Raw genomic sequence first — 56,157 nt, forward strand, 5'->3', positions numbered from 1 at the left:
CGCCACTGACCCCGGCAGTGCCCCGCCCCCGCCCACCCTGCCCGACGGCCGCACCCACCCGCCCCCAACCGCACCCACCCATGCCCAACCGAGCCGAGCCGAGTCGCACCGGCCGTTCCCCCAAGATCCGGGCATGTCTAGGCTGGAGCGCCCGCAGGACCGCGCAAGGCAGGAGATCCCGCACATGGCAGACCGCAGGCCGATCGAATCGTGGCTCACCGACATGGACGGGGTGCTCATCCACGAGGGTGTGCCGATCCCGGGCGCCGACGCCTTCATCAAGAAGCTGCGCGACTCCCGAAAGCCCTTCCTGGTCCTCACCAACAACTCGATCTACACCCCGCGCGACCTGCACGCCCGGCTGCGCCGCATGGGCCTGGACGTGCCGATCGAGAACATCTGGACGTCCGCCCTCGCCACCGCCAAGTTCCTGGACGACCAGCGTCCGAACGGTTCGGCGTACGTCATCGGCGAGGCCGGTCTGACCACCGCGCTGCACGACATCGGCTACATCCTCACCGACCACGAGCCCGACTACGTCGTCCTCGGCGAGACCCGCACGTACTCCTTCGAGGCCATGACGAAGGCGGTACGGCTCATCAACGGCGGAGCCCGCTTCATCGGCACGAACCCCGACGAGACCGGCCCCTCCGCCGAGGGCCCGCTCCCGGCGACCGGCGCGGTGGCGGCGCTGATCACCAAGGCGACGGGCAAGCAGCCGTATTTCGCGGGCAAGCCGAACCCGCTGATGATGCGCACCGGACTGAACGCCCTCGGCGCCCACTCCGAGAGCAGCGCGATGATCGGCGACCGTATGGACACCGACGTACTGGCGGGTATCGAGGCCGGGATGAAGACGTTCCTGGTGCTCACCGGCCTGACCCGGCCGGACCAGATCGAGAGCTTCCCGTACCGGCCGTCCCAGGTCCTGGACTCCATCGCGGACCTCGTCGACCTCGTCTGACACCCTCCACCGGGGGCGTTGCCCGGGCATCACCCGGGCGTCCCCGCCCCTCCATCTCCGATGTCACCCGTACGGAGCAGGCGCCGCACCCTGAGGATGCGGTGCCCCACCCGACGGGGCACGCTCCCGGTGTCTGGAGGTTCACGATGGGTTCATTGCGACTCGCTCTCTGTACCGGAATCCTGGCCGTCGCCGCGCTCACCCCGCCGGCGTACGCGGTGGACGACACGGGCGTCTCGGTGACACCGGTGACCCCCGCTCCCGGCACCGACGTCACCCTCAGGGTGGCGGAGTGTGCCGAGCGGACGGCGATCGCCGTGTCCTCGGCGTTCGTCTCCGAGGTCCGGCTCACCGTCGCCGACGGCGTGCTCGTCGGTGAGAACCGGGTCCGTTCCACGCTCACCGCGGGCACGTACCCCGTGCTGGTCAACTGCGGCGAGCGGACCCGCCAAGGCACGATCAAGGTCGCCCCCGCCCGCGACCGACCCGCCGTGACGGCCGAACCGTCGAAGCCGGAGGCCGCCGAGCCGACCGCCCACGCCTCGCCCGGCGCCCCTGGCGCCCCTGGCGCCCCCGGCGCCCTCGCCTCGCCTGGCGCCCTCGCCTCGCCCGGCGCCCCCGCCTCGCCCGGCGCTCCCGTCGCCGCGGGCGGTGGCGACAGCGCCCCGCTGGCCGCGGCCGGCCCGGGCACGGGTACCGACTCCGGCACCGGCGAGGGCGGGCCGGGCGCCGTGCTGCGGGCGGTGACCGGACTGTTCCTCGTGGCAGCCGCGGCGGGAGCCGTCGTACGCAGCCGCGTCCGGCGGAGCCGCGGAACGACCGGCTGAGGCGGCCGACGGTGTCCGATCACGACGAGATACGGCCGGGACGGCCGAGGCAGCCGAGGCAGCCGAGGCGGCCGGGACATTCAGTGCAGCCGGTATGCCCGGGGCGGCTGCCCACCGGTGTGGCCTGGGTGGTGCTGCTGCTTGTGCTCTGGCTGTGGAGCCGGGAGGCGACCGACCTGTGGCCCGGCGGAACGGGGCCCTCCACCGGTGACATGGCGGCCGCCGGCCGGCCGCCCCAGGGGGAACTCCCGCCCGCCCACCGCCCGCTGGGCGAGGCGCTGCCGCGGCGCCTCGACATACCCGGCCTGGACGTCCGGGCCCCGGTGGTGTCCTGCGGCCTGGACGAACGGGGCGCGATCGATCCGCCGCTGTTCGACCAGCCGGACGTGGTCGGCTGGTACGCGGGCGGGGTGGCGCCCGGAGCGTCCGGCACCGCGCTGGTGGTGGGGCACGTCGACACCGAGACCCGGCCCGCCGTGTTCAACAAGGTGAGCACGCTGAAGCCCGGCCAGAAGATCCGGGTGGTCCGCGAGGACGACAAGGTCGCCGAGTTCACGATCGAGGACGTCCAGGTCCCGGCCCGCGACGGGTTCGACGCCCAGCAGGCTCACGGGCCCCGCCGCTCGGGCCGGGCCGAACTGCGCATCGTCACCTGCGGCGGCGCCTTCGACGCGGCACGCGACCGCTGCGCGGCGAGCGTGATCGTCTCCGCGTACCTGACCGGCACCACCGCCTGAGCGCCACCGTGCCCCCGTCCCGAGCACCCCGTTCACCCGGCCCGGACGTGGCTCCGGGCCGGTCGGCGCCCATCCGTTTCCGGTCGCGTTCCGTGATCGCCCCAGGTGGCCCACCACCGTACGACGGCTGTAACAGCTCGCGGACAAGAGCGAGCCGACCTCGTGGCTGCCGCAGGGCGTATGTCAGGATTGGGGCTCGGCACGCACGCACGGAACACGTGCACCCAAGGGGGGTTGGATGTACGGCAGCAGGGCGGTCGGGGCGTTCGCCGGGAGGCGGACGTCGGCAGCGGTACTGGGGGCAGCGCTGCTGATGACAGCGTGTTCCTCCGGTGGCGACGACGAGGGGGACGGCCCGGACAGGGCGGCCGGCGCGGAGATCACGCAGCAGCCCAAGGACGCCAACCCCTTCTGGGTCAACCCGGAGGGCACGGCCGCGCAGCAGATGGCCGAGCTGAAGAGGGACGGGAAGAAGGCGGAGGCCGAGCAGATCCGCAAGATAGCGGAGCAGCCCGCCGCCGAGTGGATCAGCCCGGAGAATCCGGAGGAGCAGGCCCGCGGTTTCACCGAGGCGGCCGACAAGGCGGGCCGCACCGCGCTGCTGGTCCTCTACAACATCCCGCACCGCGACTGCGGCCAGTACTCGCAGGGCGGTGCCGCCGACGGCAACGCCTACCGCGCCTTCGTCGACAGTGTGGCCAAGGGCATCGGGGACCGGGCGGCGACCGTGGTCCTGGAGCCCGACGCGGTGCTCCACCTGGTCGACGGCTGCACACCGGAGAGGTTCCACGAGGAGCGCTACAACGTCCTCAGCGGTGCCGTCGCCAAGCTCAAGAGCCTGAAGAACACCACGGTGTACCTGGACGCGGGCAACGCGGGCTGGGGCGACCCCGACCAGATCTTCGAGCCGCTCAAGTGGGCCGGCATCGACCAGGCCGACGGCTTCTCGGTGAACGTCTCCAACTTCTACTCCACCGAAGAGTCCATCGCCTACGGCAAGCAGCTCTCCGCCAAGGTCGGCAACAAGCCCTTCGTCGTGGACACCAGCCGCAACGGCAACGGCCCGTACACCGGGGGCGACGCGGCCGAGCGCTGGTGCAACCCGCCCGGCCGTGCCCTCGGCGAGACGCCGACGACCAAGACCGCGGACCCGCTGGTGGACGCGTATCTGTGGGTGAAGCGGCCCGGCGAGTCGGACGGCGAGTGCAAGGGCGGCCCGAAGGCCGGCCAGTGGTGGGGGGACTACGCGGTGAAGCTCGCCAAGGCCAGCGACTGACACCACACACCACACACCACACACCACACACCGCACGACCCGCACCGCATACCGCATACGCGCGCAGAGGGCGCCCTCCATGACGGAGGGCGCCCCCTAAGCGTGTGCCCGTACGCGCCGGGCGGGCTGCCGGTTACGGCACCCGCACCCACTGGGCCTTGCTCGGTGTCCCGTCCGCGGTGGTGGCGAACATCATGTACCAGCCCGCCTGGACCAGGTTCCGGCCCTCCGGCACGGTCACCGTCAGCTTGTCGCCGTCGGCCTCGAAGTCGAGGGCGACGGAGCGCTGGTCCACGTCGGTGACGTGGGTCGAGGCGCTCGGCCGGATCAGCCGGACCTTCTTGATCGACGCGGCGTCCTTCGAGGTGAAGGTGCCGGACTCGCCGCGCTCGATGGTCTGCGGGCCGCCCGACAGGTCGGGCTGCTCGTTCTCGCCGTAGAGATACGGCGGCGTGTAGATCTCGATGCGCTGCTCGAACGTGCCCGGTTTGGTGTTGGCCTTGTCGCCGTAGAGGGAGTCCGAGCCGAAGAACATCACGCGGCCGTCGGGCAGCAGGATCGAGCCGGAGTGGTAGTTGCGGCCCACCAGCGGGTCGGCGACGCGCTTGAGTTCGTTCTTCGCCGTGTCGTACATCCGCGCCTCGAGGATGTTGGAGTCGCCGCGCCCCCGGTAGTCCTCCGAGCCACCCGAGATCAGCACGCTGTCGTCGGGCAGGACCGAGGCCTGCGGGTAGCGGGTGCCCTTGTCCATCGAGGGGCCGTCCTCGAAGCGGGGGCTGTCGGCCTTGAGGTCGACGATCCGGGTCTTCTCACTGGCCAGCCGGGACTCGCCGACCCCACCGCCGCCGATCACCATGTACCTCTGGTCCTGCGCCGGGGGCAGCAGCACGGTGTTGGCCGTCTCCAGCATGTTGGCGTCGCTCAGGCCGGGGATCTTGGTGAACTTGTTGGTCTCCACGTCCCAGATGCCCGGGTCGCGGCCCACGTCGGCGGGGCCGTAGCCGGCGTTCGCGCCCGAGTAGAAGACCTTGCCGTTCTCCATGAGGAACAGCGCCGGGTAGGTCGGGAACTGACGGACCGTGTCCGTGTAGGTCCACTTCTTGGTCTCGGGGTCGTAGACCTCGTTCTTGCCCGGGACGAGCTGGCCGATGTCGTCGAGGCCGGAGACGCTGAGGATCTTGCCGTCGCTCAGGGTGGTGAGCGTCGGATACCAGCGGGCCTCCTTCATCGGGTCGACCTTGATGTACTTCTCCGCCACCGGGTCGAACTCGAAGGCGTCGTCGATGCCCTGGAAGTCCTTCTTGTCCAGGGCGAGCTTCTCGGCGATGCCGTACGTGTTCTGCGCGTCCTCACCGCTGAGACCCCGCACGGTGTAGTTGTCCTGCGTGCCGGTCTGGTACTTGGCGCCTTCCTTCTGCGCCTCGACGTAGGTACGGCCGTAGCCCGGGGTGTTGCCCAGGAACTCGCCGGTCTCCTTGTCGAAGTTCTTCGTGGCGCGCGGGACGAGCACCGGGTCCTTCGAGACGAAGGTCTTGCCGTTCTCCTTGCCGGCGAACCTGGTGCCCGCCGGCAGGGTGATCGGCTTGTCCGGGTTCTCGTTGTGGACGACCATCAGGCCGCCCGCCTTCGTCACGTCACCCTTGAGCTTCTCGTACCGCTTGGTGCCGCCGGCGATCAGGAGATTGCCGTTGGCGAGCTGGGTGTGGCCGGTGCAGAACAGGTCGGTCGGCGTCGGCACCTTCTTGATGGTCTTCTTGACCGGGTCCCAGATACGGGTGTCGTACTGCTTGGCGTCGAAGTTGTCCTTGTTGTTGCCGGAACCCGCGACGAGCAGCACCTTGCCGGTGTGCAGCAGCGCCGCGTGAATGGTGTTCTGGCGGTACTCCTCCGGGAACTCGACGACCTCCCAGCGGCCGTTCTCCGCCTTGTACTCCGGCTTGTTGATCTTGTACTGGTGGTATTTCTCGGACCCGAAGCGGTACAGCCACGGCCCGTTCATGCCGGCCAGCGCGAGTACCACCGTGGTGCCTATCGCGATCCGACGGGCGCGGCGGCGGCCTGCACGGTCGTTCATTCCTTACGTCCCCCAAGTCCACCCAGGGCGATCTGCATCGTCTGGTCACTGCCGGAGCTGTTCCCGGCACCTGTCGCTCCGCCCGGTCCACCCGGCCCCGCTGGGGCTCCTGGCCCCGCGGAGCCTCCTGGCTCTCCCGGCCCCGCCGGTCCGCCGTGGGAGGCGGCCCAGCTGGGCCGGTCCTGCCGGCCGTGCGCGGCGTGCGGCTGCTGCTGGGCGTACTGCTGCCCGTACTGCTGAGCCTGAGCCTGGTACTGCTGCCCCTGATCCTGATCAGGAGCCTGTGCCTGCTGCTGCACCCGCGGGATCGCCTGCAGCTGCTGGGTCGCGGGCTCGTGGGCGAAGTCCTTCGGTGGCTCCGCCGCCGGCCGGTCGGCCGGGAGCCGGCCCGACGCGTGGGCGCCGGGCGGCTTCTTCCTGTCCTGGCGCATGCCGTGCCGCCAGACGAACATGGGTGCGGCCGTGATCAGCAGGGCGAACATCGCCCAGATGACCATCGCCGGGTGCGCGTGTCCGTAGACGAAACCGGCGGCGAGGGAGCCACCGAAGATCAGGATGAAGTACCAGTGGTACCGGAAGGTGCCGAACCAGGTGTCCGGGCTGGCCGAGTCGCCCTTGGGCGTCACCACGAACTTGCTCTTGCGGCGCAGGACGGAGTCGATCAGCGCCTTCGCGTAGAGCGGCGCCGACAGCGCGGACATGACCATACCGGCCACACCGCCGGAGCCCTCCGGCTCGTGCGGGGAGACGTTGTGGCGGCGGTTCCAGATGTAGAGGCCGATCTGGAGCGCGGAGGCGTTGCCGTAGAGCATCAGCCAGACCGCGGGGTCGATGTTCACACCCGAGGCGCCCAGGCCCAGGAACAGCGCACAGCTCAGTGCGGCCAGGATCCAGTTGAGGGCCGACATCGGGTAGAAGATGATCATCATGGTGTAGTTGAAGAGCTTGCTCGGCGGCAGCGAGTACCAGCCCTTCCAGTACTGCTTGAGGATCGTCTCGTACGTCCCCCGGGACCAGCGCATCTGCTGGGTGAAGAAGTCCGTCCAGGCGTTGGGGCCCTCACCGACCGCGAGCACGTCCGGGGTGTAGACCGAACGCCACTTCTTGCCCGTCGCCGGGTTCTTGGCGCGGTGCATCTCGAAGCCGGTCGCCATGTCCTCGGTGATCGAGTCGTACAGACCGCCGATCTGCTTGAGCGCCTTGATGCGCACGGCGTTGGACGTGCCGACGAACATGGGCGAGCCGTAGCGGTTGCCGGCCCGCTGGATGAGCGCGTGGAAGAGGAACTGCTGCGACTCGGCGGCCTTGGTGACGTAGTTGTCGTAGTTCCCGTAGACCTGCGGGCCGATGACGAAGCCGACGTTCGGGTCGCGGAAGAAGCCGAGCATCCGCTCCAGGTAGTTCGCCAGCGGAATGTGGTCGGTGTCCACCGAGGCGAAGAACTCGTAGTCGTCGCCGTGCGCGTCGAGCCAGGCGTTGTAGTTGCCGTGCTTGGTCTTGGCGCGGTGCGGGCCCTTGGCCTGGTTCCACTTCGCGACGCCCTTGCGGGAGAAGTGGTGCACACCGAGGCGCGCGCAGACCTCCTTCACCTCGGGGTCGTCGCCCTCGTCGAGCAGCCAGACGTGCATGGTGCCCCGGTGGCGGATCTTGACCGCCGCCTCCAGGGTCTTCGTCACCATCTCCAGCGGCTCCTTGCCGGGCACGAAGGAGGTGAGGAAGGCGACCTTGGTGCCGGTCTCGGGCACGACGGGGACCGGGTCGCGGGCGACCAGCGTGGCGTGCGCGTTGGACAGCACGTTCATGCAGCGGAAGAGCTCGATCAGACCGATCGAGACGAGCATCACGATGTCGAGTGCGGGCAGCCAGTCGAACGCCGGGTAGTCGCGCTCCGTCCAGTGCGTGGGCTGGAGCAGCCACACCAGCAGTACCACCGACAGCAGGGGGGCCGCGGCCAGCATCAGCATGATGCGGATGCGGTGCGGCTCCTGCGAGATCAGCGAGCGGTACTGCACCGTGTACGGCTTGTTCGGATCGGGCTGGGTGAGGGGACCCGCGAGCCGGCTGTAGTGCTCGTAGTCGTATCTCGGCAGCGTCTTCTTGATCCGGCGGAAAGCGCCCGTGTTTCCGGTCCGGTGCGCAGGCACCCTGAGCTGGGTGGTCTGGGACGGGTCGTCGTCCCTTTGGGCGCCCGACGGCGTCGACGTCATGAGTGTCATCCCCCCACACACGGCCCCGCCGCGTGTTTCGTCGCTTCTTTCCGCCCGTGGCCGGTCCCCCTCGACCTTCCCGGGCGTGTCAATGGTGGACCGCTGTCACCACGTCACCCACACCATATAGACACGGCACAGCGCTCCCTACGGTTGCATGACGCGTCCCCCGCAGCGTCACCCGGAGGGCGGGACACCTTGTCCCGCACCGTCCGCAACCGGTCTTTCGCCCCCCAACAGCCGCGAACCCGCAGCATCGTGAAGGAACCAGGTTGGCCGGGTTTCATCATGATCGCAAGGTGTGAAATTTGGCGCGCATCGGTCATATGATCCCATTGTGACGGCTGAGTGAGTCACGTGGGGCTCATGTTCCATACGTGCGGTGAAGGGGAGACGTTCAAGGGGTGCGAGAGGGTTTCCGGCCAAAAAGTGACGGGCCCCTCGATCGCGAGGGGCCCGTCACTGTCGGTGCGCCGCCAGGGACTCGAACCCCGGACCCGCTGATTAAGAGTCAGCTGCTCTAACCAACTGAGCTAGCGGCGCTCGCTGACCCCGCAACTGTACCGGACCCCGCGGGGTACTCCCGACCACCCGTCGGGTCGGAACCCCGGATTCCGCCCGCCGTCGGTGCCCGTGCTGACGCGCTTACATCCTTCGGACCGTCAGGATGCGTGCTCCGTGGACAGTTGAGAAGCTGACATTTGTGCACAGACGTGACGTATTTCGCCGGGCGTGTGATCGGGCGTGTGGCCGGAACTGTGAGGGGAATCGCATGGACCGCTCGGACCGCTCGGACCGCTCGGACCGCTCGGATGGCGGGATGTGCGGGGAGCGCATGGAGCCTCCGGTGTTCGAGGAGTTCGATCCCGCGAGCGACTGCGACTGCCCCGGCTGTGTCCACGGGCGGCGTGCACCCGCCCTTCCCCGCTCGCCGGCCGGCCGTACGGCCGGCCGGCCGTACGTGTTCCGTCCCGTCGTCGTGGCCGCCGCCGCGGCATCGACGGTGATCGGCGCGTACGCGGTCCCCGCCCCGGCCGCCCCGGCCGCTCCGCACACCGCCGGCCGGCCCGGCCTTCCCGGAGTCCTGGGTGCCCCCGCGGGCGAGGAGCCCGCCACCCCGCAGGGGCCGAGGGGGCCGCTGTACGGCCCTGACGGCCGGACGACCGATCCCGCGGACCCCGCGGACCCCTCGCCCCCGTCGACGGCCCGCGTGATCACCCGTGCGGACATCATCGAACGGGCCGAGAGATGGGTCGCGGCGAAGGTTCCGTACAGCATGTCCGCGTACTGGTCCGACGGTTACCGGCAGGACTGCTCGGGCTTCGTCTCGATGGCATGGAACCTGCCCGCGAACGAATGGACCGGAAGCCTCGGACAGTACGCGCAGAAGATCACGAAGGCGGAACTCCAGCCCGGGGACATACTGCTGTTCCACAACGCGGCCGACCCGCAGAGCGGCTCCCACGTCGTCCTCTTCGGCGGCTGGACGGACAGCACGCGCACCACCTACGTCGCCTACGAGCAGGTCCGCCCGAACACGCTCCGGCGGTCCACCCCGTACGCCTACTGGAACAACTCCGCGGGCTACGTCCCGTACCGGTATCTGGGCGTGACCGGTTCCGCCAGAGGCGGGGGGACCCCCGTGGACGGGCTGCCGGAAGCGCTGACCTGGGAGTTGCTGACGGCCGGCGGCGCGGCGGACGACCACCCGGGGTCGGAGGCCTGGCGGTGGCTCCTCCCGTAGACGCGAGGGCTCCTGGGAAAGCGGCACCGGAACAGGCACGGAAGCAGGCACGGAAGCAGACACGGAAGCGGGCACGGAAGCGAGGCCCGGCGCGGAGGCATGCATGACCCTGACCACTCCTGACACCCCTACCACCCCTACCACCCCTGACCCTTCCACCCCTGACCCTCCCACCCTTGATTCCCGCACCCTCGAGGCCGGGCGTCCGGCCGAGGTCGGGCGCCCGGTGGCCGGGCGGTCCGGGCGGGTGATCCGCAACGAGGCCACCACCGAGATCCCCGTCCATCTGCTGTTCCGCGACGGCCCCGACCCGGTGCCCGCGCGGCTGCGTCCCGTGGTCGTCGGGCGTCGGCAGGGCACGGGGGAGCAGCCGCGGCTCCCCCGCCCGGCCGCCGAACCGTCCCGGCCGCCCGTGCCGCGGGTCGACCCCGGGCTGGTGGAGCGGCCCGCCCGGGTGCTGCCCGGGGGTACGGGGGTGCTCGCCGGGATGTGCGGGGCGGCCGGGTGCGTGGCCACGTCGTGGTGGGCGGGCGTCCTGCCGTCGGCGGTGGCCGTCGGGCTCGGGCTTCCGGCGCACGCGGGGGCCGCGGGGGCCGCCGGACTCGGGCCCGCGCAGTGGGCGGCGTACACGGCCGCCGGGGCCGTCGGTCTGCTCGGGTTCGGCGGGCTGGCGCGCGGCCGGACCGGGCGGGCCTGGGTGCTCGGTCTGTTCGGCCGCTACCGCGGGACCGTCCGGCGTACCGGCCTGCTGTGGGTGAATCCGCTGCTGCTGCGCCGCCGGGTCGACGTACGGCTGCGCCACTGGCGCAGTGAGCCGATGCAGGCGGCCGACCGCGGCGGGGTGGCGCTGCGGGTGGTCGTCCTGGTCGTGTGGCGGGTGCGGGACACCGCGCGGGCCACGCTGGGCGTCGAGGAGCACGAGAGGTATGTGCGCGAGTGCGTCGAGGCGGCGCTGCTCCGGGTCTCGGTGGAGGCGCCGGGCGAGCCGGACGGTGCGGCGGGCACGGCGCAGGCCGCGCTGACCCGGCTGGTCGCGGCGGACGCCGGCCCGGTGGGGATCGAGGTGTTCGCGGTGCGGCCGGTCCGGGTGGAGTACGCCCCCGAGGTGGCCGCCGCCATGCACCGGCGCCGGATCGCCGCGCTGGACGCCCGGCACCGGGCGAGCGCGCTCACCTCGGTCGTGGACTCGGTGGAGGACACGGTGACCCGGCTGACCCTGCGAGGCCTGGTGGACTTGGACGACTACGAGCGCAAGGTGCTGGTGAAGGACCTGACGGTGGCGTTCTGCGCGGGGCGGGGGGAGACGGGGGCGTAGGGCCTGTCGGACAGGCCCTGGGGCCTGCCGTGGCCGGGGCGAGCCGGGTGCGGGAAAGCGTCGAACGGGTCGCGTTATTGGTATGGACATGCTCAAGAGGCAGCCCTAACCTGAGACTTGGTCTAGACCTACCTGCACCAGTTCACCGAAACTCCCCCCACGTTCCCCAGGAGCGGCAGCATGCGCACACAGACCAAGCTGTACGCAGCCGCGGTGGGGCTGGCCACGACCGGAGCGCTCGTGCTCTCCTCCGGCGGTGCCAGCGGCCACGGCTACACCGATCTGCCCATCAGCAGGCAGAAGCTCTGCCAGAACGGCGGCGTGACCAACTGCGGTTCCATCCAGTGGGAGCCGCAGAGCGTCGAGGGCCCGAAGGGCTTCCCCGGCTCCGGCGCCGCCGACGGTCAGCTCTGTTCGGCCAACAACACGCGATTCGCCCAGCTCGACAGCCCGAAGACGCCCTCGGGCGGGGCCTGGCCGACCACCAGGGTGTCGGGCGGCCAGAACTACACCTTCCGGTGGCAGTTCACGGCCATGCACGCCACCAGCGACTTCTCGTACTACATCACCAAGCCGGGCTGGAACCAGAACCACAACCTCGCCCGGGCCGACCTCAACCTCACCCCGTTCCTGAAGGTGCCCTACAACGGGCAGCGCCCGCCGCAGACGCTCTCGCACAGCGGCACGCTCCCGTCCGGGCTGAGCGGGCACCACGTCATCCTCGCGGTGTGGTCGGTCGCCGACACGACCAACGCGTTCTACGCCTGCTCGGACGTCACCTTCTGACGCCGCTTTCCGACGTCGTCCGTCCGGCGCCGCACCCCGGCCGGGTGTGACCCGCACCCGCGCCGGGCATGCCGAAGGGCCTCTCGCTCTCACGAGAGGCCCTTCACCGTGCGCCGCCAGGGACTCGAACCCCGGACCCGCTGATTAAGAGTCAGCTGCTCTAACCAACTGAGCTAGCGGCGCATGACTCCCGCCGTCCGCTTTCGCGGTCGGCGACGCGGAAAATACTACCCGCTCCCGAGGGGTGCTTCCGACCGCGCGCCGGCCCGGTGCCCGCCGGCGCCCCCGCTTCTCGCCGCCGCCTAGACCCGTACTTCGCGGGTCCCTCGATCGTGAAGATCAAGTGATCGGGATCGGTCCACGGGCGGTCGGCCCGGCGGCGTGATTGTCATCGGGCAACCGATCGCGGCGGGAACCGGTCGGTGATCATGCGCTGAGCCTTCACTAACGGGTGACCCGCGAAGTGCGGGCCTAGATCGTCAGCGACAGCAGCACCGGGGCCGCGTTGCGGTTGAGGGTGTCGGCGGCCTGGCGCAGGCGGTGGGCGTGTTCGACGGGCAGGGACAGGGCCAGGCAGCCCACCGAGGAACCGGCGGTGACCGGAACGGCCGCGCAGACCGTGCCGATCGCGTACTCCTGGAGGTCGAGCACCGGCACCGTGGGCGGGTGGGCCGCCAGCCGGGAGAGCAGCACCTTGTCGCTGGTGATGGTGCGCGAGGTGAGCCGGACCGTCCGGTGCCGGGCGAGATGCTCGCGCCGGCCGTTGTGGTCCAGCTGGGTCAGCAGGCTCTTGCCGATGGCGGTGGCGTGGGCCGCGTCGCGGAAGTCCACCCACTCGTTGACCTTCGGGTGGGACGGCCCGTCGGCGTACTGGGTGACCTTCACCTCGCCGTCCATGTACCGGCTCATGTAGACGGCGGCGCCGGCGCGGTCGCGGAGCCGGTCCAGGGTGCGCTGGAGCTTGCTGTGCAGTGCCGCTTCGTGTTCATGGGCCGAGCCGAGGCGGGCGAAGGCCTCCCCGGCGGCGTGCGTGCCGTCGGCGCTCTGCTCCACGTAGGCCTCGCGGCGCAGCATCGACAGGAGCGTGGTCAGTCGCTCCGGGCGGAGGCCGGTCTCACGGGCGAGCTGGGTGTCGGTGACTCCGGTGGTGTGCCGCGCCACCGTGTCCAGGACGCGCAGGGCCTCCTGGACCGAGTGGTACGGGGCGGTCGGCTTGACCTTCATGACGGCTCACCTCGCTTTGGTGTGCAGGGCATGAGCAGGGTCGGCCCGGGGCCCGGGGATGTCTCCGGGAGAGCACGGCAGCGCCACGGTTTCCCCCGCGCTCGCTCATGGGGCCGCAATCCGGTCAGCGAATCCTCTCCACGATAGCCGTCGAATGGCTCTCCAGGAGCGGGTGTTGACGAGATTGCGGCCCTCCCAACTGCGGTGCCGGTCCACGGGCATATGCCAAAGGGATGTCCCGACGCGTGGACCTCGGGCGGTGCCCCGGGACACCGCACGCCCCGGGGCACCGCCCCGCTGTCACAGGACCGCGCTGAGGAACTCCCGGGTCCGGTCGTGCTCGGGCTCGCTGAAGAGCTTCTCCGGCGGGGCCGACTCGATGATCCGGCCCGAGTCGAACATCAGGACGCGGTCGGAGATGTCCCGGGCGAAGCCCATCTCATGGGTGACGCAGAGCATGGTGATGTCGGTGGAGCGGGCGATGTCCCGCAGCACGTCCAGGACGCCCGCGACGAGTTCCGGGTCGAGCGCCGAGGTCACCTCGTCGAGGAGCAGTACCTGCGGCCGCATCGCCAGTGCCCGTGCGATCGCCACCCGCTGCTGCTGACCGCCGGACAACTGCGCGGGGTGCTTGTCGATGTGCTCGGTCAGCCCGACCATCTCGAGCAGCTCCCGCGCCCGCTCCTCGGCCTCGTCCTTGGACATGCCGAGCACGGTGACCGGCGCTTCGGTGATGTTCCGCAGCACGGTCATGTTCGGGAACAGGTTGAAGTGCTGGAAGACCATCCCGATCTTCTTGCGGATCTCGCGGACCTGCTTCTCCGGCGCGGGGAACAGCCGGTCCCCGTCGACGGTGACCGTGCCCTCGTCGGGCTTCAGCAGCGTCATCAGCAGCCGCAGGATCGTCGTCTTGCCCGATCCGGAGGGACCGATCAGGGTGACGTGCTTGCCGGCGTCCACGGAGAAGTCCAGGTGGTCGAGGACCGTGTGGTCCCCGAACCGCTTGGTGACGCCCTCCAGCCGGATCAGCTCGCTGCCGGCGGCGCGGGCGGTGTCGGGGGCGTTCTTGGTGCCGGGCCGGGTGTCGGGCCGGGTGCTGTCAGTGGACAAGGCGTCGCTCCAGGGCTCGGAGGGCAAGGGAGGCCAGGTAGGAGATGACGATGAAGGCGAGACCGATCACCGTCAGGGGCTCGGTGAACTGGAAATGCTGCTGGGAGAACAGGCGGGCCTCACCGAGCATCTCCAGCACGGTGATCGCCATCAGCAGGGGCGTGTCCTTCAGCATCGAGATGACGTAGTTGCCGAGCGCGGGGACCACCCTGCGCACGGCCTGCGGCAGGATCACCGCGGTCCACGTCCGGCGCAGCGGCAGGTTCAGTGCCGTCGCCGCCTCCCACTGGCCCACCGGGACGGCCTCGATGCCCGCGCGGTAGACCTGCATCGTGTACGTCGAGTAGTGCAGACCGATGGCGAAGACACCCGTGGTCAGCGCCGAGAAGGTCACTCCCCACTCGGGCAGCACGTAGAACAGGAAGAACAGCTGCACCAGCAGCGGGGTGTTGCGGACGAACTCCGTCACCGCGCCGACCGGCCAGGTCACCCAGCGGGAGGGCACCCGCATCAGCAGGGCCCACACCAGGCCGAGGACGAACGAGATCAGTGAGCCGAGGACCAGGATCTGCAGGGTGACCAGCAGGCCTTCCCAGAAATACGGCATGAAGTCGGAGACCGCGCTCCAGTCCCACTTCATCAGGCACCTCCCCCGCCGACACCGGTCGTCTCGGCCCGCTTCGGTTCCACATCGGGTTCGGGCACGGGCTTCTTTCCGACGCCGGCCTTCAGCTTCTTCTCCAGACCGCGCATGATCCGGGTGAGCAGGAAGGCGATCACGAAGTAGATCACCAGGACGTACGTGTAGATCTCGGCGCTCTCCTGCAGCGCGAGGCGCACCAGGTTGCCGCTGAACGCCAGATCGCCCATGCCCATGATCGACACCAGGGCGGTGCCCTTGAGCAGCTCGATCAGCAGGTTGGAGAACGGCGGGATCATCTCCGGCACCGCCTGCGGCAGCATGATCAGCCGCATCCGCTGCGCGGGCGTGAAGCTGAGCGCGATCCCGCCCTCGCGCTGGGCCGGGTCGACGGCGGCCAGCGCGCCGCGCACGATCTCCGAGCCGTAGGCGCCGTAGGTCAGGCCGAGTGCCAGCGTGCCCGCCCACAGCGGCACCAACTGCCAGCCGAAGGCCGGGGGCAGCACGAAGAACACCCAGAAGATCATCACCAGTGCCGAAGTGCCGCGGAACACCTCGGTGTAGAAGCCCGCGAGGAAGCGGACGAACTTCAGCCGGTGGGTGCGCGCGATGCCGGCCACGAAGGAGACCGCGGCCGCGAGCAGCGCGCTGAACACCAGCAGCTGGATCGTGACCCAGACGCCCTTGAGTACGAGTTGCCAGAGTCCTGAGGTCATCCGCCGCACAGCTCCTTCGCGGTCAGATTCGTCATCTCGTCCTCGGTGAAGCCGAACGGCCGCAGGATCCGCAGCAGTTCGCCGCTCTCCTTCAGCTTGGCCAGCTCCCTGTTGAAGGCGTCCCGCAGGTTCGTCTCGGTGGGACGGAAGGCGAAGGCGCCGCCGTCCGTGTGCGGCTTACCGTCGACGAGCGGCCGGAACGGCTTCGTGACCTCCGCCTTGGTGGACTTCTTCACCACCTCACGGGTGGTGAGCGCCGTACCGGCGAAGACGTCGACCCGCCCGGCCTCCACCGCGTTCAGCCCGGCGACCTGGTCGGGGACGATCAGGATGTCACCTTCCGGATATCCGGCCTCGACCGCGTACGCGATCTCCGCGTACCCGGTGCCGGTGGCGAATTTCGCCTTCTTCTCGACCACGTCCTTGTAGTTGGTCAGCCCTTTCGGATTGCCCTTGCGCACGATGAACGAGTCGAGCATCTGGTAATCGGGGTCGGAGAATATGACCTGCGCGCAGCGCTCGGGATTGACGTACATCCCGGCGGCCACGACATCGAACTGCTGCGAGTTCAGCCCCGGGATCAGCGAGCCGAACTCGGTGGGCACGGGCTGCACCCGGTCCACCCCGAGCCGCTTGAAGATGACCTTCGCGAGTTCCGGTGCCTCACCGGTCAGGTCGCCGTTCTTGTCGATGTAGCCGAAGGGGATCTCGCCGGCGATGCCCAGGCGGACCACACCCGCCGCCTTGAGCCGTTCGAGCAGGTCACCGCCGTTCGTGCCCGCCTCGGTGGGGACGCGCGAGCAACCTGCCGCGCCCAGCGCGCCGAGCGCCGCGACCCCCGCGAGCAGCGACCGGCGTGAGGGCCCGACGGGTGCGGGCGCTTCCCCGCGTCGTCTCAGTGGGTTTCCCAGTGGTGGAGCCATGGCGGCGCGACTACCCGAATCGATGCCGGGTATTCCCGCCAGTTTCGGCCCCGTTCGGCGGTCGGGCGGTCTTGACCGGTGCGGGACGATGGGACACATGATTCACCGATATGTCGAGATCTCACTGGTCAAACGTGGAATCACCTGTACAGCCCGGCTGCTCGACGATCGCGCGCCGGTCACCTGCGCGGCCGTATGGGGCTCCCTGCCCCTGTCCGGTGACGTCTACCACGCCAAATACGCCCGCAATGAGATCTATGCCCTTTTCCCGCCCTTCGCGCAATCCGAGCCGCCGCTGGAGAATCCGACGGTCACCCCCATTCCGGGAGATCTCTGCTATTTCTCCTTCGCGGGCGCGGAACTGGGCACCAAGGCCTACGGCTACGACCGCGCGGTCGGTCCCGGCACCACGGTCGTGGACCTGGCCCTGTTCTACGAGCGCAACAACCTGCTGCTGAACGGCGACGTGGGCTGGGTGCCCGGCATCGTCTGGGGCCAGGTCGTCGAGGGCCTGGCGGAGATGGCCGACGGGTGCAACGACCTGTGGCGCACGGGCGCGGCGGGGGAGAGCCTCAGCTTCCGGCGGGCGTGACCCCGGGTCCCGGGGTCCCCGGGTCCCAGGGGCTCTCGTGTGGATCATGCCGGGCTCGCGGACCCCGGCACCGCACCTCGCCGCGTCGTCGCCGGTCCCCGGGGCTCCTTCCCCCACTCCCTTCTCCGCCTTGCGATGCTTTCCCGCTGTCTGAAAGGCGTGGGCGGTGCCCCCGGCACCGGACCCCCGCTCCCCGATCCGGCCCGCCCCGAACGAAAGACCCTAGGCCGTCCCGGACGCGTACAGCGCGTGGGCCGTCCGCAGCACCAGCGCGTCGGCATGGCGGGCGGCCACGAGCTGGACGCCGATCGGCAGCCCGGCCGTGTCGGTGCCGACGGGGACGGTCGCCGCGGGCTGCTGGGTCAGGTTGAACGGGTAGGTGAACGGGGTCCAGCCCGTCCACCGCCGGTGGCCGGACCCCTTCGGCACCTCCACGCCCGCCTCGAACGCGGTGCGGGGCACGGTCGGGGTGACCAGCAGGTCGTAGGTGTCGTGGAAACGGCCCATGCGCCGGCCCAGATCCATCCGGACGTCGACCGCCGCCAGGTAGTCCAGCGCCGACCGGCGCGCCCCGGTGGCGCAGATCTCGAGCAGTCCGGGATCCAGCAGCCCGCGCTGCTCACGGGTGAGGTGCTGCACCACCCGCGCGGCCCCCGCGAACCACAGGGTGTGGAAGGCGTCCGCCGGCTCCGAGAAGTCCGGGTCGGTCTCCTCCACGTACGCGCCGAGCGCGGCCAGCCGCTCCACCGCCCGCCGTACCGCCGCCGCGACCTCCGGAGCCACCGCCACCTGCCCGCCCAGCGACGGTGAGTACGCCACCCGCAGCCCCCGCACCCCACCGTCCAGCCCCTCCCTGAACGAGCCGGGCGCCGGTGCCAGCGCCGACCAGTCGCGGGAGTCCGGTCCGCTGATCACATCCATCAGCAGGGCCGCGTCCGCCGCGTCCCGTGTCATCGGGCCGACGTGCGCCAGCGTGCCGAACGCGCTCGCCGGATACAGCGGCACCCTTCCGTACGTCGGCTTCAGCGCGAAGATCCCGCAGAACGCCGCCGGGATGCGGACACTGCCCCCGCCGTCCGTCCCCAGGGCCAGCGGCCCCGCACCCAGCGCCACGGCCGCCGCCGCGCCCCCGCTGGAGCCGCCCGCGGTGCGCGCCGGGTCGTACGGGTTGCAGGTGATGCCGCTGAGCGGGGAGTCCGTCACGGCCTTCCAGCCGAACTCGGGGGTCGTCGTCTTGCCGAGGAAGACGGCGCCGTGCTCCCGCAGCCGCGCCACCGACGGCGCGTCCTCGTCCCAGCGGCCCGCCGGGTCGACGGTGCGCGAGCCGCGCAGGGTCGGGGCGCCGCGCAGCAGCAGGATGTCCTTCACCGTGACCGGCACCCCGTCGAGCAGCCCGTGCGGCTCGCCGCGCCGCCACCGTTCCTCGGACGCGGCGGCCTGTTCCAACGCCTGGTCGGGGAAGAGCCGGACGAACGCGTTCACCTCCGGCTGGATCTCCTGTGCCCGCTCCAGCGTCGCGCGGGCCACTGCCACGGGACCGAACGCGCCGGTGCGGTAGCCGTCGAGGAGCTGCACGGCGGTGAGGGACGTGAGGGCGGTGCGGTCGGTGCCTTGGGTCATCCATGCTCCCGGAAGGTCGGAGGTGCCGGGTGGGTCAGTGTCCGGGTACATACCCGCGCTGCTTGTCGACCACGTTCACCAGTGGCCTGCCGGTGGCCCAGAGCTCGTACAACTCCACGAACTGGGCGCCGAGTTCGTCCCGCCACCCCAGGGTGTCCCCGCTCATGTGCGGTGACACGATCAGCCCCGGCACGTCCCACAGCGGGCTGTCCGGGGTGAGCGGCTCGGACACGAAGACGTCCAGGGCGGCGCCCGCGATCCGGTGCTGCCCCAGCGCCTCGGCGAGCGCGTCCTCGACGACCAGCGGTCCGCGGCCGATGTTGACGAAGTGGGCGGACGGCTGCATCAGTCCGAAGCGGCGGGCGTCGAACATGCCCCGGGTCTGCTCCGTCAGGGGCGCGGCGGCGACCACCCAGTCCGCGCGGGCGATCAGCCGGTCCAGATCCTCGGTGCCGTGCACGGCCGCGGTGCCGTCCGACCCCGCGTGCGCGGTACGGCCGACCAGCGCGGTGGTGACGCCGAGTGCCTCGAGCGTGCCGGCGACCGCCCGGCCGATCGGCCCCGACCCGACGACGCAGGCACGGGTCCCGGCGACCCTGCGCGACTCACGGTGGAGCCAGGTCCGCTCCCGCTGGAACGCCAGCGTCCGCGGCAGATCCTTCGCCATCGCCAGCACGAGCGCGGCGACGTACTCGGCGATCGGCCGGTCGAAGACACCGCGCGCGTTGGTGACCACCGTGTCGGAGGCGGCGAGTTCCGGACACATCAGATGGTCCACACCCGCGCTCGCCGTGTGCACCCAGCGCGGCCTGGGACCCTCGCCCGGCCAGGCGGCGCGCACCGCGTGCGAGGTGAAGTCCCAGACCAGCAGCACGTCGGCGGACGGAAGCCGCTCGGCGAGCGTCGAGGCGTCCGCGTGCTCGATCCGGACCCTGCCGGTCAGCCGGCCCAACCGGGGCGGCGGATCGGCGTCCAGGACGAGCAGCGTGGGGAGGGGCCCGGGGCCGGTCGAGGGGGTGGTCCGGGGAGAGGTCATGGCCGCCTTTCCCCGGAAGGACCGGAAGTCTGAGATGTACGGATTGACCACGCTGGCACCCCGAACCTACCGTCGTCAACACGGGCTTTTCCACCAACCGTTGCGTGCTCGTCTCTCACCGTGAGGCCGGTGCTGACATGGACGTCTCCTTTCTCGGCGGACCAGGCCCGCAGCGCGGTGTCGGCGTGGTCGCCCCCTTCGACTTCGCGCTGGACCGCGAACTGTGGCGGTGGACGCCCGACGACGTGTCCCTGCATGTCACCCGGACGCCGTACGTGCCGGTCGAGGTGAGCCTGGACCTCGCCCGCGTGATCAGCGAACACGAGACCCTCGGCAACGCCGTGAGCACCCTCACCGAGGTCACCCCCGAGGTCATCGCGTACGCCTGTACGTCGGGCAGCTTCGTCGGCGGGGTCATGGGCGAGCACGCCATGTGCGAGGCGATGAGCAGGGCCGGCTCGGTCCCCGCGATCACCACCTCGGGCGCGCTGCTGGAGGCACTGGTGGACCTGGACGTACGGCGGCTGGCGCTGGTGACGCCCTACACCGTGTCGGTGACCCGGGCACTGGAGGAGTACGTGGCGCAGGCCGGAGTCACGGTCACCGGCTGCGCGTACATGGGCCTGACCCGGCAGATCTGGAAGGTCACCTACCGCGAGGTGGTCGACATGGCCCGGCGGGCGGCGGTGCGCGGCCGGCTCGGCGCGGCGGACGCGCTGTTCCTGTCCTGCACCAACCTGCCGACCTACGACGTGATCCCGCAACTGGAGGCGGAACTGCGCATACCGGTCATCTCGGCCAACCAGGTGACCATGTGGGCGGCGTTGCGCCGACTGGGTACCCGGGCGGTGGGACCGTATCAGGCGCTGATCGACACGTCGGCGCGCACCAGCACCGGGAACGCACTGCCGGGCCCGGCGGCCGGCTCCGTGGTGCCGGCCGCCGGACCGGTGGTGCCGACCGGCTCCGTACTGCCGGAAGGGCAGGAGCCACCGGACGTGCGGGGCGTGCACGGCGTGTCTGACGCGCAGGGTGTGCCGGGCGCGCAGGGCGTGGCCGGTGTGCCGGACGAGAAGCAGCAGGAAGGCTGGACATGACCGCACTGGGATTCCTCTACCCCGGACACTCCGCCGAGGACGACTATCCGCGCATCGAGCAACTGCTGGGCAGCGACATCCGGATGGACCTGGTGCACACCGACATCGGTGAGGACGCGCACCGGGCCGACGCCCTGTTCGAGATGGGCTCGGCCGACCGGCTCGCGACCGGTGTCCAGAGACTGCGGCTCACGGGCGCCGACGCCGTCGTGTGGGCCTGCACCAGCGGCGGCTTCGTCCGCGGCTGGGACGGCGCCCACGAACAGGTGCGCACGCTCGCCCGTACGGCGGGCATGCCCGCGTCCTCCACCTCCTTCGGCTTCGTGCACGCGGCGCGGGAGATCGGGGCCCGGCGGGTCGCCGTCGGCGCGACCTACCCGGACGATGTGGCCGCGCTCTTCGTGGAGTTCCTGGCGGTCGACGGGATGGAGGTGACCGGGGTGACCGCCGCCGGGATCATCACGGCGGCGGAGGTCGGGAGCTGGGGCGAGGCCGAGCTGTTCGCCCTCGCCCGCGCGGCCGACCGCCCGGACGCCCGGGCCCTGCTGCTCCCCGACACGGCCCTGCACACGGCCGCCCACATCCCGGCCCTCGAGAAGGAGCTCGGCAAACCGGTCCTCACCGCCAACCAGGTCACCGTCTGGGAGGCCCTGCGCCTGGCCGACCGCCGGGTGAACGCGCCGAGCCTGGGCGCCCTGTTCACGCGGGAACCGATCGTGCAGGTGTAGGGGGCGGGGCGGCGGGCGGGTCCTGCCGGGCGGCGGGCCGGCCCCTGCCGGGAACAAGTGGGGGCCCGCTCCTGTTGAGGGACCGGCGAGAAGCGTCACTTGAAACAGGAGGCACCCCACCGTGGCCGCAGACGACACCGCAGGCGCCGAGGGCCGAGGAGCCGACGAGATTCGAGGCGTGACGCACGGCTCGGCGCCCGTTCCGCTGTCCGTGCTGGACCTGGTCACGGTCGGCGCCGGTCAGACCGCCTCCGACGCGCTGCGCACCAGTGTCGCTCTCGCCCGGCTCGCCGAGGCGCGCGGCTTCCACCGCCACTGGGTCGCCGAGCACCACTCCATGCCGGGTGTGGCGTCCTCGTCCCCGGCCGTGATCCTCGCCCACCTCGCCGCGCACACCGAGCGCATCCGGCTCGGTTCGGGCGGGGTGATGCTGCCCAACCACGCCCCGCTCGTCATCGCCGAGCAGTTCGGCACCCTGGAGGCCATGGCCCCCGGCCGGATCGACCTGGGCCTCGGCCGCGCCCCCGGCACCGACGGCGCCACCGCCGCCGCGCTGCGCCGTACCGAGAGGCTGAACGAGGGCGCCGACGACTTCCCCCAGCAGCTCGCCGAGCTGATCCGCTTCCTGGACGACGACTTCCCCGACGGTCACCGCTACCGCCGGATCCACGCCGTCCCCGGCCCGGTCCAGGCGACCTCGCCGGGCGGGGTGCAGTCGCCGCACCGCCCGCCGGTCTGGCTGCTCGGTTCCTCCGGGTTCAGCGCACGGCTGGCCGGCATGCTCGGTCTGCCCTTCGCCTTCGCCCACCACTTCTCGGCGCAGAACACGGTTCCCGCGCTGGACCTCTACCGCGAGTCGTTCAGCCCGAGCGACGTCCTCGACGAGCCCTACGCCCTGATAGGCGTCTCCGCGCTCGCGACCGAGGACGAGGAGGAGGCCCGGCGCCAGGTCCTGGCCGCCGCGCTCAACATGGTCCGGCTGCGCACCGGCCGCCCCGGCCTGGTTCCCACGCCCGAGGAGGCGGAGGCGCATCCCTTCTCGCCGATGGAGCAGGACTTCGTCGACTCGTGGAACGCCAACGTCGTGTACGGCACGCCGGACGAGGTCCGCGCCGGTCTGGACGACCTGCACAAGCGCACCGGCGCCGACGAGCTGATGATCACGGCCAACGCGCACAGCAGTGACGTACGCCTGCGGTCCTACGAACTCATCGCGGACGCCTACGGGTTGCCGACGACGTCCGCCTGAACCCCCGGGGTGCCCAGCAGTTCGGAGATGCGGTCCGGCGGTACCGGACGGGAGTACAGCCAGCCCTGACCGGTGTCGCACCCGATCCGGCGCAGCCGGGTGGCCTGCGCCGAGGTCTCCACGCACTCCGCGGTGACCGTCAGCCCCAGCCGGTGGGCGAGTTGCACCATCGCCTCGACGATGGCCTCGTCCGCCGGGCTGGGCGCCGCGGCCCGGTCCTCGTACTGGAAGCCGCGGACGAAGGCGCCGTCCAGTTTCAGCACCGACACCGGGAGCCGGCTGAGGTAGGCCAGGTTCGAGTAGCCGGTGCCGAAGTCGTCGATGGCGATGCGTACGCCCATGTCGCTGAGCGCGGTCAGCGCCTGGAGCGGCCGGCCCGAGGAGCCCATCACCGCGGACTCGGTCAGCTCCAGCTGGAGCAGCTGCGGCGCCAGGCCCGTCTCCTTCAGGGTCTCGGCGACGTCCGCCACCAGGTCGGAGTCCCAGACCTGGCGGACCGCCACATTCACGCTGACGAAGATCGGCGGCTCCTCGGGATGCTCGACCTGCCAGCTGCGGGCCTGTCGGCAGGCGGTGCGCAGCACCCAGCGGCCGAGCTTGACGATCGAGCCGTCCTCCTCGGCGATGGAGATGAACCGATTCGGCGTCAGTGTGCCGAACTGCGGATGGTTCCAGCGGACCAGGGCCTCCACCCCGTGCACCCGGTCGTCCTCCATGCCGACCAGCGGCTGGTACTCCAGGGCGAACTCGCCCCGTTCGACGGCGGGGCGGAGTGTGGAGGCGAGGGCCTGGCGGGTCATGCGGTGCGCGTTGCGCTCCGGGTCGAACAGCGTCCAGCGGGACTTGCCGTCGGCCTTCGCCCAGTAGAGGGTCGTGTCGGCGGCCTGCATCAGCGCGGTGGGCGTGGTCCCGGCCGCGTGCCGTTCGACCACACCGATGGACGCCGACACCGACAGCCGCTGGCCGGCCACGTCGAAGGGGTCCTGGATCGCGGCGAGCACCGACTCGGCGAGGTCGGCGAGCTGTTCGGTGCCCGTGGAGTCCTCGACCAGCAGGGCGAACTCGTCTCCGCCGAGCCGGGCCACCAGCGGGGTGCCGGCCCTGGCCCGGCCCGCCTCCTCGGCGCACAGCGTCAGCCGTTCGGCGACGGCGGCCAGCAGCCGGTCGCCGACGCGGTGGCCCAGGGCGTCGTTGATGGCTTTGAAGCCGTCGAGGTCCAGGGAGCAGAGCCCGATCCGGCCGGTGCCGCTCTGCTCGTAGGACTCCGCCTCCAGGGCGGCCGTCAGCCGTTCGAAGAACAGGGTGCGGTTGGGTAGCCGCGTCACCGGGTCGTGCATCTGCAAGTGCCGCAGCCGGGACTGGAGTTCATGACGGGAGCTGACGTCGGCGACCGAGAGCAGCACGCCGTGCGCGTCGTGCTCGCCGTGTTCCTCGTGTTCGCCGTGGGCGGCACCGTCGTCCGGGGGGAGCGGGGTGACCGACACCTGCACCCACAGGGAGTGCCCCTCGGGGTGCTTGAGCCGGCGCGTGCAGCGCAGCCGGCCCTGCAGGCCGCTCAGCAGGTCGCGGTAGGCGTGCCAGGCGCGGGCGTCGGAGGGGAGGTCCACCAGGTCGGCGGCGACCGCACCGGTCAGGGTGTCCGGGGCGCGGCCCAGCAGGGCGGCGAGCGTACCGTTGGCGCTGATCACCCTGCCGTCACGGCCGACCACGGCCATGGCGAGCGGAGCGGCCGCGAAGACCGAGCGGTACGACGGAGGCGGGGGGAGGCCGGCACGACCGGTACGGGGCGGGGCAGTGATCTCACCCTCCGTGACGGTCGGCCGGTTGGGATCTGCTGCGGGCGTCGGCCCTTGGGACGTTCCGCTCACCGCTCGCTCCCGCCGTGCACTCGATCGCCGTCCGTGCCGGAAAGCCTCAGGAATGTCTCAGGAAAGTGTGCCGATCATAGAGGCCTCCCTGAAGCCGTTCCAGTCACTGTCCAGTGTCCAGGACGGTCCCGCATCTCTGCCAGATCGTTTCTGCTCGGAGGTGGGCGACTTCTTCGGGCCTCCGACCAGTTGTGACGTTCCGTGAGTGGTTCGGGATGTCATCCGTGAATGGACTGCGCGGCCCCTCACTCGTCCGGTGTAGATAAACAGGGCGTATTACTGCAAACTATCCCAGTCTGGGTGCGGTGTCCCGTGAACCGTCTCCCGGAGGTCTCCGTGCCGCGTCAGCTCCCCCTGAGAGGACTCGGCCGTGAGACTCCGAGGGGGTTGGGCCGTCCGGGGGTGACGGGGCGGCTGAGGGCGGGGCTCCCGAGGTCGGACCGGCTGGGATTCGGCGGTCCGCCGGCGCGCGCCCGGCTGCGCGGTACCACGGCCGTGTGCACCACCATGTCGGCGCTCGCGGCGACCTCCATGGTGACCGCCCCCGCCATGACCGAACCGTTCTCCGCGGCGCCGTGCGCCCTGACCCGCACCGACGCGCACCACTCCGAGGGCCTGGACACCTGGAACGCCGCCTACCCCCGCCCGACCGGCCGGCTGCACGCGGTCATGGTGTTCCTGTCCTTCCCGGACTCGCGCCCGCTGACCACCCCCGAGGAGCTGGCCGCCGACCACTTCCCCGCCACCGGCGACTTCTTCCACCGGGCCTCCTACGGCCGGTTCTCCCTGGACTCGCACGCCCTGCGCGACTGGATCCGGATGCCGCGCCCGTCCACCGCGTACGCCATACGGCGTGACTGGACCATGCGGCACCGGTCCGCCTATCTGCGCGACGCGCTCGCCGCGGCGGACCCGCGGGTCGACTTCTCGCGGTACGACATCGTGTACTTCGTCGCCGACCCGGACGCGCCCGGTGTGGACTCCGACGCCACGAAGGTCGTCAACCTGGACACCCCGCTGCGGGCGGACGGCACCGACATCCGCCGGGTCGTCACCGTGTTCGAGGACCACCCCCCGGACCGGCTGGTCCTCGCCCACGAGACCGGCCATGTCTTCGACCTCCCCGACCTCTACCACCGGCCCGTGGACGGCAAGGGCGACTGGGACACCCATGTCGGCGACTGGGACCTGATGGGCAGCCAGTTCGGGCTCGCGCCCGACCTGCTCGGCTGGCACAAGTGGAAGCTGGGCTGGCTGGAGCCCCGGCAGGTGCGGTGCGTGCAGGGCTCGGGGCCGGTACGGCTGACGCTGGAACCGCTGGGGGCGGGACCCGGGGCGCCGTCCTTCGGGCTGGGCCGGGGCACCAAGCTCGCGGTGGTGCGCACCGGCCCGGACACCGTGCTCGCCTTCGAGGCGCGGGGCCCGGTCGGCGACGACGCGGGCGCCTGCCGGTCGGGGGTACTGGTCTACCGGGTGCGTGTCACCACCCGGTCCGGTGGCGGCCCGGTCCAGGTGATCGACGCCCACTCGCACACGGGGGCCTGCTGGGGGAACTCGGTCTACCCGCCCCTCGCGGACGCCCCGGTCGCCCTCGGCGAGAGCTTCACGGTGCCGGGGGAGGGCGTACGGGTGGAGGTGGAGGAGCGCACGGCCTCGGGCGCCTGGACGGTGCAGATCAGCGCCGGCCGGGACAGAGGCGGGGGCGGGAGTGCGGGCGTGGGTGGAGGAGACGCGTAAAAGGCCTCTTGCTGTGGCAAGAGGCCTTTCCGTGTCGTGCGCCGCCAGGGACTCGAACCCCGGACCCGCTGATTAAGAGTCAGCTGCTCTAACCAACTGAGCTAGCGGCGCCTGCTGACGTCGTAGACATTAGCACCCTGATCGGCGGGAGGAAAAATCGATATCCGCACGGCCGCGCGGGCCGCCCGTACGGCCGCCCAGAGCAGCACCTCCGGGCCCGGCAGCCAGGGGTGACGCGTGTCCGGGGCCACCAGCCAGCGTGAGCCGGAGCGGTCCGCGCGGGCGTCGGGAGCCGGGGCCGGAACGGTCACCGCGTCTCCGGTGCCGTGGCACAGCAGCGGCGGAACCGCGCCCGTACGGCCGGCTCCCCCGGTGTCCCTGCCGCGGGCGTCCCACTCCTCCCACCCCAGCAGCGCGGGCAGCCGCTGGGCGGTGCCGGGCGCCGCGAACAGCAGCATCCGGCCGCGGAACCCGGCCACCGGACCCGAGCCCGGCCCCTCGTCCCACATCCGGTCCAGCATCCGGCGCCCGAAGGTGGAGGGCGCGCTCACCACATCGAAGACGGAGCCGCAGGGCAGCACGATCGGCGCGCCCGGCCGCTCCTCCCAGAGGGAGAGGGTGCTGCGCGGATACGTTCCTGCGGAGGCGAGCCAGGCGGCACCGTCCGGGGTGACCCCGGTGGCACCGGTGGCGCCGGAGTCACCGGGGTCACCGGGGAGACGGCTGACATCGGGGGCGTTGCGTGTACTGCTCATGCCGTCTGTCTACCGGCGGTGAGGGAACGGTTTCCCAGGGTTGCGGGAATCGGGGACGCGAGGGAGGGGAGGGAGGTATCGTGCCCACCTGGCATATGCCACACCTGTTCGACCGGGTGAACACGGGGTCCGGTGGGGCGGCCGTACGGGGGGCGTCGCGCCTCACACGGGGTCTATGGGGTCCCGGCCCTCGCCCCCGCGCAGCAGGTCCCGGCCGAACTCGGCCATCTTCTTCGCGTAGTCCTCGGTCCACTCGGCCCGCTCGGCGATGTCGGCGGTCGTCAGCCGGTCGAAGCGCCGGGGGTCGGCCAGCTGGGCCGCCGCCATCGCCTGGAACTCCATCGCCCGGTCCGCCGCCGCACGGAACGCGAGTGTCAGTTCCGTCGCCCGCTCCAGCAGTGCGCGCGGGTCGTCGATCGACTCCAGGTCGAAGAAATGCTCCGGATCGGCGGCCGCTGCCGTGGGCTCGAACAGCAGGGGCGCGGGGCGTAGCCGCGGTTCGTCCCGACGCGGCGTGGGCTCCGCCATGTCTTCTCCTTCGTCCTTGCTCGTGCGTGCGTTTCGACCCACTGGGAGGAGCGGGCCACCTTCCATTCTCCCGCGCCCCGCAAGAGGGCCTCGGGACCGGTGGGGTCAGGGCTGCCGGGCGACCCGGTGCCGCGTGAGGTGGGCGAGGTCCGGGTGAGGGGCTTCCCGGCCGTCCGGGGCTGTCGTCATCGGTCGTCTCCGGCGGTGTGCCGGGCTCCGTCCGGTGGATCGGGTGGCGCTGTGCTGATCGTCCGGCGGGCAGGTGCCGGAGCGGCGGTCAGGGCTGCCAGGCGACCCGGTGCCGCGCGAGGTGGGCGAGGACCGCGTGATGGGCCTCCCAGCCGTCCGGGAACTTCACGAGGGTGCCCAGCTGGACCGGTTCCGTCGACGGGTACGCGTCCAGCAGTTCGCCGACGCCCGCCCGGCACACCACGATGCAGGCGTGCCGGTGCCGGGAGGCGAGCACGCACAGCCGGCCCGTCTCCAGGTGGAAGGCGGTGGCGTCGGGGCGGCCGGACAGCGGGTGCAGCACCACCGTGACGTCGAACTCCCGCCCCTGGAGCCGGTTCGCCGTGTCGACGGTGACGTCCGCCGCCCCCAGCTCGGCCAGCGCCGCCCGTACCGCCGCCGCCTGGTCGCGGTGCGCGGTGCCGACGGCGATCCGGTCGGCGGTCAGCGGCACGGCCTTCGGGGACCGCTCCGAGACCGACGCGCCCTCCCGGTCCAGCAGCCGGCGGACCACCAGCGCCACCGCCCGCACCGCCTCCGGGTCGGTGCGCGGGGTGTGCCGGGCGGGCAGCTCCAGCAGGCCCCAGCCGGACTCGGCGGCCTCGTCGATCACCCGGTCGGGCCCCGAACCGTCCGACGGGACCCCGAGCGCGAGCCGCCGGTCGCCGTGCCCGGTGCCGCTGCGGAACGGCGTGTACGGGTAGAACGCGTCCGACACCAGGGGCGCCGCCGAGGCGGGCAGCCGCCACGACACCGGCAGACGGTGCTGCGGCAGCTCGGGATTGTGTGCGAGCAGCGTGGTCACGGCGGACGCGGACGGGTCGTACGACAGCCCCGCCCACTGCTCGCTGCCCACGATCGAGAACGGGTCCAGCTGCCCCGGATCCCCCACGAACAGTGCCCGCTCGAACAGCCCGGCCACGGCGAGCAGCGCGTCCGAACGCATCTGGTACGCCTCGTCGACGATCGCGTGCGCCCACGGCTCGACGCCCTTGACGTGCGCCCACTTGGCGGCCGTCGAGACGACCACGTCGAGCCCGGCGAGGTCGGCCGCCTTCGCCGACTTGCGGACGTTGTCCAGCCCGTCGAGCGCCCTGTCGTACGGGTCGGTGTCGCTGCTGTGCAGCCGGCCGACCGGCAGGGCCGGGTTCTTCTCGGCGAGCCGCAGCACCAGGTCGTCGACCTGGGCGTTGGTCTGTGCCACCACCATCAACGGGCGTCCCGCGTCGGCCAGTTCCAGCGCCGCGCGGACCACGAGGGTGGACTTGCCGGCGCCGGGCGGGGAGTCGACGACCACACCGCGGGCGGTGCCGTGCAGGGTGTCGCGCAGGATCGCGTCGGTGGCACGGGTGGCGGCCGCGCCAGCGTCGAACACGGCCTCGGCGGATGAGTGGGTCACAACAGGTCCTCCTCGGTCACCGGGTCGGCGGGCTCCTGGGTGACGGCCTCCGCGCCGGGCGGGCCGCCGTGCGTCCACGGCGTCTCCTCCGGGTCGGGCAGCTTCGCCCCGCCGCGCGGCTCGTGCTCGAACAGCGTGAAGCAGACCCGGTCCCCCTTCTCCGGCACCGAGCCCGCCTCCGGCTCCTTGCCGCGGCCCATCTTGTCCATGATCCGCAGGACGAGCAGCCCGCCGGTGGCCGGTCCCTTTTCGGACGGTCCCTCCCCGGACGGTCCCTCCCCGGACGGTCCCTCTTCGGCGCCGTCCCTCCCGTGCCCGTCGGCCTCGTCCTCGTACCCGACGAACTCGGCCGCCTGCGGCTTTCCGCCGAGCGAGCGGTACACCCGGGTCCGCGCGCCGAGGTGCGGGCGGTCGTCCGTGCGGACGGTGACCAGCGGGCGGGGGCTCGGCCGCTTGCTCTCGCTGTACGCCATGACGACATCGGTGACCTCGCCCGCGAACGCCTCCCCGGACAGCCGCCGGCCCGCCATCACCAGCGGATCGTCCAAGGCCTCCTGCGCTTCCAGCCGGGCCTGCTCCCGCTCGCGCGTGGCGAGCTTGTTGGCCGCGGTCACCGCGTCGTCGCGGCGCGGCTGCGGCGGCTCTCCGGCCAGCACCCGGTCCCGGTGGCCGGTGAACGACCAGCGGTCGCGCGTCCACCGCTCCTCGACCCGCGCGCCCTCCGGCAGCGCGCGCAGCAGGTCCAGGCCCCGCCACACCGCGTCCCAGGTGGGCCGCGTACGGCTCTCCACCAGGGCGCGGATCTCCCGCTCCGCCGCTGTCAGCGCGCCGAGCCGCTCGTCGGCCTCCAAGCCGTCCTGTGCGGCGGCGAGCGCGGTGCGGGCGCGGTCGTACCGTTCGATCGCCGGGGCGAGCAGCTTGTTGTCGAACGCCGGGTCGGTCGCCGGGCCCGCGGGCGGGCACCGCAACTGCCCGTCGGCGTCCCGCGCCAGCTCCGCCTCCTGCGCGGCCTCGGCTCCCGAGCGGCCCGCGGGCGGGTCGATCCACGCGAGCAGCGCTCCCAGGTGCTGGTCCTCCAGGGGGGACTGCCCGGTCGCCCAGTGCCTGCCCAGCAGATCGGTCACGGCCGGCAGCAGCGACGACCCGGGCACCCGGGCCCGCTCCCCGAAGTGCGTCAGCCACCGCCCGAGCAACGGCACCCGGGGCGGCGCCGGGAAGGGCGCCTCCGGGTCCTGCTCCGCCGTGCGCCTGAACCGCGTGGAACGGCCGAGGAGCCGTACGAGGTCGATACCGGCCCGGCTCGGCACGATCAACTGCGGCGCTTCCGCGCACAGTTCGACCTCGACCTTGACCCGCTTGCCGGTCTTCGGGTCGGTCTCGCTGCGTTCCGCGGCCTCCACGGCCTCGGCACAGCCGTCGATGTAGGGCAGGACCACATCGGCCAGTTCGGCCAGGAACGCGAACCTGAGGTCGCGGTCGCGCGGCTGCGGTACGGCCAGCAGCCGGGGCGCGTCCCGCTCGGTGCCCACCAGCGCGCCGAGCGGGGCGCCCGCCTCACCGGCGGTGATCAGCGGCACGAACACCAGGGGCCGCTCGGACAGATGCCGGTGCCGGACGGTGGCGGCGGGTCGGGCGCGGCCGGCGCTGACGGCCTCGAGGCGGGCGAGGGTGGCGATCAGAGACAAGGGGCCACCTCCGCAGGGGCGGTTCCCGCCCCGCCGGCGAGGACCTGCGCGCCGGTGAACGCCTCCGCTCCGGTGAGTGCCTCCGTGCGCAGTGCCGCCGCCCTGCGCAGGGCGGCGACCGTCGGATCGCCTGGATCACCGAGTTCGCCCCGGGCCGCCGCCAGTACGTCCTCGACCGTGGTCAGGCCGCCCAGTTCGGCACGGACCGGGCGGCCCAGGGTGGTCACCGCGTCCTGCGCGCGGGAACGGTCCCGGCAGTGGAAGGCCAGCTCGCACGCGGACAGGCACTCCGGCGCGTAGCTCGCCGGGACGGACTCCACGGACGCCGTCAGCCGCTCGCGGGGCAGTTCGGGGGCGAAGCAGGTGCCTTCGGGGAGCGCGTCCGCGATGTTCTCGACACGGGTGAGCCGGGCCAGCTGGCGGGCGGTCACCGCGCGCTGCTTGCGCACGTCCACGGCGGACGCGGTCGGCAGGTTGGAGAAGTCCTTGGGGCACACCAGCAGGATCCGGTGCCGCACCCGGGGAGCCTCGCCCGGTGCGCCCGGGGCGGTGGCGAGGCGGGCGGCGACCTCCTCCAACGCGAGGACGTACACCGCCGCCTGCCGGGCGGCCGCGCCGACCTTCGCCGGATCGGCAGACCCGTCGAGCAGGGGGAAGGACTTGATCTCCACGACCGTCCACCTGCCGTCCGGGTGCACCACCACCGCGTCCGGCTCCAGGAAGGCCGGGGAGCCGGCGACATCCAGCGCGAGCAGCGGATGGTCGAGCAGCGTCCACTCGCCCGGCGCCAGGACGGCCTCGCCCAGCGCCAGTTCCGTACGCGCCGCACGCCCCTCGTGACCCGCCGCGGACAGGTCGGGCACGCGCGCGGCGGTGGGTGGTTCGGCCAAGCGGTCCAGCTTCTCGTGGACCAGCCGCAGCAGTTCCGTACCGCCGTCGGCCTTGACCTTGGCCTCGAACGCGTTGCCCCGGACGAACGCGAACTGGGACTGGCCGAAGACCGACGGGGAGCCCAACGCGCCCGCGAGCGCGGCCTTGTCCACCCCCGCGCCGTCGAGGATCGCGCGCCGCTCGCAGCCCGGGTTGGCGGCCAGGGCGGCCAGGGCGCGCGCGTCCAGCGCCTTGGCCCGTACGTCCGGACCGCGCAGCTCAGCGAGCCGGTGCCGCAGCTGTCTCGGCGTCTTCCCCCCGGGCCGGAGGGGAGTCGCCCGGCTCGGTTCCGGAGGCGAGCCGTGGCTCGAGCTGTCGCTGCCGCTGCCCTGGAAATTGCTCACCCGCGGAAGTCTGGCATCCGTCACTGACAATCGGGGAACCCGCGGCGGAAGAGGCCACCGGGACCGGTGCGAAGCGTGGCAGCAGGTGGGCCTTCAACCGGCCCGTGTTCCGCAACACGACCGGCGTGAGCAGCAGGCCGGCGCCCATCACGGCGGCACCCGCGACCGCGTCGAGGAAGTAGTGGTTGGCGGTGCCCATCACCACGACGACCGTCACCAGCGGATATCCGACGCCGACCGTCTTCGCCAGGCGCGTACCGCCGTGCCGCCACAGGATCACACCGCACCACAGGGCCCAGCCCACGTGCAGGCTCGGCATCGCCGCGTACTGGTTGGTCAGGCCGCCCAGGCCTCTGGGGGCGCTGGCCTCGCCGCCCCACCAGCCGTACGAGCTGTACTGGGCCATGGTGTCGACGAAGCCGTGGCTCGCGTCGAGCAGCCGGGGCGGGCAGGTGGGCAGCAGGGTGAAGCCGATCAGCCCGATGAACGTCGACGTCATCAGCCAGGTGCGGGCGGTGCGGAAGTGCGCCGCGCGGGAGCGGAACAGCCAGATCAGGAGCGCGGGCGTCACCAGGTAGTGCAGCGACGCGTACCAGAAGTCGGCGGGTATCCCCAGCCACGGCTCGCGCGTGAAGAGACGGTTCAGCGGGTGCTCGGCGTTGAGGTACAGCGCCTGCTCGACGCGCAGGATCGCCAGGCCGTGGTTCACGGCCTCGGTGACATCGCCCCGGGCGAACAGCCGCCCCGCGGAGTAGCAGGCGTACACGAGAAGGATCAGCGGCAGCTCGGTCCACCAGCGCAGCCGGGTCGCCGGGGCCCCTTCGGTACCCGGTGTCTCGGTGTGCGGCATCCGATCGCCCTCCCCCTCGTTCCCATGCGACGCCCCCATGGCGGTCGGCCACTCTACGGTGTGGACGCGCCCCGTGCAGGCGCCTCGGTCCTGATAGACGCTGCGATCGTCCACCGGGTTGCCCACATCCAGGGTGCGCGATGATGGAGGGGTTGCACCTGTGATTTCTTTGGAAGGTCTCCCATGGCACCGCGCATGCTGCTGGCCCGGCACGGACAGACCGCGTGGTCGCTGTCCGGCAAGCACACCGGCAGGACCGACGTGCCGCTCCTGGACGAGGGCCGGCAGGGCGCCAAACTGCTCGGTGAGCGCCTGCACCGGCCGCCGTACGACGGGGTGCCGGGTGTCGAGGTGCGCACCAGTCCGCTCTCCCGCGCGCGGGAGACCTGCGAACTCGCCGGGTTCGGCGAGCGCGCGCAGCCCTGGGACACCCTCATGGAGTGGCATTACGGCGCCTACGAGGGCCTGACCCCCGCAGAGATACAGGCGGACCGCCCCGGCTGGCTGATCTGGCGGGACGGTGTCCCCGAGGGGGAGAGCCTCGCCGAGGTGACCGCCCGCGCGGACGAGGTGGTGGCCTGGGCGCGCTCCGCCGACCGGGACGTCCTGGTCTTCGCCCACGGGCACATCCTGCGCTCCATCGGCGCCCGCTGGCTGGGGCTGCCGCTCGACTTCGCGGCCCGCATCCGCCTCAGCCCGACCTCGCTGTCGGTCCTGGGCTGGGCGTACGGGGAACCGGCCGTCGAGAGCTGGAACGACCTGGGGCACCTGGCGGGCTGAACGCCTCGGGCCGCCGTCCCTGCCGGTCACCCGCGCGGGGGCCGGTCACACCGCGCGGAAGCCGGTCACACCGCGCGGGGGAGTGAGGCGTGGCGGTCCAGGAAGGCCGAGACACCCGAGGCGCGGCGGTGCGGGAGCAGGACGCGGGCGGTGCCCTCCAGTATCGTCCGGACCCGGGACGACTGGACCTCCGGCAGCAGGTCCAGTACCCGCATCCCCGCCGCGGCCGCCTCGTCCGGGAGTCCGCCGCGCGCCAGGTCGTCCGCCAGCTCCGCCGTGTACAGCGCGATGTTGCGGGTGAAGTGCGGGTTCTGGAGCTCCGCCGCCCGCCGCGCGTGCCGGGCCGCCCGCGGCCAGTCGCCCAGGGTGGACCAGCACTGCGCCTCCAGGCCCTCCAGCTCGGCCTCCCCGTAGAAGGTCATCCACTCCGGGTCGGCCGGCGCGGGACCGCGGTCGAAGTAGGCCTGCGCGCGGCCCAGCGCCTGCTCGCAGCCCGCCCGGTCGGCGAGCCCCGCCCAGCCGCCCGCCTCGCGCAGCGCCAGCAGCGACATCAGCCGGGGCGAGCCGAGCGGGCGCGCGGCCCGCTGCGCGGCCTGCGCCGCACGCACCGCCTCCCGCGGCCGGCCCGCGTCGCGGGCGAGGAACGCCGTGTTGCAGAAGGCGTGCGCCTCGAGCCCCGGGTCACCCGTCACCCGCGCGGTCGCCAGCGCCTCCGCGTAGTGCGAGCGGGCGTCGTCGAAGCGGCCCGAGTCGTGCGCCAGCCAGCCCACGGAGATGGCCAGTTCACCGGCGCCCGCGTACAGCCGGTCCGCCGTCCGCTGCCGGGTCGCGCCGGCGTCGAGCAGGGCGTAGGCGGCGCGCAGCGGTGCGGCGGCCCGCCGGTAGAGGCCGTCGGCCCCGTACCGGTCGTCGAGCACCCGGATGCGGCGGACGGCTTCTTCCAGGGCTCCGGCGTCGCTCGCGCCGGGGCGGCGCACGGCGCGCTGTGCCGCCGAGGCGTCCGGGGCGAGCGAGAGCGGGCCCAGTGAGGCGGCGGCCACCGTGGCGCCCCCGCCGGTCATGAATGCGCGACGCAGCACGTCGCTCTCCTCGTAGTCGCGGTGCGTGTGGTACGGGTTCTGCGTGTCATATGGCTCAGGGGTCCCGCTGCTCTCACTCGTGACGAGCACCGGGGCCCCGACGGGCGCCGGGGGAGTGTCCCCGGCGTCCCGCGTCCGGCGCCCGCGGACCGACGAGCGGGGCGCGAAGCCCAGGTCGGTCAGCGTGCGGCCGGGGAACATGTGCAGGAACACCCGTTCATAGGCGTAGTTGGGGCAGCGGATCTCGCCCGCCTCCACCCTGTGCACGTACCGCGCGTCACAGCTGACCCGCTCGCCGATCTCGCGAGCGGCCCGGCGGACCGACGCGGCGAACTCGGCCGGCGAGCGCGGTCCGCGCAGTTGCCGGAAGGCGAGATTCGGCCGCGGGGGCCGGTCGGGCTGTGACGAGGGCACCGTTGACGACGCCATGGCCGGGTCCTCTCTGCGAACCGTCGAACCATGCCGGACATCAGGGCGGTTCCCCGCGGTTCGTCATGGTCCGTCCATGTACCGCGCGGCGCTGCTCTGGTACCGGCGGGCAAGAACGTACCTGCTGTGACGGAGCCACTACGCAAAGTTTGGCAACAAACCGGATATCTCATCCGTGATCCGCCATGAACTGCCATTCTGTGCTATTGGGTTCCGCCGTAGCCATTACCGGTCCGCCGCGTTGAACCCGGTGGACCGGGAGGCGAACCGGGAACGCACTCGGCTTCCGGTCCCCGGCCCCGTCCGTCCGGGCGGGGCCGGGGGAGTGCGTGGGGTGGAGGCCGAAAATGCTGAGGCCGGAATGTGGAGGCCGGGATGACGAACAGCCGAAGCGGTGAACCCCGAACGCCGCGCGGCGGGCCGCCGGGCTGCTGCGACGTGGTGACGGTTCCGGCCCGCCAGGGTCTGGAGGCGGTCGACATCCTCCGGCGCGGTGAGGCGGGCGACGCGATGGGCCCCGTCCTGCACGACGGCGGGTGCACGCTCGGGTTCCTGGTGCCGCCGGGGACGGCCGCGGGGTGGGACGTGCCGGGCAGCACCTGCAGGGAGACCGGCGGTTGTGGACTGCACCTGCCCCCCACCTCCGAGGCGTCCATCCCCGAGCCGCCGGTGGAGGGCTCGGGCTGGCTGCTGCCGCCCGAGGACGCCGACCTCGCCACCGACCCCGCGGCCCTGCGGGAGGCGCTGGGCGAGGCGCAGCGCCTGATCGACGTGGCGGACAGTTGCCGGTGAGAACCGGCGCGGGCGGCCGGTGGGCGGGCGGCCGGTGGGCGGGCGGGCGTCGGGTGACAATGGCCCCATGGGCAGGACCAGGAACTCCGGGCGCGGGCAGGCCGCCGCCGACACCGTCGTCGAGAGCGTCGACGGGGGGCTCGCCCGGCTCATCCCCGACCGGGAGCGGCCGAGGGCGTGGACGCTGCTGATCGACGACGCCCCGCAGTCGCACGTCGACCTGGACGACCCGGCGTACCTCTCGTTCGAGTACCAGCGGCGGCTCGGACACGTCGTCGACACTGTCGCACCGGCCGGCCGGCCCCTGCAGGCCGTGCACCTCGGCGGCGGTGCGTTCACCCTCGCCCGGTACGTCGCCGCCACCCGGCCCCGGTCCACCCAGCAGGTCGTCGAGCGGGACGCGAAGCTGGTGCAACTGGTCCGCCGGGAGCTGCCGGTGGATCCCAGGTCACGGATCAGGGTGCGCTCGGTGGACGCCAGGGAAGGACTCGCGAAGGTACCGGACGGATGGGCCGGACTCGTCGTCGCCGACGTGTTCAGCGGCGCCCGCACCCCCGCCCACCTGACCTCGACCGAATTCCTGGACGACGTCCGCAGGGCCCTCGCCCCCGGCGGCGTCTACGCCGCCAACCTCGCCGACGGGCCGCCGCTGGCCCATCTGCGCGGCCAGATCGCCACCGCCGCCGCCCGGTTCGCCGAACTCGCGCTGATCGCCGACCCCGCGGTCCTGCGCGGCAAGCGCTTCGGCAACGCCGTGCTGGTCGCCTCCGACACGCCCCTCCCGGTCGCCGAACTGACCCGTCGCGCCGCATCCGACCCGCACCCGGGCCGTGTCCAGCACGGCCCGGAGCTCAGGGACTTCACCGGCGGAGCCGCCCCGGTCACCGACCTGGTGGCGGTCGCCTCGCCGGCGCCACCGGCATCGGTGTTCCGCTGACCCCCTCAGTACGTGCCGATCTCCACGCGCGGCGGGCCGTCGTGCCAGGTGCAGAAGACCGACACCCGCTCCGCGCCCGCGCTGAACTCCACCCGGATCCACGACTCCGTCTTCCACACCTGCATCGACCAGCCCGCTCCGGGCGTCGCCGACACCAAGGACGCGGAGGTCTCACCGAGGTCGAAGACCGCCCGGCCGCCGGCGGTGTCGTAGGCCTTGACCTCGCCGGAGGCCGCCGGGGCCGGGTCGCCGCCGACGGGTGCGGGACCGGCCGGTTCCGGCTCGGGGCCGGGCGCGGCGGACGTCCCGCCGGGCTCCCCCGCCGACTGCCGCGACGACTCGGGGGCCTTGGCGTCCGCGTCCTCGGTGCCCTTGCTGTCGCCCTTGTCCTTGCGGCCCTCGTCGTCCTCGTCGTCCTCGGTGTCCTTCGACGTCTCCCCGTCGGACGGGCGCCGGGTCGAGGACGACACCGGCTTCGTCCCCTGCGTCGTCGCGTCCCCGGCCGTGACGGGCAGCGCACGCGGAGGGTCGTAGGCGGTGCCCGCCATCACGGTGTGCACCCCCCACCACGACAGCGTGACCGCCGCGCCCGTGGCGAGCAGCCAGGCCAACAGGTGTACGAGTCCTCTGCGCATCGCCGGCCATACTGCCTCACCCGCCCCAAGAGTGTCGCGCCTCCTCGCGGATCAGGAGTTGTCCACAGGCCGGCATCGGCCCGCCCGGCATGGCGTACGGTGCCGCCCATGGCAAGTGTTCTCGTGGTCGAGGACGACCCGTTCGTACGCTCGGCGCTCATCCGGCAGTTGACCGACGCCGCGCACACCGTGCGCAGCGTGGGGACGGCGCTGGAGGCGCTGCGCGAGGTCGCCCATTTCCGTTTCGACGTCGTCGTCCTGGACCTCGGGCTGCCCGACCTCGACGGCTCCGAGGCACTGAAGATGCTGCGCGGGATCACGGACGTGCCGGTGATCATCGCCACCGCGCGGGACGACGAGGCGGAGGTCGTACGGCTGCTGAACGCCGGCGCGGACGACTACCTGACCAAACCCTTCTCGGTGGAGCACCTGTCGGCCCGGATGGCGGCCGTCCTGCGCCGGGCCCGTTCCCTCGCGGGGGAGGCCACGCCGTCCCCGGTGATCCGGGTCGGCGGCCTGACCGTCGACCCGCTGCGCCGCCAGGCCGAACTCGACGGCGTACGACTCGACCTGACCCGGCGCGAGTTCGACCTCCTCGCCTTCCTCGCCGGGCGGCCCGGAGTCGTCGTCGCCCGCAGGGAACTCCTCGCCCAGGTGTGGCAGCAGTCGTACGGCGACGACCAGACCATCGACGTCCATCTGTCCTGGCTGCGCCGGAAACTGGGGGAGACGGCCGCCCGGCCGCGCTATCTGCACACCCTGCGGGGCGTCGGCGTGAAACTGGAGCCGCCCGCCGCGGGAGTCCCCGGGACGGAGCCGCCGCGATGAGGTGGGCCCTGGTGAAGGTGTCCGTGGCGGTGACCGCGATGGTCGTGGTCGCCTTCGCGGTGCCGCTCGGCCTGGTCATCCGCGAGATGGCCCGCGACCGCGCCTTCTCCAACGCCGAACGGGAAGCCGCCGCGGTCGCCCCCGCGCTGTCCATCACCACCGACCGCGACCAGCTCGAACGCGTCGTCGCCTCCGCCGGCTCCGACGCCGGGATGGCCGTGCACATCCCCACGGCGGACGGCGAGAAGCCCCTCGACATCGGCCGCCGGCGCGCCACCGCCGAGGACATCGAGGCGGTACGGAACCTGGGGCGCGTCTCCACCTCCAAGGTGTCCGGCGGCTCCGCGCTGTTGCAGCCGGTCGCGCTCAGCAGCGGCGAGATCGCCGTGGTCGAGGTGTACGTCCCCGAGGCCGAGGTCACCAACGGGGTGGGCACGGCCTGGGCGGTGCTCGCGGCGGTAGGTGCCGCCCTCGTCCTCGGCTCGGTCGCGGTCGCCGACCGGCTGGGCGTACGGATGGTGCGGCCCGCGCAGCGGCTGGTCGAGGGCGCGCACGAACTGGGGGAGGGCAAGCTGGGCGCGCGGGTGCCCGAGAAGGGGCCGACCGAACTGCGGCTGGCTGCCGTGGCGTTCAACTCCATGGCCGACCAGGTCGTCCAGCTCCTCGCCAACGAGCGGGAACTGGCCGCCGACCTCTCCCACCGGCTGCGCACCCCGCTGACCGTGCTGCGGCTGAACGCCGCCTCGCTCGGCGACGGACCGGCCGCCGAACAGACCCGCGCGGCGGTGGAACAACTCGAGCGCGAGGTCGACACCATCATCCGCACCGCGCGGGACGCCAAACCGCAGACGGCCGCCGCCGGTCCCGGCGCCGGCTGCGACGCGGCCGAAGTGGTCCGGGAGCGGATGGTGTTCTGGTCGGCGCTCGCCGAGGACGAGGGCCGCAAGTGGCGGGTGGCCGGCGCGGACACCCCCGTACGCATCCCCGTGGCCCGCGCCGATCTGGCCGCCGCCCTCGACGCCCTGCTCGGCAACGTGTTCCGGCACACCCCCGAGGGCACCGCCTTCGCGGTCGACGTGCACAACGGCGAGGACGCGGTGATCGTGCTCGTCTCCGACGCGGGCCCCGGCATACCCGACCCCCAGGCGGCGATGGCCCGCGGCCGGGGCTCCGGCAACGACGGCTCCACCGGGCTCGGCCTGGACATCGTGCGCCGTCTCGCGGAGGCCACCGGCGGGGACGTCCGCATCGGCTCGTCGGTGCTCGGCGGAACCGAGGTACGGATCTGGATCCAGCTGGACGGACGCGAGGGCGCGCCCCGCGCCCGGGGCCGCGGCCACCGCGGGACCGTTCGCCGCCGCCGCCCGGGGCGCCTGGTGCCGACGTTCCGGGCCTGAGATTTCGGGTCCGACTTTTCGGGCTCGACGTTTTGGGCCTGAGATTTCGGACCCGGCGTTTCGGGCCTGAGGTTTTGGACCCGGTGTTCCGGGCCTGAGGTTCCGGGGCCGGTCTTCCGGCCCCGCCTTCCGGAACCGGCGTTCCGGCGCCGACCGGGAGAACCCACCGGTGCGCGCCCCGGCCGGTTCCCGCCCGGCCGGGGCGCGCCCCTGCCCCGGGCATCCGTCCCGGTGCCTGTCCGGGCACCGCCCGGCAGGAAGACGGCCCCGGGCACGCCCCGGGCGGGATGTGGACACCCGCGTGGGGCGCGGCGCTTCCCCTGGGGCGCCGCGCCCCGTTCCCCCGCTCCCGGTTCCCCGTGCCCGGGAGGGTCAGATGCCGTCCGGTTCCGGCAGGGCTCCCGAGCGGGCCGCCCGGCCGTACCAGAGGGCACTGGACTTCGGGGTCCGCTGCTGGGTCGCGTAGTCGACGTAGACCGCGCCGAAGCGCTTCTCGTAGCCGTACGCCCACTCGAAGTTGTCCATCAGGGACCACAGGTAGTAGCCGCGCACGTCCGCACCGTCGGTGATGGCCCGGCGGACCGCCGACAGGTGGCCGTGCAGGTAGGCGACACGCTCCGGGTCGTGCACCGCGCCGTCGGCGCCGGGCTTGTCGTCGTAGGCCGCGCCGTTCTCGGTGACGTAGAGCGGCAGGCCGGGCGCCTCGCGGGTGTAGCGCATGATCAGGTCGTACAGGCCCGTCGGGTCGACGGACCAGCCCATCTCGGTCTGCTCGCCCGGAGACTGGTGGAAGGCGACGTCGTCCGTGGCGGGCCACGGCGAGTGCTCGCTCGCCCCGTGACCGTCGGCCCGCGGCCCCTTCGCGTCCGGGTCCGCCGCCGACACCAGGGTGGGCGTGTAGTAGTTGAGTCCCAGCGCGTCCAGCGGCTGGTGGATCAGCTCCAGGTCGCCGTCCTGGACGAACGACCAGTCGGTGAGCGAGGAGGTCGCCTCCAGCAGCGTCTTCGGGTAGGCGCCGTGCAGGATCGGGCCGTGGAAGATGCCGCCGGACAGGTCGTCGATCCTGCGCGCCGCCGCCAGGTCCGCCGGGTCGTTCGGGGAAAGGGGCCGCACCACCGAGGTGTTGAGGCTGAGCGCGATCGAGTTGCGGGCCGGCATCGCCGAGCGCAGCGCCTTGGTGCCCAGCCCGTGTGCCAGGTTCAGGTGGTGGGCGGCCCGCAGCGAGGCCGCCGGGTCGGTACGGCCGGGCGCGTGCACACCGGACGCGTAGCCCAGGAAGGCGCTGCACCACGGCTCGTTGAGCGTGATCCACTGCTCCACCCGGTCGCCGAGCGCCTCGCCGACGATCTGCGCGTACTCGGCGAAACGGTGGGCGGTGTCGCGCTCCGGCCAGCCGCCCGCGTCCTCCAGCTCCTGCGGCAGGTCCCAGTGGTAGAGGGTGACGGCCGGCTTGATGCCGTGCTCCAGCAGCTCGTCGACCAGCTTGCGGTAGAAGTCCAGGCCGCGCTGCACGGCGGGGCCGCGGCCGGTCGGCTGCACCCGGGGCCAGGAGATGGAGAAGCGGTAGGCGCCCAGGCCCAGGTCCGCCATCATCGCCACGTCGTCGCGGTAGCGGTGGTAGTGGTCGACCGCGATGTCACCGGTCTCGCCGCCGGCGGTCTTTCCCGGCGTGTGGCTGAAGGTGTCCCAGATGGACGGGGTACGTCCGTCCTCCCGCACCGCGCCCTCGATCTGGTAAGCGGAGGTCGCGGAGCCCCAGAGGAAGGCGGGGGGGAAGGCCGCCGGGGTCACCGGCGTTGCGGAGTCAGACATGGAAGCGCTCCCATGGGAGGTCGTGGAGGACCTACGAGTCGGAGTAAGCAGGGGGAAGGAGTGGGAAAGGGATGGGAAAGGGGGAAAGGAGCAGGGAGGGGATGAGCAGGGGCCGAGGCGTCGGTGACCCGGCCCCCTGGAAAGGGATGTACGTGGAGGGGTATGCGCGCGTCAGCCCTTGACCGCGCCCTGCATGATGCCGCCCACGATCTGCTTGCCGAAGACCGCGAAGACCAGCAGCAGCGGCAGCGTGCCCAGCAGCGCGCCCGCCATGATCAGGGACTGGTCCGGGGTGAAGCCGCGGCCGAGGCCCGCGACCGCGACCTGCACGGTCGGGTTGCCGGACTGGGTCAGGACGAGGAACGGCCACAGGAAGTCGTTCCAGGTCTGCACGAAGATCAGCATGCCCAGGACGGCCATCGCCGGCCGCGCCGCGGGGAACACCACGTGCCAGACCACGCGCCAGCTGCTCGCACCGTCGACCCTGGCGGCCTCGATGATCTCGTCCGGCAGCGCCTGGAGCAGGTACTGCCGCATGAAGAACACACCGAACGCGCTCACCAGCGACGGGAAGATCACCGCCTGCAGCTGATCGGTCCAGTCCAGCTTGGCGACCATCATGTACAGCGGAATGATGCTGAGCTGCGGCGGCACCATCATCGTGCCGATCACGAGCAGCATCAGCGCGCCGCGACCCCTGAAGCGCAGCTTGGCGAAGGCGAACCCGGCGATCGTCGACAGGGTCACCACGGTCACCGCCGAAATGCCCGACACGATCATGGTGTTGAGGAACGCCTCACCGAGGTTGGCGTCGGTCCAGGCGAGCTCCAGGTTCTTGAACAGGTTCGAGCCGAACCAGAACGGCGGCGGGGTCTGCGCCAGCCGCTGGTTGTCCCGGGACGCGGCGATCGCGGTCCACACCAGCGGGAACAGCGAGACGATCGTGAACACGATCAGGATCGCGTACGCGATCGGACCGCCGTGCAGGGTGCCGCCGGCCCGCGCGGACTTCGGCAGACGGGAGCGCTTGTGCTCCTTGACGGGCGTGGTCTCGGGGGGCGGGGGCGTCACCGTCGTCGTCACGGCCACAACTCCTTAACTACTGGCGCGCAGCCGGCGCGAGATGACGTAGTTGATGATGCCGATGACGATCAGGATCAGGAACATCATCCATGCGATCGCCGAGGCGCGGCCCAGGTGCTGGTTGATCCAGCCCTGCTCGTACAGGTACAGGCCGAGCGTCTGGAACTGGTGCTCCGCACCGCCGGACGCGCCCTTGTTGGCGTCGAACAGCAGCGGTTCGCCGAAGACCTGGCTCGCCCCGATCGTGGACACCACGACCGTGAACAGGATGGTCGGGCGCAGCGACGGCAGCGTCACGTGGAGGAACTGCTTCCAGCGGCTGGCGCCGTCCAGCGCCGCCGACTCGTACAGGTCCTGCGGGATCGCCTGCATCGCGGCCAGGTAGATCAGCGCGTTGTAGCCGGTCCAGCGCCAGATGATGATGGTCGAGACGGCGAACTGCGAGGGCCATTTGTCGCCCTGCCAGTCGACCGGGTTGATCCCGAAGAAGTCCAGCGCCCAGTTGATCATGCCGTAGTCGCGCCCGAAGAGCAGCACGAACACCAGGGAGGCGGCGGCGATCGAGGTGGCGTACGGCGCGAGCATCGCGACCCGGTAGAAGGTCGAGGCGCGCAGCTTGTAGTTGAGGATGTGGGCGATGCCCATCGCCATCAGCAACTGCGGAACGGTCGAGATGACGCCGATGGTCAGCGTGTTCCGCGCCGCGTTCCAGAAGAACTCGTCGTCGAAGATCCGGGTGAAGTTGCGCAGCCCCACCCATTCCATGTCGGTCGGGGCGGTCAGCTCGACCTGGTGCAGCGAGGCCCAGCCGGTGTAGACCAGCGGGAACAGGCCGAAGGCGAGGAAGAGCAGGAAGAACGGGGAGACGAAGGCGTACGGGCTCCAGCGCATGTCGCGCTGCCAGCGACGGGACAGCTTGCGCCGGCGCCGCTCCTCCTCGTTCTCGGAGTTCTCGGACGCGGTGCCCCCGGGCGGGCGGCCCGGGGCCGCGCCCCCCTTGACGGGGGACGCGGCGGTTTCGTTGCGGGCGGACATCCGGGTCACTTGTCCAGGTTGTTGTCGATGGTCTTGGTGGCCGTCTCCCAGGCCTCCTTGGCGGACTTGCCCTTCGTGACGAGGATGACGCCGTTGTCCGTCAGACCCTGCTGGATGATCTGGTCCTTCGGACCGATCGGCTGGAGGGGGATCTGCCGGGCGGCCTCGGAGAAGATCTCACCGATCGGGGCGTCACCGGTCATGTCGTTCTTCGCGCCGGTCACTTCGGGGCTGTCGAAGGCGGCCTGGGCGCTCGGGAAGCTGCCCTGCACCTTGAACAGCTTGGCCTGCTGCTCGGGCGCGGTCAGCCAGGCGACGAGCTTCTTGGCCTCGTCGACGTTCTTGGCGCTCTTGGGCACGGTCAGGAAGGAACCGCCCCAGTTGCCGGACCTGGGCGGCACGGCGACGTCCCACTTGCCGGCGGCGTCCGGCTGCGACTTGCCCTTGATGTAGCCGAGCATCCACGGCGGGCAGGCCATCGCGGCGAACTTGTTGTTGGAGATGGTCTGGTCCCAGGCCGGCTGGAACTGCGTCTGGGCGCCGATCATGCCCTTCTCGGCGGCCTCGGCGGTCAGGTCGAAGGCGGCCTTGACGGCCGGGTTGGTCTTGTAGGTGACCTCGCCTGAGGCGTCGTAGAACTTCTCCTTCTCGCTGCTGAGGATCGCGTTGATCAGGCCGCCGGGGGAGTCCATGAAGGTGGTGCCCTTGGGCGCCTTCTTCTGGTAGTCCTTACCGACCTGGACGAACTTCTCCCAGTCGCCCGCCCACAGCTTGGCGACCTCCGCGCGGTCGGACGGCAGTCCGGCCTTCTCGAACAGGTCCTTGCGGTAGCAGATCGCCATCGGGCCGATGTCGGTGCCCAGACCGATCGTCTGGCCGTCCTTGGTGGTGGCCTGCTCCCACTTCCACTCGAGCCAGTCGCTCTTGTTCACGCCCTCGGTCTTGGAGAGGTCCTCGAGCTTGGCGGCCTGGGTGCCCACGATCTCGGCGATGTTGCCGACCTCGACGGCCTGGACGTCCTGCAGGCCGCTGTTGGTGGTGAGGTGGTTGAGCAGCGCCGGGTAGTAGTTCTCGTTGCGCTCGATGACGTTCTCGGCGATCTTGATGTTCGGGTTCAGCTTCTCGTACTCGGCGTAGAGGCCGGCTTCCTTGAAGCCCATGGTGCCGAACAGGCCCAGCGTGACCGTCGTCTTGCCCTTGCCGCCCGACGAGGAATCGGAGCCGCCGTCTCCACCGTCGTCGGCACAGCCGGCCAGCAGCCCTGTGCCCAGCGACACCACGGCCGCGATGGCCAGTGCCTTGCGGGTGAAGAGCTTCCCCCCGTTCGTGCGCTGCCGGGAGAGGGGGAGGGTACGTGCTCGCATTGAGTCCTCCTGTTGCCCTGACGTGCCGACCCCCCGGCCAACGGCGTTGTTGGGCCCGTTTGTTGCATGCTGCGGCTCGGGCGGGGAACGTGCGGGTTGTGTATGTGTCAGGTACTGTGGGAGCGCTCCCACAAGTGATGTGTTGAAGGGTTGCGGCTCCGGGCGGGGGTGTCAAGGGAACAGACACGGAGAAATGCGTTCAGTTATCGGGCTGTTAACTGGACGCCCGAACGTCGCCGATGGATGTACCCGGCCCCGGACGGTACTCCTGCCGGAGGTCGCCGCCGCTCACAGGGCTGTTAGATTCCAGGCCAGCGGGACATGCGACGGAAGGCGGGGCGTACATGGCAAGCCACGGAGCGCGGGGCCGCGGTGGCGGCCGCCCCACCCTCGAAGAGGTGGCGGCGCGCGCCGGTGTCGGCCGGGGCACGGTCTCCCGGGTGATCAACGGTTCGCCCCGGGTGAGTGACGCCACCCGCGCCGCCGTGGAGGCCGCCGTCGCGGAGCTCGGTTACGTCCCGAACACGGCCGCCCGCGCGCTGGCCGCCAACCGCACCGACGCGATCGCGCTGGTCGTGCCCGAGCCGGAGACCCGGTTCTTCGCCGAGCCGTACTTCTCGGACATGCTGCGCGGTGTGGGGGCGGCGCTCTCCGACACCGAGATGCAGCTGCTGCTGATCTTCGCGGGCAGCGACCGGAAGCGGCAGCGCCTCGCCGACTACCTGGCCGCGCACCGGGTGGACGGTGTGCTGCTGGTCTCCGTGCACGCCGACGACCCGCTGCCCGACATGCTCGCCCAGCTGGAGATCCCGGCGGTGATCAGCGGCCCCCGGTCGGCCGCGGAGACGCTGACCTCGGTCGACTCCGACAACTACGGCGGCGCCCGGCAGGCCGTCGAGCACCTCATCGGGCGGGGCCGACGCCGCATCGCCCACATCACCGGCCGCCTCGACGTGTACGGCGCGCAGCGGCGCGTCGACGGCTACCGCGACGCCCTGCGCGACGCGGGCCACCCCGAGGACGACCTGATGATCGAGGCGGGCGACTTCTCCGAGGAGGGCGGCCGGCGCGCGATGGCGGCGCTGCTGGAGCGCCGCCCGGACCTGGACGCGGTCTTCGCCGCCTCCGACGTGACCGCCGCCGGTGCCCGGCACGCGCTGCGGGAGGCGGGCCGCCGCATTCCCGACGACGTGGCCCTGGTCGGCTACGACGACTCCGCCATCGCCCGCCACATGGACCCGCCGCTGACCAGCGTGCGCCAGCCCATAGAGGAGATGGGCCGCAGGATGATCGACCTCCTCCTCGCCGAGGTCGCCGACCGCCGCCCGCCCGCCTCCCGGGAGCTGGACCGGCGCCAGGTGGTCCTGGCCACGGAACTGGTGGAGCGCGCGTCGTCGTAGCGCCCGGCGGCTTTGGGCCGGTGCCGTACGTGCGCGGCGCCGGCGGCCGGGTGAGCGGCCGGCCCACAACGCGAAAGAGGCCCCCGAGGGGGCCTCTTTCATTCAGGGTGAGTGACGGGACTTGAACCCGCGGCATCCTGGACCACAACCAGGTGCTCTACCAGCTGAGCTACACCCACCACGGCCGCCATCGGTTCGGATTGTTTCCTTTCCGACCGGCCGAGAAAAAGTGTACAGGGTCCGAAGGGGTGCTCGCGCCAGGGTTTCGCGGCGTCCCCCGATCGCCCCACCGCGAACCTACTCCGCAGGCAGAACGTGCTTCGCGGCGATCTTCTTCGCGGTGTCCGAGTCGGGGCCCGGCTGCGGGACGAAGACGGCCTCGCGGTAGTAGCGCAGCTCCGCGATGGATTCGCGGATGTCGGCCAGCGCGCGGTGGTTGCCGTTCTTCTTGGGGCTGTTGAAGTACGCCCTCGGGTACCAGCGGCGCGACAGCTCCTTGACGCTGGACACGTCGACGATGCGGTAGTGCAGGTAGTCCTCGAGTGTCGGCATGTCCCGCAGCAGGAATCCGCGGTCCGTGCCGACGGAATTGCCGCACAGGGGGGCCTTGCCGGGCTCCTTGACGTGCTCCTTCACATACGCGAGGACGCGCTGCTCGGCGTCCTCGAGCGTCGTGCCGTCCGCCAGCTCGTCGAGCAGTCCGGACGCGGTGTGCATCTGACGCACCACCTCCGGCATCGTCTCCAGTGCCCCGTCCGGCGGGCGGATGACGATGTCGACACCGTCGCCGAGCACGTTCAGCTCGGAGTCGGTGACGAGGGCGGCTACCTCGATGAGCGCGTCGTCGGACAGCGAGAGGCCGGTCATCTCGCAGTCGATCCACACCATGCGATCGTTCATATGTCTAACCATACGGCGCGCGGGAGTGTAGGGGACCAGGTGGGGACAGGGTGGGTGGCGCGGACGGGGGGAGGGGGGGAGAAGGCGGGAGGGGCGGCTGGAGAGACGGCAGGGGCGGCGCGGGGCGGCAGTGCGGGCCGGAGGTTTCCGCCTCCGGCCCGCAGCGCCGACCGCGGCCTGCCGCGGGCCCTGCTCGGGCCCGCCCACCCCTCACGCTCGTCTCAGGTCCGCCTCATGGCGCGCTGCGCTGGCCCGGCACGCTCGCCCGGGCCTGGAGGTAGGCCTCGCGGGCCTCACGGCCTGCCTCGGCCGAGGACGCCGACGCCCCCAGCGGCGGACCGCCCAGGGCGCTCGCGGCCGCCGTGCGCCGGGACTGGTACGGCACCGGGCTGTCCGGATGCGGCGCGGCGGGCGCCTGGCCGGGGTGGCCCGGGTGCCCGTGCTGGTGCGCCGGCCCGGACGGGCCGGCTCCCGGGGTGTTCGGGAGGCCGTCGGAGCCCTGGTGCCGCTCCGCCTGGGGGCGCCGTGCGCGGTACGCGGCCCGGTAGGCGGCCGGGGACGAACCCAGCTGGCGCCGGAAGTGGCCCCGCAGCGCGACCGGTGAGCGGAAACCGCAGCGGCCCGCGACCTCGTCCACCGAGTAGTCCGACGTCTCCAGCAGGCGCTGTGCCTGCAGCACCCGCTGCGTGATCAGCCACTGCAGCGGCGCGCTGCCGGTCAGCGAGCGGAAGCGGCGGTCGAACGTACGGCGGCTCATATAGGCGCGTGCCGCCAGCGTCTCCACGTCGAACTGTTCGTGGAGGTGCTCCAGCGCCCAGGCGACGACCTCGGCGAGCGGGTCGGCGCCGATCTCCTCGGGTAAAGACCTGTCCAGATAGCGTTCCTGACCGCCCGTCCGGCGCGGTGGGACGACGAGTCGCCGGGCGAGTGCCCCCGCCGCCTCGTTGCCGTGGTCCGTGCGCACGATGTGCAGGCACAGATCGATTCCGGCCGCCGTACCGGCGGAGGTCAGCACGTCGCCGTCGTCCACGAAGAGTTCCCGCGGATCGACGTGCACCGACGGATAGCGTTTCGCCAGCGTCGGCGCGTACATCCAGTGGGTCGTCGCCGGACGGCCGTCCAGCAGGCCGGCCGCCGCGAGTACGAAGGCGCCGGTGCACAGCCCGACGATGCGGGCTCCCTCCTCATGGGCCCGGCGCAGCGCATCGAGCGCCTCCTGGGGCGGCGGCGAGGTGATCGAACGCCAGGCGGGCACGACAACGGTGCCCGCCCGCGAAATCGCCTCCAGGCCGTGCGGCGCGGTGAGTTCGAGCCCCCCCGTGGTGCGCAGCGGGCCCTCCTCGCCGGCACTCACCAGCAGGCGGTAGCGCGGTACGCCGGCGTCCTGGCGGTCGATGCCGAACACCGACAACGGTATGGAACTCTCGAAGATGGGTCCGCCGCTGAACAGCAGCACCGCGACGATCTCCTTGCGGCGTCGCCCGGTGAGTTTCCGGGCCGCGATCTCCGGCGCGGCAGTGGAGTCGTGGCTCATACTGCTAAGCCCCCCTCGGTGGTCGCGGCTCCTCGGTTGTGTCGCACCTGCACGTTTCCCCTCGGTCCTGCACGAGTCCCCCGCCGTAAGACAGTCAAGATCGAATCTACTGTGTCCCGTCGTGCCCGGGTGGCCAGTTCGGCCCCCGGCGGATTGTCGACTTGGCAACTTGGCGTGAAGCATTCGATCACGAAGGGTTGCACTCGTGGGGCGCACAGGGAAGTGCGCCTTGTCGCGGTGGCCAATCCCCGTAGGGTGCGCGGGGTCCTCCGGACCCTTTCCGTGCAGGTCGAACGGGGGTTGGGGGGTGGTCGCGCCAGCCGATGCACAGGTTACGGAAGTTGGCTGAAAACATGCGTCCGCGTGCGCGGAAACCGGTCACGCGACCGGTGTCTCTCCGCCGGGTCGCGGACCGGTCCGACGAGTTTGCCGCGAGGCCCGTTCCGAGCCGGGCGGGGAGGGGCAGGGGGTGGCGCGGCGGGTCCGCTCCGGGTACCGGTCCGCGCCGGGTACCGGTCCGGGTCCGGAGGCGGCAGGTGCTTCGCGCGGTGCGGCGCACGAGGGGTTCAACGCGCGGGCGGGGCGTCGGTCACCGCGCCTTCGGGGCCGGCGCCCCGGCACGCCCCACTCTCGCGGCTGGGCCCGCACTGCGCAAACCGCCTGTACGACGCAGCGACCATTGCGTGACGGGTGTCCCCTCGGGCATGCTCCGGGATACCCGTCGGCCAGCGTGGACGGGATCTGCGCGAAGTAGGCGTGCCGCCGTACCCTTGGGGGTATGGGGTTGGGAAGATGATTCCCGGACACAGCTCCGACGCAGCCTGTCGTCCCTCACAACAAGGATCACAACGCCGAGACAGCCATGGCCGGTCACGAATTCTTCGAACCCGCGGACCGTAAGCGACCCCTCGCCGACCCCACGACCGCCGAGCCGGCGGGGGCCGAGCCCCTGGGCGCGGCTCAGTCGCGCCGGCCGTGCGATCCGGCCTTCCGGCACGGCGTCGTCGTCGGCTTCGACGGTTCCACCTCCAGCGAGCGCGCCCTCGCGTACGCGATCGGCATGGCCCGGCGCTTCGGTTCCGCGCTGATCATCGTCCACGTCGCCAACCGGCTCCCGACCACGGTGTGGGCGGGCTGTGAGCCCCCGGTCTTCGTCGACGTCCCGGACCATCGCACCGAGGTCCTCGGTCTCGAACTGGCCTGCGCGGACTACCTCACCGAGGTGCCCTGGATCCTGGTCGAGCGCGGCGGCGACATCTGCCACGAACTCGAGGAGGTCGGCCGGGAGTACGAGGCCGACGCGATCGTCGTCGGCTCCACCCACGGCCTCGTCGGCCGGCTCTTCGGCTCCGTCGCGGGCCGGCTCGCCAAGCGGGCCCAGCGCCCGGTCGTGGTCATTCCCTGACACGCGGACCGGCCGGCAACCGGGCGGCGGGACCGGGGTCGGCGTGAACGGCGCGTGGGCGGGGCAGGGTGCCTGCCCCGCCCACGCGGGTGTCCGGAAGCCTTCAGGGGCGAGTGCCCGACTACTCGACGGTGACCGACTTGGCGAGGTTGCGGGGCTTGTCGATGTCCCGGCCCAGGGCCAACGCCGTGTGGTAGGCGAGGAGCTGGAGCGGAATGCCCATGAGGATGGGGTCCAGCTCGTTCTCGTTCTTCGGGACGACGATCGTGTGGTCGGCCTTCTCCTGCTCCCGGTGGGCGACGGCCATGATCGGGCCGCTGCGGGCCTTGATCTCCTCCAGCGCCGCGCGGTTCTTCTCCAGCAGGTCGTCGTCGGGGACGATCGCGACCGTGGGCAGCGCGGGCTCGATCAGGGCCAGCGGGCCGTGCTTGAGCTCGGACGCCGGGTAGGCCTCCGCGTGGATGTAGGAGACCTCCTTCAGCTTCAGCGACGCCTCGCGGGCCACCGGATAGCCCCGGACGCGGCCGATGAAGAGCATCGAGCGGGCCTCGGCGTACTGCAGGGCCAGCTTCCTGATCTCCTCCTCCCGTTCCAGGATCTCGGTGATCTGCCCCGGGAGCCGGCGCAGCCCCTCGATGATCCGCCTGCCGTCGCTCACGGACAGGTCGCGGGTGCGGCCCAGGTGCAGGGCGAGGAGGGCGAAGGCGACCGTGGTGTTGGTGAAGCACTTGGTGGACACCACGCACACCTCGGGTCCGGCGTGCACGTACATGCCGCCGTCCGCCTCGCGGGCGATCGCCGAACCGACGACGTTCACCACGCCCAGCACCCGCGCGCCCTTGCGCTTCAGTTCCTGCACCGCCGCCAGCACGTCGTACGTCTCACCGGACTGGGACACCGCGACGTACAGCGTGTCGGGGTCGACGACCGCGTTGCGGTAGCGGAACTCGGAGGCCGGCTCGGCGTCGGCCGGGATGCGGGCCAGCTCCTCGATCATCTGGGCGCCGATCATCCCCGCGTGGTACGAGGTGCCGCAGCCGAGGATCTTCACCCGGCGGATCTGGCGGGCCTCCCGCGCGTCCAGGTTCAGGCCGCCGAGGCGCACGGTGGAGAAGCGGTCGTCGATCCGGCCCCGCAGCACCCGGTCCACGGCCTCGGCCTGCTCGTGGATCTCCTTGTGCATGTACGTGTCGTGGCCGCCCATGTCGTAGGAGGCGGCCTCCCACTCCACGGTGGTCGGCTCGACCGTCGTACGGGTGCCCTCGGTGGTGTACGTGCGGAAGTCGTCGGCCTTGAGGGTGGCCATCTCGCCGTCGTCGAGGGTGACGATCTGCCGGGTGTGGGCGACCAGGGCGGCTATGTCCGAGGCGACGAACATCTCCTTCTCGCCGATGCCGAGCACCACGGGCGAGCCGTTGCGGGCCACCACGATGCGGTCCGGGAAGTCGGCGTGCAGCACGGCGATGCCGTAGGTGCCCTCGATGATCCGCACCGTCTCGCGGACCTTGTCCTCCAGCTTCTCGGCCTGCGAGCGGGCGATCAGGTGGGTGAGGACCTCGGTGTCCGTCTCGGAGAGGAACTCGACGCCCTCCGCCTCCAGCTTGCGGCGCAGCTCACCGGCGTTGTCGATGATGCCGTTGTGGACGACGGCGACCTTGCCCTCGGCGTCCAGGTGCGGGTGCGCGTTCACGTCGGACGGGGCGCCGTGGGTGGCCCAGCGGGTGTGGGCGATGCCCGTGGTGCCCTTGAAGCGCGCCGGGACCTTCGCCTCCAGGTCGCGCACCCGGCCCTTGGCCTTGACCGTTTTCAGACCGGCCGCCTTCGGGGACGTGACGGCGATGCCCGCCGAGTCGTAGCCCCGGTACTCCAGGCGCTGCAGGCCCTCGAGCAGCAGAGGGGCGACCTCACGCCTGCCGATGTATCCGACGATTCCGCACATATGTGGTGTTTTCCTAGCCGTAGACGATGCGCCGCAGTTGCCGGAGCGAGAGCTCGGGCGGGGCCACGGCGCGGTATCTGAGGTCCGCCTCGATCCGTTCGAAGATCGTCGCGTTCACCAGGCCCTGGGCCTGAAGTTCGCGGTGGCGGCGACGGACGAAGTCCTCGGTCGTCTCGTCGAAGTAGGCGAGCACGTCCTGGATCACACGCAGCGCCTCGCCCCGGCTGAGGGGCGAGGACCGTGTCAGATGATCAACAAGTTCGTCGTGCACTCGATGATCCTGAGGTAAGGGAGGGGCTCACGCAAGAATCCTGCCCGATTTCGGGCAGGAGGGCGAGGGTGGGAGGGGTGAAGGTGGGCAGGGGGCGTGCGCGGGTGGCTCACATGCGTCGCAGGACCGCTTGCTTGGCCAGGGCGAACTCCTCGTCCGTGAGGACCCCGGCGCGGTGCAGTTCCCCCAGCTCGCGCAGTCGGCGCAGCAGCGCGTCGTGGTCGTCCTCACGGGCGGGGGAGGGGGCCGGGACCGGGGCCCCGGGCAGCGCGGGGCGTTCGCTCCCGGGGAGGGCGGGGGCGGCCTGGTGGGGCAGGCGGGCCTGGACGGCGGCGGCGACGAGCGCCATCAGGGGGTCCTTCTTGAAGCCCCACAGCTCCACCGCGTTGGGGTCGTACTTGGCCGGCGCCTTGGTGGGCGTGTGGCGCACGACGAACCGCAGGTGGCCGTTCTCCAGCCCGGCCGCCGGCTGCCACTCCACGGCGGTGACGTCGGTCAGCGCGAGGGTGCGGGCGCCGGCGGCGGACTTGGCGTCCTCCGTCTTCCAGTTCCACTCCAAACGGATGTGCTCGCCGTCGAAGCTCACCGAGCCGTCCCCGGCGGAGACCGACAGGGGTATGGACGGGCCGGGCAGCAGATACCCGGCGATCGGATCGGAGGGCACCTGACCCAGCAGCAGGGCGTTGCGGACCTCGTCCGTGAAGTACTCGGCGACGCCGTACCGGTCGGACTCCACGACCAGTTGGTACGGGTCGTGCGGCTCGGTGAGCCGGCCGCCGGTCGCCCGCGACAGCGGGTCGGCGCCCTCACGCAGCCGAAGTCTGAGCCGCCCCGTCTTCCTGCCCTGCTCGAAGGAGATGCCCGCGACCGCCCCGAGTGGCACCGTCAGTTCGCCCAGGGTCCGGCGGAGCAGCCCGACGTTCTTGTCCCGGCCGGGCGTCAGTCGCAGGGTGTCCCCGTCGAAGACCCAGATTCCGTCCTTCTGGATGATTTCCGCCATGGGGTGATTGTTTCACCGGATCCGCCGACCTGGTGAGCGACGGGCACCTCACAGGACCGTACTGCGGGGTGCCCGTCCGTTCGTGGGTCAGAACCCGGCGAGGGGGTTCTTCAGGGTGCCGACCAGCTGGAGCGCGCCGGACGGGTCCGCGAGGTCGACCATCTGCCGGTTGTCGCGCAGCTGGAGCCGGTTGAGGCAGGACAGCGCGAACTCGGGCGCGAACAGGTCGTACTGGGCGAACCTGTCGCCGAGTCCGGGCACCGACGCCTGGTACTCACGGGTGATCTCCGCGACCGTCCGCCAGAAGTCGTCCTCGGTGAGGATGTCCTCGGTGGCGAGGTCGGCGGCCAGGAAGCGGAAGAAGCAGTCGAAGACGTCCGTGAGGATCGACAGCAGCTTCTTGTCCTCCGGCACCTCCACGCGGATGCGGGAGACCTCCGGCGGCAGCACCGCGTCCGGGTCCATCACCGCGATCTCCTCGGCGATGTCCTTGTAGACCGCGCGCCGCACCACCCCGTCCTCGAGGACGAGGATCACGTTCTCGCCGTGCGGCATGTACACCAGGTCGTAGGCGTAGAAACTGTGCAGCAGCGGCGTGTAGTAGGCGCGCAGGTAGTGCCGCAGCCACTCCACCGGGGCCAGGCCGGACCGCTCGATCAGCGCGCCCGCGAAGGACGTCCCCTCGTGGTCCACATGGAGCAGGGAGGCCATCGTGACGAGGGACTCGCCCTCCCGCAGCGACGCCACCGGGCTCTCCCGCCACAGCGCGGCCAGCATCTTGCGGTACGGCGAGTAGCGGTCGGTGGCCTTCTCGTACTCCAGGTGCCGGTAGCCGGCCGCGGCCCGCTCCCGGATGACGGTCAGCCCGGTCGACCGCAGGACCGGGTCCTTCTCGATCAGCTGGACCAGCCAGTCGTTGATCGCCGGGGTGGCCTCCATGTACGCGGCCGAAAGGCCGCGCATGAAGCCCATGTTGAGGACGGACAGAGCCGTCTTCACATAGTGCTTCTCCGGGTTCGACCGGTTGAAGAAGGTACGGATGGACTGCTGGGCCAGGTACTCGTCGTCGCCCTCGCCCAGGCACACCAGGTGGCGGCGGGCGACCTCGGCGGCGAAGGTGACGGCGAGCTTGTTCCACCACTGCCAGGGATGGACGGGGATGAACAGGTAGTCGGCCGGGTCGAGCCCCAGCTCCGTGAGCGTCCGGCGGAAACGCTCGACGGTGTCCTCGCCCAGCTCCTGCCGCAGGAACGACTCGTACTCGATGCCGACGCCGGCGGTGAACGCCGCCCGTGAGCGGTGCGCGGCCAGCCACACCAGCCGCACCGGGCTCGCCGTCTCCGGCGCGTAGGCCCGGTACTCGTGGATACCGAAGCCGAGGCGTCCGTTGTTGGCGACGAAACAGGGGTGGCCCTCGGTCATGCCGGTCTCGACGGCCTGGAAACCGGCGTCCACCAGCTCGGCCGAGGTGACCTCGGGCTTGGCCAGTTTGTAGCAGGTGCCGGAGAGGGTGGAGGAGATCTCCTCCAGGTACACCGGCAGGACCTCGTCGCTCAGCCCCAGCGACTTCCGCAGCTCGACGAAGAAGTCCAGGGCAGCCAGCGGGAGTTCGCTGCCGCCGCGGTGCCGGGTGATGGATCCGGCGGAGACCTGCCAGTGGTCCAGGGCGCGGCGGACGGCGGTGAAGCGGTACTCGGTCAGACCGTCGTCGCTGCGCACGACGTAGCCGCCCTCGTCCGTCTCCTCGGGGCGGATCAGCCGCTCGTGCGCGAACTCGGCGAGCGCCTTGCGGATCAGCAGGCGGTTGGCCGTCTCCCAGCGTTCGGGGGTCAGATGGTCCACGGCGTCGGCGAGGCTCACGACGGCGGGGTTCATACGCTCACCCCCGTGGCCGCGGCGAACTGTTCACGGGTGCAGAAGCTCAGCAACGCCTTCTTCTCCGGTTTGTCGATCTCGCGTACGGGGACGAAGCCCACGGCTTCGTTCAGGGCCTGGACCGCCGTGTTGGACACGTCCGGTTCGACGACGACCCGCACGGCCGCCGGGTCGTCGAAGATGTGCGCGAGGACGGCGGTGATCACGGCCCGGGTGAAGCCGTGCAGCGGGGTGCCGGTCGGCGCGACCAGGAAGTGCATGCCGACGTCCCCGGGCTCCGGCTCGTACAGGCCGGTCAGTTCGCGGTGGGCGGGGTCGTACGTCTCCATCAGGAAGGCGGGGACGCCGTCGTGCAGGCCCAGCAGGGCGTGGTGGTGCTCGTCGGCCGCGATCCGCAGGTACTCGCGCTCGACGTCCTCCGGTGTCGCGTCCCGCATCATCCAGAAGGCCGCCTTGGGGTGGGTGACCCAGGA

The 56,157-nt window shown here is 71.7% G+C and carries 48 protein-coding genes and 4 tRNA genes (1 of these 52 cut by a window edge); 19 read left to right on the forward strand and 33 right to left on the reverse strand.

Annotated elements, in window-relative coordinates; translation table 11 throughout:
- The first annotated feature begins 184 nt into the window (after window positions 1–184).
- From ACFP2V_RS37880 to ACFP2V_RS37895, 4 genes are all read left to right on the forward strand, one after another.
- Window positions 185–964, forward strand: a complete 780-nt coding sequence (locus ACFP2V_RS37880; RefSeq protein WP_381221046.1) for an HAD-IIA family hydrolase — start codon at window positions 185–187, stop codon at window positions 962–964.
- 146 nt (window positions 965–1,110) lie between these two features.
- A complete protein-coding gene (locus tag ACFP2V_RS37885; RefSeq protein ID WP_381221049.1) occupies window positions 1,111–1,791 on the forward strand; it encodes a hypothetical protein in 681 nt (226 codons plus the stop codon).
- An 83-nt stretch (window positions 1,792–1,874) separates the two neighbouring features.
- On the forward strand, window positions 1,875–2,528 hold the full coding sequence (locus ACFP2V_RS37890) for a class F sortase (protein WP_381221051.1): 654 nt from the start codon (window positions 1,875–1,877) through the stop codon (window positions 2,526–2,528).
- 238 nt (window positions 2,529–2,766) lie between these two features.
- Entirely contained in the window at window positions 2,767–3,804 is a 1,038-nt protein-coding gene (locus ACFP2V_RS37895) for a glycoside hydrolase family 6 protein (RefSeq protein ID WP_381221054.1), read from the forward strand.
- Between the two features lie 133 nt (window positions 3,805–3,937).
- Here the strand turns inward: ACFP2V_RS37895 and glxA are convergent, their stop codons facing one another.
- The 3 genes from glxA to ACFP2V_RS37910 form a co-directional block, all read right to left on the reverse strand.
- On the reverse strand, window positions 3,938–5,878 hold the full coding sequence (gene glxA, locus ACFP2V_RS37900; protein WP_381221058.1) for a radical copper oxidase GlxA: 1,941 nt from the start codon (window positions 5,876–5,878) through the stop codon (window positions 3,938–3,940).
- Complete coding sequence (locus tag ACFP2V_RS37905; RefSeq protein WP_381221062.1) at window positions 5,875–8,085, reverse strand: glycosyltransferase family 2 protein; 2,211 nt, start codon at window positions 8,083–8,085, stop codon at window positions 5,875–5,877. The genes glxA and ACFP2V_RS37905 overlap by 4 nt, the downstream gene beginning before the upstream one ends.
- Before the next feature lie 469 nt (window positions 8,086–8,554).
- Window positions 8,555–8,628: transfer RNA gene (locus tag ACFP2V_RS37910), tRNA-Lys, on the reverse strand.
- 229 nt (window positions 8,629–8,857) lie between these two features.
- Here ACFP2V_RS37910 and ACFP2V_RS37915 point away from each other — a divergent pair.
- The 3 genes from ACFP2V_RS37915 to ACFP2V_RS37925 all read left to right on the forward strand — a co-directional run bounded on the left by ACFP2V_RS37915 (window position 8,858) and on the right by ACFP2V_RS37925 (window position 11,930).
- Window positions 8,858–9,829 carry an NlpC/P60 family protein gene (locus ACFP2V_RS37915; protein WP_381221065.1) on the forward strand — a complete coding sequence of 324 codons (972 nt, stop codon included), beginning with the start codon at window positions 8,858–8,860 and terminating at the stop codon, window positions 9,827–9,829.
- A 103-nt stretch (window positions 9,830–9,932) separates the two neighbouring features.
- On the forward strand, window positions 9,933–11,144 hold the full coding sequence (locus tag ACFP2V_RS37920) for an SPFH domain-containing protein (RefSeq protein WP_381221068.1): 1,212 nt from the start codon (window positions 9,933–9,935) through the stop codon (window positions 11,142–11,144).
- Between the two features lie 180 nt (window positions 11,145–11,324).
- A complete protein-coding gene (locus ACFP2V_RS37925; RefSeq protein WP_381221070.1) occupies window positions 11,325–11,930 on the forward strand; it encodes a lytic polysaccharide monooxygenase auxiliary activity family 9 protein in 606 nt (201 codons plus the stop codon).
- Between the two features lie 109 nt (window positions 11,931–12,039).
- Here ACFP2V_RS37925 and ACFP2V_RS37930 read toward each other — a convergent pair.
- The 6 genes from ACFP2V_RS37930 to ehuB all read right to left on the reverse strand — a co-directional run bounded on the left by ACFP2V_RS37930 (window position 12,040) and on the right by ehuB (window position 16,543).
- Window positions 12,040–12,113, reverse strand: a tRNA-Lys gene (locus ACFP2V_RS37930).
- Between the two features lie 288 nt (window positions 12,114–12,401).
- Window positions 12,402–13,154, reverse strand: a complete 753-nt coding sequence (locus tag ACFP2V_RS37935; protein ID WP_381221074.1) for an IclR family transcriptional regulator — start codon at window positions 13,152–13,154, stop codon at window positions 12,402–12,404.
- A 300-nt stretch (window positions 13,155–13,454) separates the two neighbouring features.
- Window positions 13,455–14,183 (reverse strand): ectoine/hydroxyectoine ABC transporter ATP-binding protein EhuA, encoded by a 729-nt coding sequence (ehuA, locus tag ACFP2V_RS37940; RefSeq protein WP_381221349.1) that lies wholly within the window; start codon window positions 14,181–14,183, stop codon window positions 13,455–13,457.
- A 70-nt stretch (window positions 14,184–14,253) separates the two neighbouring features.
- Window positions 14,254–14,904 carry an ectoine/hydroxyectoine ABC transporter permease subunit EhuD gene (ehuD, locus tag ACFP2V_RS37945; protein WP_381221078.1) on the reverse strand — a complete coding sequence of 217 codons (651 nt, stop codon included), beginning with the start codon at window positions 14,902–14,904 and terminating at the stop codon, window positions 14,254–14,256.
- Window positions 14,904–15,620: an ectoine/hydroxyectoine ABC transporter permease subunit EhuC gene (gene ehuC, locus ACFP2V_RS37950; RefSeq protein WP_381221081.1), complete on the reverse strand. Its 717-nt coding sequence runs from the start codon at window positions 15,618–15,620 to the stop codon at window positions 14,904–14,906. The genes ehuD and ehuC overlap by 1 nt, the downstream gene beginning before the upstream one ends.
- Window positions 15,617–16,543: an ectoine/hydroxyectoine ABC transporter substrate-binding protein EhuB gene (ehuB, locus tag ACFP2V_RS37955; protein WP_381221084.1), complete on the reverse strand. Its 927-nt coding sequence runs from the start codon at window positions 16,541–16,543 to the stop codon at window positions 15,617–15,619. The genes ehuC and ehuB overlap by 4 nt, the downstream gene beginning before the upstream one ends.
- 97 nt (window positions 16,544–16,640) lie before the next feature.
- Between ehuB and ACFP2V_RS37960 the strand changes: the two genes are divergently transcribed.
- Entirely contained in the window at window positions 16,641–17,135 is a 495-nt protein-coding gene (locus ACFP2V_RS37960; protein ID WP_381221087.1) for a DUF3830 family protein, read from the forward strand.
- 222 nt (window positions 17,136–17,357) lie between these two features.
- On the opposite strand, the gene ACFP2V_RS37965 is transcribed toward ACFP2V_RS37960, so the two are convergent.
- Both ACFP2V_RS37965 and ACFP2V_RS37970 read right to left on the reverse strand, forming a co-directional pair.
- Entirely contained in the window at window positions 17,358–18,755 is a 1,398-nt protein-coding gene (locus tag ACFP2V_RS37965) for an amidase (protein ID WP_381221090.1), read from the reverse strand.
- A 34-nt stretch (window positions 18,756–18,789) separates the two neighbouring features.
- A complete protein-coding gene (locus tag ACFP2V_RS37970) occupies window positions 18,790–19,791 on the reverse strand; it encodes a D-2-hydroxyacid dehydrogenase (protein WP_381221093.1) in 1,002 nt (333 codons plus the stop codon).
- Window positions 19,792–19,928: 137 nt separating this feature from the next.
- On the opposite strand from ACFP2V_RS37970, the gene ACFP2V_RS37975 reads away from it, so the two are divergent.
- The 3 genes from ACFP2V_RS37975 (at window position 19,929) to ACFP2V_RS37985 (ending at window position 22,865) form a co-directional block, all read left to right on the forward strand.
- On the forward strand, window positions 19,929–20,888 hold the full coding sequence (locus tag ACFP2V_RS37975; protein ID WP_381221096.1) for a maleate cis-trans isomerase family protein: 960 nt from the start codon (window positions 19,929–19,931) through the stop codon (window positions 20,886–20,888).
- Window positions 20,885–21,616 (forward strand): maleate cis-trans isomerase family protein, encoded by a 732-nt coding sequence (locus ACFP2V_RS37980; protein WP_381221099.1) that lies wholly within the window; start codon window positions 20,885–20,887, stop codon window positions 21,614–21,616. The genes ACFP2V_RS37975 and ACFP2V_RS37980 overlap by 4 nt, the downstream gene beginning before the upstream one ends.
- A gap of 121 nt (window positions 21,617–21,737) precedes the next feature.
- Window positions 21,738–22,865 (forward strand): LLM class flavin-dependent oxidoreductase, encoded by a 1,128-nt coding sequence (locus tag ACFP2V_RS37985; RefSeq protein ID WP_381221102.1) that lies wholly within the window; start codon window positions 21,738–21,740, stop codon window positions 22,863–22,865.
- Here ACFP2V_RS37985 and ACFP2V_RS37990 read toward each other — a convergent pair.
- A complete protein-coding gene (locus ACFP2V_RS37990) occupies window positions 22,838–24,733 on the reverse strand; it encodes a putative bifunctional diguanylate cyclase/phosphodiesterase (RefSeq protein ID WP_381221106.1) in 1,896 nt (631 codons plus the stop codon). The two genes, ACFP2V_RS37985 and ACFP2V_RS37990, sit on opposite strands and share 28 nt — an antisense overlap.
- Before the next feature lie 336 nt (window positions 24,734–25,069).
- Here ACFP2V_RS37990 and ACFP2V_RS37995 point away from each other — a divergent pair, with 336 nt between their 5' ends.
- Complete coding sequence (locus ACFP2V_RS37995; RefSeq protein WP_381221352.1) at window positions 25,070–26,470, forward strand: M6 family metalloprotease domain-containing protein; 1,401 nt, start codon at window positions 25,070–25,072, stop codon at window positions 26,468–26,470.
- 37 nt (window positions 26,471–26,507) lie between these two features.
- Here the strand turns inward: ACFP2V_RS37995 and ACFP2V_RS38000 are convergent.
- From ACFP2V_RS38000 to ACFP2V_RS38030, 7 genes are all read right to left on the reverse strand, one after another.
- Window positions 26,508–26,581: transfer RNA gene (locus ACFP2V_RS38000), tRNA-Lys, on the reverse strand.
- Window positions 26,572–27,225, reverse strand: coding sequence for a bifunctional DNA primase/polymerase (locus tag ACFP2V_RS38005; protein WP_381221109.1), 654 nt, complete (start codon window positions 27,223–27,225; stop codon window positions 26,572–26,574). The genes ACFP2V_RS38000 and ACFP2V_RS38005 overlap by 10 nt, the downstream gene beginning before the upstream one ends.
- Before the next feature lie 162 nt (window positions 27,226–27,387).
- Window positions 27,388–27,753: a hypothetical protein gene (locus tag ACFP2V_RS38010; protein ID WP_381221112.1), complete on the reverse strand. Its 366-nt coding sequence runs from the start codon at window positions 27,751–27,753 to the stop codon at window positions 27,388–27,390.
- A gap of 277 nt (window positions 27,754–28,030) precedes the next feature.
- Window positions 28,031–29,380 (reverse strand): AAA domain-containing protein, encoded by a 1,350-nt coding sequence (locus ACFP2V_RS38015; RefSeq protein ID WP_381221115.1) that lies wholly within the window; start codon window positions 29,378–29,380, stop codon window positions 28,031–28,033.
- Window positions 29,377–31,065, reverse strand: coding sequence for a hypothetical protein (locus ACFP2V_RS38020; RefSeq protein WP_381221118.1), 1,689 nt, complete (start codon window positions 31,063–31,065; stop codon window positions 29,377–29,379). The genes ACFP2V_RS38015 and ACFP2V_RS38020 overlap by 4 nt, the downstream gene beginning before the upstream one ends.
- Complete coding sequence (locus ACFP2V_RS38025; RefSeq protein WP_381221355.1) at window positions 31,056–32,234, reverse strand: hypothetical protein; 1,179 nt, start codon at window positions 32,232–32,234, stop codon at window positions 31,056–31,058. Before ACFP2V_RS38025 ends, ACFP2V_RS38020 begins: the two co-directional genes overlap by 10 nt.
- Window positions 32,215–33,189, reverse strand: coding sequence for a phosphatase PAP2 family protein (locus tag ACFP2V_RS38030; RefSeq protein WP_381221120.1), 975 nt, complete (start codon window positions 33,187–33,189; stop codon window positions 32,215–32,217). Before ACFP2V_RS38030 ends, ACFP2V_RS38025 begins: the two co-directional genes overlap by 20 nt.
- A gap of 183 nt (window positions 33,190–33,372) precedes the next feature.
- Here ACFP2V_RS38030 and ACFP2V_RS38035 point away from each other — a divergent pair, with 183 nt between their 5' ends.
- Entirely contained in the window at window positions 33,373–33,969 is a 597-nt protein-coding gene (locus tag ACFP2V_RS38035; protein ID WP_381221122.1) for a histidine phosphatase family protein, read from the forward strand.
- Between the two features lie 65 nt (window positions 33,970–34,034).
- Here ACFP2V_RS38035 and ACFP2V_RS38040 read toward each other — a convergent pair whose 3' ends face one another.
- A complete protein-coding gene (locus ACFP2V_RS38040; RefSeq protein WP_381221124.1) occupies window positions 34,035–35,477 on the reverse strand; it encodes a hypothetical protein in 1,443 nt (480 codons plus the stop codon).
- A gap of 375 nt (window positions 35,478–35,852) precedes the next feature.
- Between ACFP2V_RS38040 and ACFP2V_RS38045 the strand changes: the two genes are divergently transcribed.
- Both ACFP2V_RS38045 and ACFP2V_RS38050 read left to right on the forward strand, forming a co-directional pair.
- Entirely contained in the window at window positions 35,853–36,269 is a 417-nt protein-coding gene (locus tag ACFP2V_RS38045) for a hypothetical protein (protein WP_381221127.1), read from the forward strand.
- A 67-nt stretch (window positions 36,270–36,336) separates the two neighbouring features.
- On the forward strand, window positions 36,337–37,206 hold the full coding sequence (locus ACFP2V_RS38050; protein ID WP_381221129.1) for a spermidine synthase: 870 nt from the start codon (window positions 36,337–36,339) through the stop codon (window positions 37,204–37,206).
- Between the two features lie 5 nt (window positions 37,207–37,211).
- Here the strand turns inward: ACFP2V_RS38050 and ACFP2V_RS38055 are convergent, their stop codons facing one another.
- A complete protein-coding gene (locus ACFP2V_RS38055; RefSeq protein WP_381221132.1) occupies window positions 37,212–37,841 on the reverse strand; it encodes a hypothetical protein in 630 nt (209 codons plus the stop codon).
- A 108-nt stretch (window positions 37,842–37,949) separates the two neighbouring features.
- On the opposite strand from ACFP2V_RS38055, the gene ACFP2V_RS38060 reads away from it, so the two are divergent.
- Window positions 37,950–38,669 (forward strand): response regulator transcription factor, encoded by a 720-nt coding sequence (locus ACFP2V_RS38060; RefSeq protein ID WP_381221135.1) that lies wholly within the window; start codon window positions 37,950–37,952, stop codon window positions 38,667–38,669.
- Window positions 38,666–40,066 (forward strand): sensor histidine kinase, encoded by a 1,401-nt coding sequence (locus tag ACFP2V_RS38065; RefSeq protein WP_381221138.1) that lies wholly within the window; start codon window positions 38,666–38,668, stop codon window positions 40,064–40,066. Before ACFP2V_RS38060 ends, ACFP2V_RS38065 begins: the two co-directional genes overlap by 4 nt.
- Before the next feature lie 372 nt (window positions 40,067–40,438).
- On the opposite strand, the gene ACFP2V_RS38070 is transcribed toward ACFP2V_RS38065, so the two are convergent.
- The 4 genes from ACFP2V_RS38070 to ACFP2V_RS38085 all read right to left on the reverse strand — a co-directional run bounded on the left by ACFP2V_RS38070 (window position 40,439) and on the right by ACFP2V_RS38085 (window position 45,360).
- A complete protein-coding gene (locus tag ACFP2V_RS38070) occupies window positions 40,439–41,878 on the reverse strand; it encodes a GH1 family beta-glucosidase (RefSeq protein WP_381221141.1) in 1,440 nt (479 codons plus the stop codon).
- A gap of 171 nt (window positions 41,879–42,049) precedes the next feature.
- Window positions 42,050–42,961, reverse strand: a complete 912-nt coding sequence (locus ACFP2V_RS38075; RefSeq protein WP_381221144.1) for a carbohydrate ABC transporter permease — start codon at window positions 42,959–42,961, stop codon at window positions 42,050–42,052.
- A gap of 12 nt (window positions 42,962–42,973) precedes the next feature.
- Complete coding sequence (locus tag ACFP2V_RS38080; RefSeq protein ID WP_381221358.1) at window positions 42,974–43,996, reverse strand: carbohydrate ABC transporter permease; 1,023 nt, start codon at window positions 43,994–43,996, stop codon at window positions 42,974–42,976.
- Window positions 43,997–44,001: 5 nt separating this feature from the next.
- Complete coding sequence (locus ACFP2V_RS38085) at window positions 44,002–45,360, reverse strand: ABC transporter substrate-binding protein (protein WP_381221147.1); 1,359 nt, start codon at window positions 45,358–45,360, stop codon at window positions 44,002–44,004.
- A gap of 344 nt (window positions 45,361–45,704) precedes the next feature.
- Between ACFP2V_RS38085 and ACFP2V_RS38090 the strand changes: the two genes are divergently transcribed.
- A complete protein-coding gene (locus tag ACFP2V_RS38090; RefSeq protein ID WP_381221149.1) occupies window positions 45,705–46,760 on the forward strand; it encodes a LacI family DNA-binding transcriptional regulator in 1,056 nt (351 codons plus the stop codon).
- Window positions 46,761–46,866: 106 nt separating this feature from the next.
- On the opposite strand, the gene ACFP2V_RS38095 is transcribed toward ACFP2V_RS38090, so the two are convergent.
- The 3 genes from ACFP2V_RS38095 to ACFP2V_RS38105 form a co-directional block, all read right to left on the reverse strand.
- Window positions 46,867–46,939: transfer RNA gene (locus ACFP2V_RS38095), tRNA-His, on the reverse strand.
- Between the two features lie 118 nt (window positions 46,940–47,057).
- Window positions 47,058–47,660 carry an oligoribonuclease gene (gene orn, locus ACFP2V_RS38100; protein WP_381221151.1) on the reverse strand — a complete coding sequence of 201 codons (603 nt, stop codon included), beginning with the start codon at window positions 47,658–47,660 and terminating at the stop codon, window positions 47,058–47,060.
- Window positions 47,661–47,892: 232 nt separating this feature from the next.
- Complete coding sequence (locus ACFP2V_RS38105) at window positions 47,893–49,194, reverse strand: helix-turn-helix domain-containing protein (protein WP_381221154.1); 1,302 nt, start codon at window positions 49,192–49,194, stop codon at window positions 47,893–47,895.
- A gap of 862 nt (window positions 49,195–50,056) precedes the next feature.
- On the opposite strand from ACFP2V_RS38105, the gene ACFP2V_RS38110 reads away from it, so the two are divergent.
- Entirely contained in the window at window positions 50,057–50,599 is a 543-nt protein-coding gene (locus ACFP2V_RS38110; RefSeq protein WP_381221157.1) for a universal stress protein, read from the forward strand.
- Window positions 50,600–50,720: 121 nt separating this feature from the next.
- Here ACFP2V_RS38110 and glmS read toward each other — a convergent pair whose 3' ends face one another.
- The 5 genes from glmS to ACFP2V_RS38135 all read right to left on the reverse strand — a co-directional run.
- A complete protein-coding gene (gene glmS / locus ACFP2V_RS38115; protein WP_381221160.1) occupies window positions 50,721–52,538 on the reverse strand; it encodes a glutamine--fructose-6-phosphate transaminase (isomerizing) in 1,818 nt (605 codons plus the stop codon).
- A 13-nt stretch (window positions 52,539–52,551) separates the two neighbouring features.
- A complete protein-coding gene (locus ACFP2V_RS38120) occupies window positions 52,552–52,809 on the reverse strand; it encodes a hypothetical protein (RefSeq protein WP_042171016.1) in 258 nt (85 codons plus the stop codon).
- Window positions 52,810–52,918: 109 nt separating this feature from the next.
- Window positions 52,919–53,809, reverse strand: coding sequence for a DUF4429 domain-containing protein (locus ACFP2V_RS38125; protein ID WP_381221163.1), 891 nt, complete (start codon window positions 53,807–53,809; stop codon window positions 52,919–52,921).
- 87 nt (window positions 53,810–53,896) lie between these two features.
- Entirely contained in the window at window positions 53,897–55,669 is a 1,773-nt protein-coding gene (locus ACFP2V_RS38130; RefSeq protein WP_381221361.1) for an IucA/IucC family protein, read from the reverse strand.
- An 11-nt stretch (window positions 55,670–55,680) separates the two neighbouring features.
- Window positions 55,681–56,157 carry the 3' portion of a GNAT family N-acetyltransferase gene (locus tag ACFP2V_RS38135; RefSeq protein WP_381221166.1) on the reverse strand. The gene runs 96 nt beyond the window's last position, so only the last 477 of its 573 coding nucleotides appear in the window; the start codon falls outside the window, past its right edge; the stop codon is at window positions 55,681–55,683.

Source organism: Streptomyces incanus (genome assembly GCF_042656345.1).
GTDB lineage: Bacteria > Actinomycetota > Actinomycetes > Streptomycetales > Streptomycetaceae > Streptomyces > Streptomyces incanus.

What these genes read in the sequence shown, in the direction of transcription:
- ACFP2V_RS37880 (WP_381221046.1), top strand. Translation starts at nt 185, where the DNA reads ATGGCAGACCGCAGGCCGATCGAATCGTGGCTCACCGACATGGACGGG.
- ACFP2V_RS37885 (WP_381221049.1), top strand. Translation starts at nt 1,111, where the DNA reads ATGGGTTCATTGCGACTCGCTCTCTGTACCGGAATCCTGGCCGTCGCC.
- ACFP2V_RS37895 (WP_381221054.1), top strand. Translation starts at nt 2,767, where the DNA reads ATGTACGGCAGCAGGGCGGTCGGGGCGTTCGCCGGGAGGCGGACGTCG.
- glxA (WP_381221058.1), bottom strand. Translation starts at nt 5,878, where the DNA reads ATGAACGACCGTGCAGGCCGCCGCCGCGCCCGTCGGATCGCGATAGGC.
- ACFP2V_RS37905 (WP_381221062.1), bottom strand. Translation starts at nt 8,085, where the DNA reads ATGACGTCGACGCCGTCGGGCGCCCAAAGGGACGACGACCCGTCCCAG.
- ACFP2V_RS37915 (WP_381221065.1), top strand. Translation starts at nt 8,858, where the DNA reads ATGGACCGCTCGGACCGCTCGGACCGCTCGGACCGCTCGGATGGCGGG.
- ACFP2V_RS37920 (WP_381221068.1), top strand. Translation starts at nt 9,933, where the DNA reads ATGACCCTGACCACTCCTGACACCCCTACCACCCCTACCACCCCTGAC.
- ACFP2V_RS37925 (WP_381221070.1), top strand. Translation starts at nt 11,325, where the DNA reads ATGCGCACACAGACCAAGCTGTACGCAGCCGCGGTGGGGCTGGCCACG.
- ACFP2V_RS37935 (WP_381221074.1), bottom strand. Translation starts at nt 13,154, where the DNA reads ATGAAGGTCAAGCCGACCGCCCCGTACCACTCGGTCCAGGAGGCCCTG.
- ehuD (WP_381221078.1), bottom strand. Translation starts at nt 14,904, where the DNA reads ATGAAGTGGGACTGGAGCGCGGTCTCCGACTTCATGCCGTATTTCTGG.
- ehuC (WP_381221081.1), bottom strand. Translation starts at nt 15,620, where the DNA reads ATGACCTCAGGACTCTGGCAACTCGTACTCAAGGGCGTCTGGGTCACG.
- ehuB (WP_381221084.1), bottom strand. Translation starts at nt 16,543, where the DNA reads ATGGCTCCACCACTGGGAAACCCACTGAGACGACGCGGGGAAGCGCCC.
- ACFP2V_RS37960 (WP_381221087.1), top strand. Translation starts at nt 16,641, where the DNA reads ATGATTCACCGATATGTCGAGATCTCACTGGTCAAACGTGGAATCACC.
- ACFP2V_RS37965 (WP_381221090.1), bottom strand. Translation starts at nt 18,755, where the DNA reads ATGACCCAAGGCACCGACCGCACCGCCCTCACGTCCCTCACCGCCGTG.
- ACFP2V_RS37970 (WP_381221093.1), bottom strand. Translation starts at nt 19,791, where the DNA reads ATGACCTCTCCCCGGACCACCCCCTCGACCGGCCCCGGGCCCCTCCCC.
- ACFP2V_RS37975 (WP_381221096.1), top strand. Translation starts at nt 19,929, where the DNA reads ATGGACGTCTCCTTTCTCGGCGGACCAGGCCCGCAGCGCGGTGTCGGC.
- ACFP2V_RS37980 (WP_381221099.1), top strand. Translation starts at nt 20,885, where the DNA reads ATGACCGCACTGGGATTCCTCTACCCCGGACACTCCGCCGAGGACGAC.
- ACFP2V_RS38005 (WP_381221109.1), bottom strand. Translation starts at nt 27,225, where the DNA reads ATGAGCAGTACACGCAACGCCCCCGATGTCAGCCGTCTCCCCGGTGAC.
- ACFP2V_RS38010 (WP_381221112.1), bottom strand. Translation starts at nt 27,753, where the DNA reads ATGGCGGAGCCCACGCCGCGTCGGGACGAACCGCGGCTACGCCCCGCG.
- ACFP2V_RS38030 (WP_381221120.1), bottom strand. Translation starts at nt 33,189, where the DNA reads ATGCCGCACACCGAGACACCGGGTACCGAAGGGGCCCCGGCGACCCGG.
- ACFP2V_RS38035 (WP_381221122.1), top strand. Translation starts at nt 33,373, where the DNA reads ATGGCACCGCGCATGCTGCTGGCCCGGCACGGACAGACCGCGTGGTCG.
- ACFP2V_RS38040 (WP_381221124.1), bottom strand. Translation starts at nt 35,477, where the DNA reads ATGGCGTCGTCAACGGTGCCCTCGTCACAGCCCGACCGGCCCCCGCGG.
- ACFP2V_RS38045 (WP_381221127.1), top strand. Translation starts at nt 35,853, where the DNA reads ATGACGAACAGCCGAAGCGGTGAACCCCGAACGCCGCGCGGCGGGCCG.
- ACFP2V_RS38050 (WP_381221129.1), top strand. Translation starts at nt 36,337, where the DNA reads ATGGGCAGGACCAGGAACTCCGGGCGCGGGCAGGCCGCCGCCGACACC.
- ACFP2V_RS38055 (WP_381221132.1), bottom strand. Translation starts at nt 37,841, where the DNA reads ATGCGCAGAGGACTCGTACACCTGTTGGCCTGGCTGCTCGCCACGGGC.
- ACFP2V_RS38060 (WP_381221135.1), top strand. Translation starts at nt 37,950, where the DNA reads ATGGCAAGTGTTCTCGTGGTCGAGGACGACCCGTTCGTACGCTCGGCG.
- ACFP2V_RS38065 (WP_381221138.1), top strand. Translation starts at nt 38,666, where the DNA reads ATGAGGTGGGCCCTGGTGAAGGTGTCCGTGGCGGTGACCGCGATGGTC.
- ACFP2V_RS38070 (WP_381221141.1), bottom strand. Translation starts at nt 41,878, where the DNA reads ATGTCTGACTCCGCAACGCCGGTGACCCCGGCGGCCTTCCCCCCCGCC.
- ACFP2V_RS38080 (WP_381221358.1), bottom strand. Translation starts at nt 43,996, where the DNA reads ATGTCCGCCCGCAACGAAACCGCCGCGTCCCCCGTCAAGGGGGGCGCG.
- ACFP2V_RS38085 (WP_381221147.1), bottom strand. Translation starts at nt 45,360, where the DNA reads ATGCGAGCACGTACCCTCCCCCTCTCCCGGCAGCGCACGAACGGGGGG.
- ACFP2V_RS38090 (WP_381221149.1), top strand. Translation starts at nt 45,705, where the DNA reads ATGGCAAGCCACGGAGCGCGGGGCCGCGGTGGCGGCCGCCCCACCCTC.
- orn (WP_381221151.1), bottom strand. Translation starts at nt 47,660, where the DNA reads ATGAACGATCGCATGGTGTGGATCGACTGCGAGATGACCGGCCTCTCG.
- ACFP2V_RS38105 (WP_381221154.1), bottom strand. Translation starts at nt 49,194, where the DNA reads ATGAGCCACGACTCCACTGCCGCGCCGGAGATCGCGGCCCGGAAACTC.
- ACFP2V_RS38110 (WP_381221157.1), top strand. Translation starts at nt 50,057, where the DNA reads ATGGCCGGTCACGAATTCTTCGAACCCGCGGACCGTAAGCGACCCCTC.
- glmS (WP_381221160.1), bottom strand. Translation starts at nt 52,538, where the DNA reads ATGTGCGGAATCGTCGGATACATCGGCAGGCGTGAGGTCGCCCCTCTG.
- ACFP2V_RS38125 (WP_381221163.1), bottom strand. Translation starts at nt 53,809, where the DNA reads ATGGCGGAAATCATCCAGAAGGACGGAATCTGGGTCTTCGACGGGGAC.